At 45.4% G+C, this 57671-nt stretch carries 56 protein-coding genes (2 of these 56 cut by a window edge); 36 read left to right on the top strand and 20 right to left on the bottom strand.

Translation table 11 applies throughout. The features are described from left to right. Nucleotides 1-233: the beginning of a site-2 protease family protein gene (locus A3IE_RS0100535; protein ID WP_020393612.1), read on the bottom strand. 388 nt of this gene lie to the left of the window's left edge; 233 of the gene's 621 nt are visible here — the first part of the coding sequence; it begins with the start codon at nucleotides 231-233; its stop codon lies off the left edge, out of view. A 243-nt stretch (nucleotides 234-476) separates the two neighbouring features. Here A3IE_RS0100535 and A3IE_RS0100530 point away from each other — a divergent pair, with 243 nt between their 5' ends. Further along, complete coding sequence (locus A3IE_RS0100530) at nucleotides 477-2255, top strand: N-acetylglutaminylglutamine amidotransferase (RefSeq protein ID WP_020393611.1); 1779 nt, start codon at nucleotides 477-479, stop codon at nucleotides 2253-2255. Between the two features lie 19 nt (nucleotides 2256-2274). Here the strand turns inward: A3IE_RS0100530 and A3IE_RS0100525 are convergent, their stop codons facing one another. The 4 genes from A3IE_RS0100525 to orn are packed head-to-tail and all read right to left on the bottom strand — an operon-like array spanning nucleotide 2275 to nucleotide 3728. Further along, on the bottom strand, nucleotides 2275-2598 hold the full coding sequence (locus A3IE_RS0100525) for a hypothetical protein (protein WP_020393610.1): 324 nt from the start codon (nucleotides 2596-2598) through the stop codon (nucleotides 2275-2277). A gap of 1 nt (nucleotide 2599) precedes the next feature. Next, nucleotides 2600-2929 (bottom strand): DUF5615 family PIN-like protein, encoded by a 330-nt coding sequence (locus tag A3IE_RS0100520; protein ID WP_020393609.1) that lies wholly within the window; start codon nucleotides 2927-2929, stop codon nucleotides 2600-2602. Next, on the bottom strand, nucleotides 2929-3153 hold the full coding sequence (locus A3IE_RS0100515) for a DUF433 domain-containing protein (RefSeq protein ID WP_020393608.1): 225 nt from the start codon (nucleotides 3151-3153) through the stop codon (nucleotides 2929-2931). Before A3IE_RS0100515 ends, A3IE_RS0100520 begins: the two co-directional genes overlap by 1 nt. Nucleotides 3154-3176: 23 nt before the next feature. Next, on the bottom strand, nucleotides 3177-3728 hold the full coding sequence (gene orn, locus A3IE_RS0100510) for an oligoribonuclease (RefSeq protein WP_020393607.1): 552 nt from the start codon (nucleotides 3726-3728) through the stop codon (nucleotides 3177-3179). Between the two features lie 98 nt (nucleotides 3729-3826). Between orn and A3IE_RS0100505 the strand changes: the two genes are divergently transcribed. From A3IE_RS0100505 to A3IE_RS0100470, 8 genes are read left to right on the top strand one after another with little or no spacing between them, the layout of a single operon-like run. Continuing rightward, on the top strand, nucleotides 3827-5068 hold the full coding sequence (locus A3IE_RS0100505; RefSeq protein WP_020393606.1) for a M48 family metallopeptidase: 1242 nt from the start codon (nucleotides 3827-3829) through the stop codon (nucleotides 5066-5068). An 11-nt stretch (nucleotides 5069-5079) separates the two neighbouring features. Further along, nucleotides 5080-5382: a hypothetical protein gene (locus A3IE_RS0100500; protein ID WP_020393605.1), complete on the top strand. Its 303-nt coding sequence runs from the start codon at nucleotides 5080-5082 to the stop codon at nucleotides 5380-5382. Between the two features lie 3 nt (nucleotides 5383-5385). Further along, nucleotides 5386-6294 (top strand): ribosome small subunit-dependent GTPase A, encoded by a 909-nt coding sequence (gene rsgA, locus A3IE_RS0100495; RefSeq protein WP_020393604.1) that lies wholly within the window; start codon nucleotides 5386-5388, stop codon nucleotides 6292-6294. A 48-nt stretch (nucleotides 6295-6342) separates the two neighbouring features. Beyond that, entirely contained in the window at nucleotides 6343-8295 is a 1953-nt protein-coding gene (locus A3IE_RS21760) for a transglycosylase SLT domain-containing protein (RefSeq protein ID WP_020393603.1), read from the top strand. Between the two features lie 21 nt (nucleotides 8296-8316). Beyond that, the gene (gspK, locus tag A3IE_RS0100485; RefSeq protein WP_020393602.1) at nucleotides 8317-9330 is read left to right on the top strand and encodes a type II secretion system minor pseudopilin GspK; all 1014 of its coding nucleotides are present in this window, start codon (nucleotides 8317-8319) and stop codon (nucleotides 9328-9330) included. A 28-nt stretch (nucleotides 9331-9358) separates the two neighbouring features. Continuing rightward, nucleotides 9359-10552 (top strand): type II secretion system protein GspL, encoded by a 1194-nt coding sequence (gene gspL, locus A3IE_RS0100480; protein ID WP_020393601.1) that lies wholly within the window; start codon nucleotides 9359-9361, stop codon nucleotides 10550-10552. Further along, nucleotides 10549-11028 carry a type II secretion system protein GspM gene (gene gspM, locus A3IE_RS0100475; protein WP_020393600.1) on the top strand — a complete coding sequence of 160 codons (480 nt, stop codon included), beginning with the start codon at nucleotides 10549-10551 and terminating at the stop codon, nucleotides 11026-11028. The genes gspL and gspM overlap by 4 nt, the downstream gene beginning before the upstream one ends. Then, a complete protein-coding gene (locus tag A3IE_RS0100470; protein ID WP_020393599.1) occupies nucleotides 11025-11996 on the top strand; it encodes a type II secretion system protein N in 972 nt (323 codons plus the stop codon). The genes gspM and A3IE_RS0100470 overlap by 4 nt, the downstream gene beginning before the upstream one ends. Before the next feature lie 5 nt (nucleotides 11997-12001). Here A3IE_RS0100470 and glyS read toward each other — a convergent pair whose 3' ends face one another. Together glyS and glyQ are read right to left on the bottom strand one after the other, a co-directional pair. Continuing rightward, entirely contained in the window at nucleotides 12002-14068 is a 2067-nt protein-coding gene (gene glyS, locus A3IE_RS0100465; protein ID WP_020393598.1) for a glycine--tRNA ligase subunit beta, read from the bottom strand. After that, entirely contained in the window at nucleotides 14068-14982 is a 915-nt protein-coding gene (glyQ, locus tag A3IE_RS0100460) for a glycine--tRNA ligase subunit alpha (protein WP_020393597.1), read from the bottom strand. The genes glyS and glyQ overlap by 1 nt, the downstream gene beginning before the upstream one ends. Before the next feature lie 264 nt (nucleotides 14983-15246). Between glyQ and A3IE_RS0100455 the strand changes: the two genes are divergently transcribed. The 8 genes from A3IE_RS0100455 (at nucleotide 15247) to A3IE_RS0100420 (ending at nucleotide 21111) form a co-directional block, all read left to right on the top strand. Next, nucleotides 15247-15582 (top strand): phosphoribosyl-ATP diphosphatase, encoded by a 336-nt coding sequence (locus A3IE_RS0100455; RefSeq protein WP_020393596.1) that lies wholly within the window; start codon nucleotides 15247-15249, stop codon nucleotides 15580-15582. Nucleotides 15583-15705: 123 nt separating this feature from the next. After that, nucleotides 15706-15948 (top strand): twin-arginine translocase TatA/TatE family subunit, encoded by a 243-nt coding sequence (gene tatA, locus A3IE_RS0100450; protein WP_020393595.1) that lies wholly within the window; start codon nucleotides 15706-15708, stop codon nucleotides 15946-15948. Nucleotides 15949-15967: 19 nt separating this feature from the next. Then, entirely contained in the window at nucleotides 15968-16339 is a 372-nt protein-coding gene (tatB, locus tag A3IE_RS19515; RefSeq protein ID WP_020393594.1) for a Sec-independent protein translocase protein TatB, read from the top strand. Beyond that, nucleotides 16336-17415 (top strand): twin-arginine translocase subunit TatC, encoded by a 1080-nt coding sequence (gene tatC / locus A3IE_RS19510; protein ID WP_020393593.1) that lies wholly within the window; start codon nucleotides 16336-16338, stop codon nucleotides 17413-17415. The genes tatB and tatC overlap by 4 nt, the downstream gene beginning before the upstream one ends. Continuing rightward, nucleotides 17412-18950, top strand: a complete 1539-nt coding sequence (gpmI, locus tag A3IE_RS0100435; protein ID WP_020393592.1) for a 2,3-bisphosphoglycerate-independent phosphoglycerate mutase — start codon at nucleotides 17412-17414, stop codon at nucleotides 18948-18950. Before tatC ends, gpmI begins: the two co-directional genes overlap by 4 nt. Nucleotides 18951-19050: 100 nt before the next feature. Continuing rightward, nucleotides 19051-19767, top strand: a complete 717-nt coding sequence (gene rph, locus A3IE_RS0100430; protein ID WP_020393591.1) for a ribonuclease PH — start codon at nucleotides 19051-19053, stop codon at nucleotides 19765-19767. Continuing rightward, a complete protein-coding gene (gene rdgB / locus A3IE_RS0100425) occupies nucleotides 19764-20366 on the top strand; it encodes an RdgB/HAM1 family non-canonical purine NTP pyrophosphatase (RefSeq protein ID WP_020393590.1) in 603 nt (200 codons plus the stop codon). Before rph ends, rdgB begins: the two co-directional genes overlap by 4 nt. Nucleotides 20367-20370: 4 nt before the next feature. Then, a complete protein-coding gene (locus A3IE_RS0100420) occupies nucleotides 20371-21111 on the top strand; it encodes a lysophospholipid acyltransferase family protein (protein ID WP_020393589.1) in 741 nt (246 codons plus the stop codon). Between the two features lie 43 nt (nucleotides 21112-21154). Here A3IE_RS0100420 and A3IE_RS0100415 read toward each other — a convergent pair whose 3' ends face one another. Continuing rightward, on the bottom strand, nucleotides 21155-21832 hold the full coding sequence (locus A3IE_RS0100415) for an outer membrane protein (RefSeq protein ID WP_020393588.1): 678 nt from the start codon (nucleotides 21830-21832) through the stop codon (nucleotides 21155-21157). 218 nt (nucleotides 21833-22050) lie between these two features. Here A3IE_RS0100415 and typA point away from each other — a divergent pair, with 218 nt between their 5' ends. The 3 genes from typA (at nucleotide 22051) to A3IE_RS19505 (ending at nucleotide 26218) form a co-directional block, all read left to right on the top strand. Further along, nucleotides 22051-23892, top strand: a complete 1842-nt coding sequence (typA, locus tag A3IE_RS0100410; protein ID WP_020393587.1) for a translational GTPase TypA — start codon at nucleotides 22051-22053, stop codon at nucleotides 23890-23892. Nucleotides 23893-24113: 221 nt separating this feature from the next. Then, complete coding sequence (locus A3IE_RS0100405; protein WP_020393586.1) at nucleotides 24114-24383, top strand: hypothetical protein; 270 nt, start codon at nucleotides 24114-24116, stop codon at nucleotides 24381-24383. A gap of 17 nt (nucleotides 24384-24400) precedes the next feature. Next, nucleotides 24401-26218 carry a S8 family serine peptidase gene (locus A3IE_RS19505; protein WP_020393585.1) on the top strand — a complete coding sequence of 606 codons (1818 nt, stop codon included), beginning with the start codon at nucleotides 24401-24403 and terminating at the stop codon, nucleotides 26216-26218. A 3-nt stretch (nucleotides 26219-26221) separates the two neighbouring features. Here A3IE_RS19505 and A3IE_RS0100395 read toward each other — a convergent pair whose 3' ends face one another. Both A3IE_RS0100395 and A3IE_RS0100390 read right to left on the bottom strand, forming a co-directional pair. Then, complete coding sequence (locus tag A3IE_RS0100395) at nucleotides 26222-27562, bottom strand: TolC family outer membrane protein (RefSeq protein ID WP_020393584.1); 1341 nt, start codon at nucleotides 27560-27562, stop codon at nucleotides 26222-26224. 115 nt (nucleotides 27563-27677) lie between these two features. Then, a complete protein-coding gene (locus A3IE_RS0100390; protein WP_020393583.1) occupies nucleotides 27678-28337 on the bottom strand; it encodes a protein-L-isoaspartate O-methyltransferase family protein in 660 nt (219 codons plus the stop codon). A gap of 104 nt (nucleotides 28338-28441) precedes the next feature. Between A3IE_RS0100390 and A3IE_RS0100385 the strand changes: the two genes are divergently transcribed. Next, a complete protein-coding gene (locus A3IE_RS0100385) occupies nucleotides 28442-28768 on the top strand; it encodes a hypothetical protein (RefSeq protein WP_020393582.1) in 327 nt (108 codons plus the stop codon). On the opposite strand, the gene soxB is transcribed toward A3IE_RS0100385, so the two are convergent. Both soxB and A3IE_RS21755 read right to left on the bottom strand, forming a co-directional pair. After that, nucleotides 28765-30480, bottom strand: coding sequence for a thiosulfohydrolase SoxB (gene soxB / locus A3IE_RS0100380; protein WP_020393581.1), 1716 nt, complete (start codon nucleotides 30478-30480; stop codon nucleotides 28765-28767). The genes A3IE_RS0100385 and soxB overlap by 4 nt on opposite strands. Before the next feature lie 122 nt (nucleotides 30481-30602). Next, a complete protein-coding gene (locus A3IE_RS21755) occupies nucleotides 30603-32066 on the bottom strand; it encodes a M48 family metalloprotease (protein WP_020393580.1) in 1464 nt (487 codons plus the stop codon). A gap of 170 nt (nucleotides 32067-32236) precedes the next feature. On the opposite strand from A3IE_RS21755, the gene A3IE_RS0100370 reads away from it, so the two are divergent. The 11 genes from A3IE_RS0100370 (at nucleotide 32237) to A3IE_RS0100320 (ending at nucleotide 43483) form a co-directional block, all read left to right on the top strand. Then, nucleotides 32237-32569: a rhodanese-like domain-containing protein gene (locus tag A3IE_RS0100370; RefSeq protein WP_020393579.1), complete on the top strand. Its 333-nt coding sequence runs from the start codon at nucleotides 32237-32239 to the stop codon at nucleotides 32567-32569. Nucleotides 32570-32641: 72 nt separating this feature from the next. Then, on the top strand, nucleotides 32642-33106 hold the full coding sequence (dsrE2, locus tag A3IE_RS0100365; protein ID WP_020393578.1) for a sulfur carrier protein DsrE2: 465 nt from the start codon (nucleotides 32642-32644) through the stop codon (nucleotides 33104-33106). A 110-nt stretch (nucleotides 33107-33216) separates the two neighbouring features. After that, the gene (locus A3IE_RS0100360; RefSeq protein WP_020393577.1) at nucleotides 33217-33828 is read left to right on the top strand and encodes an NADPH-dependent FMN reductase; all 612 of its coding nucleotides are present in this window, start codon (nucleotides 33217-33219) and stop codon (nucleotides 33826-33828) included. 11 nt (nucleotides 33829-33839) lie between these two features. Continuing rightward, nucleotides 33840-34700, top strand: coding sequence for a metallophosphoesterase (locus tag A3IE_RS0100355; protein ID WP_020393576.1), 861 nt, complete (start codon nucleotides 33840-33842; stop codon nucleotides 34698-34700). 175 nt (nucleotides 34701-34875) lie between these two features. After that, a complete protein-coding gene (locus A3IE_RS19495; RefSeq protein WP_020393575.1) occupies nucleotides 34876-35343 on the top strand; it encodes a response regulator in 468 nt (155 codons plus the stop codon). 18 nt (nucleotides 35344-35361) lie between these two features. Next, nucleotides 35362-35754, top strand: a complete 393-nt coding sequence (locus tag A3IE_RS0100345; protein WP_020393574.1) for a response regulator — start codon at nucleotides 35362-35364, stop codon at nucleotides 35752-35754. Further along, complete coding sequence (locus tag A3IE_RS21750; RefSeq protein ID WP_020393573.1) at nucleotides 35738-36292, top strand: chemotaxis protein CheW; 555 nt, start codon at nucleotides 35738-35740, stop codon at nucleotides 36290-36292. The genes A3IE_RS0100345 and A3IE_RS21750 overlap by 17 nt, the downstream gene beginning before the upstream one ends. A 12-nt stretch (nucleotides 36293-36304) precedes the next feature. Then, the gene (locus A3IE_RS0100335; RefSeq protein WP_020393572.1) at nucleotides 36305-37564 is read left to right on the top strand and encodes a methyl-accepting chemotaxis protein; all 1260 of its coding nucleotides are present in this window, start codon (nucleotides 36305-36307) and stop codon (nucleotides 37562-37564) included. A 68-nt stretch (nucleotides 37565-37632) separates the two neighbouring features. After that, nucleotides 37633-39450 carry a FimL-related protein gene (locus tag A3IE_RS0100330; protein WP_020393571.1) on the top strand — a complete coding sequence of 606 codons (1818 nt, stop codon included), beginning with the start codon at nucleotides 37633-37635 and terminating at the stop codon, nucleotides 39448-39450. 32 nt (nucleotides 39451-39482) lie between these two features. Next, the gene (locus A3IE_RS0100325; protein WP_020393570.1) at nucleotides 39483-43004 is read left to right on the top strand and encodes a hybrid sensor histidine kinase/response regulator; all 3522 of its coding nucleotides are present in this window, start codon (nucleotides 39483-39485) and stop codon (nucleotides 43002-43004) included. Continuing rightward, nucleotides 43001-43483: a chemotaxis protein CheW gene (locus A3IE_RS0100320; RefSeq protein WP_020393569.1), complete on the top strand. Its 483-nt coding sequence runs from the start codon at nucleotides 43001-43003 to the stop codon at nucleotides 43481-43483. The genes A3IE_RS0100325 and A3IE_RS0100320 overlap by 4 nt, the downstream gene beginning before the upstream one ends. On the opposite strand, the gene A3IE_RS0100315 is transcribed toward A3IE_RS0100320, so the two are convergent. The 6 genes from A3IE_RS0100315 to A3IE_RS0100290 form a co-directional block, all read right to left on the bottom strand. Beyond that, nucleotides 43480-44025 (bottom strand): hypothetical protein, encoded by a 546-nt coding sequence (locus tag A3IE_RS0100315; protein ID WP_020393568.1) that lies wholly within the window; start codon nucleotides 44023-44025, stop codon nucleotides 43480-43482. The genes A3IE_RS0100320 and A3IE_RS0100315 overlap by 4 nt on opposite strands. After that, nucleotides 44012-44848, bottom strand: coding sequence for a symmetrical bis(5'-nucleosyl)-tetraphosphatase (locus tag A3IE_RS0100310; RefSeq protein WP_020393567.1), 837 nt, complete (start codon nucleotides 44846-44848; stop codon nucleotides 44012-44014). Before A3IE_RS0100310 ends, A3IE_RS0100315 begins: the two co-directional genes overlap by 14 nt. A 72-nt stretch (nucleotides 44849-44920) precedes the next feature. Next, nucleotides 44921-45625 carry a Bax inhibitor-1/YccA family protein gene (locus tag A3IE_RS0100305; RefSeq protein ID WP_020393566.1) on the bottom strand — a complete coding sequence of 235 codons (705 nt, stop codon included), beginning with the start codon at nucleotides 45623-45625 and terminating at the stop codon, nucleotides 44921-44923. Between the two features lie 45 nt (nucleotides 45626-45670). Further along, entirely contained in the window at nucleotides 45671-46333 is a 663-nt protein-coding gene (locus A3IE_RS0100300; protein WP_020393565.1) for an SPOR domain-containing protein, read from the bottom strand. Between the two features lie 81 nt (nucleotides 46334-46414). After that, complete coding sequence (locus A3IE_RS0100295; RefSeq protein ID WP_020393564.1) at nucleotides 46415-48613, bottom strand: primosomal protein N'; 2199 nt, start codon at nucleotides 48611-48613, stop codon at nucleotides 46415-46417. Between the two features lie 417 nt (nucleotides 48614-49030). After that, entirely contained in the window at nucleotides 49031-49942 is a 912-nt protein-coding gene (locus A3IE_RS0100290) for a phosphoribulokinase (RefSeq protein ID WP_020393563.1), read from the bottom strand. A gap of 438 nt (nucleotides 49943-50380) precedes the next feature. Between A3IE_RS0100290 and rimO the strand changes: the two genes are divergently transcribed. The 4 genes from rimO to ilvD all read left to right on the top strand — a co-directional run bounded on the left by rimO (nucleotide 50381) and on the right by ilvD (nucleotide 56211). Next, nucleotides 50381-51736 (top strand): 30S ribosomal protein S12 methylthiotransferase RimO, encoded by a 1356-nt coding sequence (rimO, locus tag A3IE_RS0100285; RefSeq protein WP_020393562.1) that lies wholly within the window; start codon nucleotides 50381-50383, stop codon nucleotides 51734-51736. A gap of 13 nt (nucleotides 51737-51749) precedes the next feature. Then, nucleotides 51750-52271 (top strand): alpha-ketoglutarate-dependent dioxygenase AlkB, encoded by a 522-nt coding sequence (locus tag A3IE_RS0100280; protein WP_020393561.1) that lies wholly within the window; start codon nucleotides 51750-51752, stop codon nucleotides 52269-52271. A gap of 97 nt (nucleotides 52272-52368) precedes the next feature. After that, entirely contained in the window at nucleotides 52369-53988 is a 1620-nt protein-coding gene (locus tag A3IE_RS21745; protein ID WP_020393560.1) for an SUMF1/EgtB/PvdO family nonheme iron enzyme, read from the top strand. Between the two features lie 372 nt (nucleotides 53989-54360). Then, on the top strand, nucleotides 54361-56211 hold the full coding sequence (gene ilvD, locus A3IE_RS0100270) for a dihydroxy-acid dehydratase (protein ID WP_020393559.1): 1851 nt from the start codon (nucleotides 54361-54363) through the stop codon (nucleotides 56209-56211). A gap of 83 nt (nucleotides 56212-56294) precedes the next feature. Here ilvD and fdhE read toward each other — a convergent pair whose 3' ends face one another. Then, nucleotides 56295-57227 carry a formate dehydrogenase accessory protein FdhE gene (fdhE, locus tag A3IE_RS21740; RefSeq protein WP_020393558.1) on the bottom strand — a complete coding sequence of 311 codons (933 nt, stop codon included), beginning with the start codon at nucleotides 57225-57227 and terminating at the stop codon, nucleotides 56295-56297. Next, a protein-coding gene (locus A3IE_RS0100260) for a formate dehydrogenase subunit gamma (RefSeq protein WP_020393557.1) crosses the window boundary here: on the bottom strand, nucleotides 57224-57671 show its 3' portion. It continues 191 nt past the right edge of the window; 448 of the gene's 639 nt are visible here — the last part of the coding sequence; its start codon lies beyond the right edge, outside the window; the stop codon is at nucleotides 57224-57226. Before A3IE_RS0100260 ends, fdhE begins: the two co-directional genes overlap by 4 nt.

Below are 57671 nucleotides of genomic sequence, written 5' to 3'. Positions count from 1 at the left end.
ACAGTGCGTTGAATATCCCAACCAAAGCCCCTTGCCATTAAAGCGTGCCCATATTCGTGCACAAATACTAAGGGCATCCACCATAGGATAAAGAATAAAGCGGCTAGTTTAGTGGGAGTATAATTATTGAAAATGTCTAGCGCCATGAGGAGTAGAAAGATACCCATAAAACTAAGCAAAGTAATAATTTCACTACGCGATTTGGGTTGTTGATCGTGGTGATGTTGCTTCATAACTCTGGTTCTAATTAGAAAATTTGATTTATAGAAATAATTGGCTGCTTTAGACGAATTTTATCACAAAAATCGACGTGGGCTGTTATGTTAATTAACGATAAACAATCATCAGGTTGCAAATTTCATTGATTTACGCTTAACAACAACAAAACTTTTTCCCCTTGTTATTCTTAGACTTTTAGATTTACACATTGCGATATGGCAGACTAAGTAGCAGCGTCTAAAAACAAAGGATACTCCATGTGCGGAATCAGCGGTGAACTACGGTTTGATGGTCAAGTACCTGAATTAAAAAACATTAATGCCATGATGGCAAAGCTAGAAAAGCGTGGTCCCGATCATGCGGGAAGCTTTTCGGATGGTGCGCTTGCCTTTGGACATCGCCGCTTAGCTATTATTGACCTTTCCCACAAATCCAGCCAACCAATGGTCGATGCCGAATTGGGTCTAGCCCTCGTCTTCAATGGCACGATCTACAATTACCCCGAATTACGCACCGAACTCAAAGCGAAGGGTTATCATTTTTTCTCGGATGGTGACACCGAAACCATTATGAAAGCCTATGCCGAATGGGGCGAGGACGCGCCCAAACACTTAAAAGGCATGTTTGCCTTTGCAGTGTGGGATATGAACAAGAAAACCCTGTTTGTGGCACGTGACCGCATGGGCATTAAACCTTTGTACTACGCGCACGATGGTAAATCGTTCAAATTCGCCTCCAATACTCAAGCTTTATTGGCGACCTCAGGCATCGACACCAGCCTTGATACATTGGCGTTACACAATTTATTCACGTTGCACGCCGTCGTACCTGCACCACGCACCGTGTTAAAGGGTATCCGCAAACTCAAACCCGCGCACACCCTCACCTTGCACAGTGATGGGCGTATGGAAGAAAAGTGTTATTGGAATTTGGTAGCTAAGCGTCCCGCCGAACCCCACTCTGAGCAAGAATGGATTGATGCTATTCATGAGGCTTTGCGCGTGGCGGTGCGACGTCGCAATAATATTGCCGATGTACCTGTGGGTGTATTGTTGTCAGGTGGCTTGGATTCGAGTCTATTGGTCGCGCTGTTGGATGAGATTGGTATTAAAGATATTCGCACCTTTACCATCGGTTTTGATGATCAACCTGAGGAAAAAGGCAGCGAATACGAATACTCCGATGCGGTGGTGGAGCGCTTTAAACCCAATCACCACAAATTCCATATTCCCAATGAACAAACCCTACAGCGCTTGCCCGAAGCGGTTGCCAATATGGCGGAACCCATGTTCGGGCAAGATGCCATTGGGTTTTATCTCTTGTCGGAACAAGTCTCTAAGCACGTCAAAGTAGTGCAATCAGGACAGGGCGCGGATGAAGTATTCGGTGGCTATTTTTGGTATCCACAAACCCACGCCGACCAAAATCCTGATCGTTTAGCCCGCTTTGCGCCCTACTATTTTGACCGTGAACATGGTGAGCTCAATCAAATGTTGCAGGCGCAATATCAAACTGAGCGCGATTACACGGGTGAATTAGTACGCGAGTTGTTGGAAACCGAATACGCCGATGAGCATTTAGATGCGGTATTGCGTGCCGATGTGACCACCTTCATTGTCGATGATCCTGTCAAGCGCGTGGACAATATGACGATGGCATGGGGCTTGGAAGCACGTGTACCGTTTTTAGATCAGGATTTAGTCGAACTCGCTGCCCAAATGCCCCCCGAATTAAAACTACGTGATGGCGGCAAATACGTATTAAAGCAAATCGCACGTGGACGAGTACCAGATAGCGTGATTGATCGCCCAAAAGGTTATTTCCCTGTTCCCGCTTTAAAATTCGTGCGCGGCGAATTCTTAGATATGATGCGCGATTTATTACTCTCACCAACAGCTAAACAACGCGGCTTATATAATCCTGCTTATGTGGAAAAGGTACTAAGTAAACCTGAGGAGCATTTGACACGGATTAAAGGGAGTAAATTGTGGCATATGGCGTTGTTGGAGATGTGGTTGCAATTGCAACGAATATAATTTACCAAAACTTACAGAGTCAGAAATCTGGCTCTTTTACCCACTTTGCACCACTATCCTGTAAATCGTAGTTCATCAAACCATGCAAGAAAACCTCACGAAGAGCTTCTAAACGATTTTCTCCAGTAATATAGACATAATGAGGACCTGCTAAACCTGATCTGTGCACATAATGACTTTGTAAAGCAACAAAGCCTCCATCTTTTTGCTTTTTCAGCTTTACTCTAAATTTTTCTTTCGGTGGAGCCAAACCTTTAAGCTCAAACTCATAAACATCCCCAACTTGTGAAGCAGATAATATCTTATCCGAGAAGATTTCCTGTATAACCGCTAAATCACCCACTTTAAGCTACCTCAACTAATAGAGTATTCATGTCCAATTCTTCTTTTATAGTATTCCAATGTTCTTTAAAAATCTCAATCAAACGTTTTTTAGAGCAATTGCCCACTCTTACCCAAATAATTCTCGGAGGCATTAGTGTTACAGAAGCTCTAAATTGAAAATCATCATCTTTAGTGATTATGACCCATTCATTTTTAAGAGCAAACTCCCAAATTGCACTATCCGAAGCTTCTAATAAACCAACATCTAATACATGAACAGCTTCTTCGCCCAAACTTGCTAAAAAACGAGCTAACGCTGGAGGTAATTGTGCATCAACAAGAAACTTCATCAAGCAGCTCGCAAAATGGGATGATCAAATTGCCGAGCGGCATAAATGAGCACTGCTTTAATATCCTCTTTTTCTAGGTAGGGATAATCCTCCAAAATCTCATCTGGCAACATGCCTTCAGCTAACATACCTAATACATCACTCACTCGTATCCGCATACCACGAATACAAGGACGATTGCCACATTTTCCTACTTCTACAGTAATACGCTCTAATAACTCCATAATTTTTCTCTTGTTTCCAAAGACTACACTACGAGCTGCAAAAAATGCACGCGGTAAAATTTCAATTCATCAATCGAATCCAGCACATCGGCTAAAGCCAGATGGCGTGATTCTTTAACAAATTTATCGGTCAAACCGGGGCGCCAGCGTTTGGCTAATTCTTTTAAGGTGCTTACATCTAAATTGCGATAATGAAAGAATTTTTCTAGGTTTGGCATTTGACGCGCTAAAAAGCGGCGATCTTGGCAAATGCTATTGCCACACATGGGTGAAGCACCTTCTGGCACATACTGGCGCAGAAAATCCAAGGTGGCTTGCTCTGCCTCAGTCTCTGTCCAGTGACTATTTTTCACGCGTTGAACCAAGCCTGAACTGCCATGTTGTTTCTGATTCCAGTCATCCATACGCGCTAAGATGTCATCAGCTTGATGAATGGCAATCACAGGCCCCTCGGCTAATACCTTCAAATCTTTATCAGTAACGACGGTTGCAATCTCAATGATCACATCATTCATCGTATCCAAACCGGTCATTTCAAGGTCGATCCAAATCAGGTTTTCTTGATTTAATGTCATGGCTTTCTATACTCAAACACTTGATAGTTAGGCTTACTGCACAAATAGTGAGCTTAAACTAAACTCTTGCTATCCACTCACTAGATTTATTACTACTTATGCTAAGTTTTACAGTTATTTTCCTGTTGTTCCTAGTCGTCTCGACGGGTGTGCAATTATGGCTATCCCTGCGCCAAGCGCGTCACGTCAGTCAACATCGCAACGCCGTTCCTAGTGCCTTTGCCGACAAAATTTCACTCGCCGAACACCAAAAGGCTGCTGATTATACGCAAGCGCGCGGTAAATTGGGGCGTTTAGATTTATGGCTCAGTGTGGGCATTTTATTAGCGTGGACCTTAGGCGGCGGTTTAGAATTATTAGATCAATTCTGGCGGAGTTTCGGCTGGAGTCCTTTATGGACCGGCACAGCCGTGATTTTAAGCATGACCTTTATTGGTAGTTTAATTGACCTACCCTTGTCCCTCTATCGTACTTTTATCCTTGAAGAGCGCTTCGGCTTCAATAAAACCACCCTAAAAACCTTTTTCAGCGACATGGTCAAAGGTGCAGCTTTAGGCTTGGTGATCGGTGTGCCCCTCATTTTATTCGTATTGTGGCTCATGGAAGGGGCTGGTTCCTTATGGTGGCTGTATGCGTGGGCGGGTTTGACCGCATTCTCACTCTTAATGACTTGGGCTTATCCCAAATTTATTGCACCTTTATTTAATAAGTTTGAGCCATTGCAAGAAGGTGAAGTCGCGCAGCGTATTGATGCCTTATTAACCCGCACGGGCTTTAATAGCAAGGGCGTGTTTGTGATGGATGGTTCTAAACGTTCCGCCCATGGTAATGCTTATTTCACGGGCTTTGGACGCAATAAGCGGATTGTCTTCTTCGACACACTCCTCAAACATTTAACGCCGGCGCAAATTGAAGCCGTACTAGCCCACGAATTAGGGCATTTCAAACACAAACATATTGTGAAAGGAATGCTGCTATCGGTTGCCATGACGTTTATAGGCTTTGCGGTGTTAGCGTGGTTGATGCAGCAAACATGGTTTTACCAAAGTTTAGGGGTAAGCCAACCCTCTGCTTATATGGCTCTGTTATTATTTGTGTTAGTCAGCCCCGTTTTTACTTTTTTCATTAGCCCGATTATGGCGCGTTTATCACGCAAGCATGAGTTTGAGGCAGACAGCTTCGCTGCCAGTCAGTCAAGTGCTACGGAACTCATTGCTGCTTTGGTGGGTCTGTATAAGGAAAATGCGAATACCTTAACACCGGACCCGTTGCATTCGGCATTTTATGATTCGCATCCACCTGCTGCGATTCGCATTGCCCATTTACAACAACAGACCTAAAGAGAGTTGCTATGAAAACTTTTGCATTGCTGATGGCTAGCCTAATGATGGCTAATGTGGCTCATGCCGCCAATAATGGTGATCCTTTAAGTGGTAAAAAATTATTTGAAGAATCCCGTTGTTTATCCTGCCATGCTGCAACAGTTTTTACGAAGCCGGATCGAAAAGTGAAAAGCTTAGCGCAATTAGAAAGCCAAGTACGCACCTGCGATGCCAATTTAAGTACTAATTGGTTCGACGATCAGATCATAGATGTGGTCGCCTACCTCAATCAAGCTTATTATAAATTTCCCAATCCAGCCCGAACGCAATAATTCATGCCCAACCCCAGCGTTTCAGATCAGCAACTTACTGGCCGCGTCATCACCCGTTTTGGCGCAGAACTTATTCTCGAAACGGCACAGGGAGAAACGATTCGTGCCACCACACGGCGCAAATTGGAGCATATCGCCTGCGGTGATTACGTCGCATGGCAAACCGAGAGCCAAGGCAATGCTAGTGTCATCGATATTTTGCCGCGTCAAAATGTGTTACTACGTCCTGATATGCGCGGCAAACCCCGAGCGGTGGCTGCTAATATAGATGTACTGTTAGTGGTGAGTAGTTGGCGACCAGCGCCCAATTGGGAAATGTTGGATCGTTATTTAATTGCAGCGCGCCATCTGCCAACCGATGTTATTATCATCATGAATAAAGCGGATTTGCGGGCGGCGTATAGCTCAGCAGAACAAGAGGCCGCCTTAGCCGAGTATGAGCAAGTCGGCTATCCAGTTTATCCTGTGCAAGCCAAAACAGGGCAAGGTCTAAGCGCTTTGCGCCAAGCTATTAAGGGTAAGACGGCGATTTTTGCAGGGCAATCCGGTGTTGGCAAATCCTCATTAGTCAGTGCTTTAGTACCAGAACTTGACTTAAAAATTGGTGCCATTGCCGATACCGGTGAGGGGAGACACACTACAACAGTTGCATCACTGTATCATCTACCCGAGGGTGGCGCTTTAATCGATTCACCCGGTGTACGTGATTTTCCGCTTTTGCCCTTAAGTGTGCTAGACTTACAAGCAGGTTATCCAGAGTTCCAAGCCTTTATGGGGATGTGCCGTTTTAATAATTGTACACATCACCACGAACCAGGTTGCGCGATTAAGGCAGCAATTGCTAGCCACGATTTGCCACCGCAACGTTACCAACGTTATCTAACCTTATTAGCTGGCCAGAATAACAACTAAATATCACAGCGTTTTGAGTAGGACTATAAGCTAAAACCACTCTTGATTATGTTAAAAATTAATTCGCTTAACGTAAAAGCTTGGCTCTTAGCGTTATTGGCTTTGCCGTTATTATCGGGCTTTAATACCAATAATCTTGAAAGTCAGCGCCAACAATATCGTGCAGCGCAAGCCCAAATTGAGGCTGGCCAATTAGATGCAGCGCGCCAAACGATGATGGATCTGCGTACTTATCCCTTATATCCTTGGTTAGAGTATAGCATCCTGCTGAGAAATTTCCGTGAAACGCCAGATTCGAGTTTAAAGGCCTTTGTTGAGCGCTATCCTAATTCCTTAATGAGTGATGGGATTTATGCGCGCTGGGCGAATCGATTATCTGATTTCCGTGATTGGCATATGCTGCTGAAATATATTCCTGAGGATATTGATAATACGGCTATTCAATGTTATCGCGCAGAAGCCATGATTTCAACCCAAGCTTTGGAAAGTGGTATCGCTAAGGGTAAGCAAATTTGGCAAGGAGCTAAGCGCGGTTTGCCAAATGATTGTGGCGGTTTATTGGTTCAATTAATTGCGAATAATATTTTAAATGATGAAATATTGTGGGCGCGTGTTGGCGAATGGATTGATAATAATCGCTTAAGTGAGGCGCGTGATTTAGCAAAATATATTACTACACCTGATGCGGCTAGCTTAGTGGATCAATGGATAGAAACACGACGCAATCCTAGTAAATTGATTCCTGAATTATTAAAAAAATCAGAGTCGCCACAAATCCGCGCCATGATTGTCTCCGGTATCAAACAAGCAGCGGATAAGAAATTACAAACGGCTTTAGATCTTTGGGCAAGCGCTCAAAAAACTTTCAAATTTACGCCCGAAGAAAGTGGCGAAGTCGAAAGTAAACTGGGGATGTGGGAGGCGTGGCGCCATGATGATGCTGGCCTAAAACGTTTAAAAGCCTTAAAAGCTGAACATCGCAGTCCCGAAGGCAATATCGGTATGGCACGCCTAGCCTTGCGTTTGGGTGATTGGGATGCTGTCTTAAGCGCAGTGGAAGGTTTGGAAAAAGAGGATGACGATGAGGGCGAAAAAGAAGTTTGGCGCTATTGGAAGGCACGTGCCCTAGAGCAAAAAAATCAAGCAAGCTCGGCTAAACCGATTTATAAAGAACTTTCTCAAGATGCAACTTATTACGGCTTTTTAGCCGCAGATCGTTTAGGTGAGCATTATGAGCTGCTTAAACAAGCTCCACCGGATCGCAGTCAACGGATGCGTGGCATTAATAAACTTGCCGTTATCCAGCGCTGGCAAGAATGGATGGCGTTAGGGGAGCGCAGTCAAGCCCGCCGTGAATGGTTCCGCCTTCTACAGGCCATGGACAAAGTCGGTGTGCAAGCATTGGCAGAAACTGCGTTGCGAAATAATGATCCTAATTTAGCGATTTGGACACTCTCACGCACCAAGGATTGGAATAGTATAGATATTCGCTTTCCCTTACTTTACCAAAATTTAATTATGGAGCAGTCGCGCACTCATGGTATACAACCTGCGTGGATTTTAGGTGTGATGCGGCGTGAAAGTGCCTTTGATGAAAAAGCGCAGTCAGGTGTTAATGCATTAGGTCTCATGCAATTAATGCCGGGTACGGCACGCGAAGTGGCTAAGCGTTTGGGGATGCAGGTGATTGACAAAGAGGCGATCTTGGAGCCAACCAATAATATTCAATTGGGCAGTGCTTATTTGCGGCGTCTCTTGCAACAATTTGATGGTAATTATGCGCAGGCTACAGCGGCTTATAATGCGGGGCCTGGTCGTATTCCACAATGGAGACCCGATCAAACCCTCGAGGCAGATCGTTGGGTGGAAAGTATTCCATTTAAAGAAACACGCCAATATGTACGTGCTGTTATGGCTTATACCACTGTTTATGATTACAAATTAAATCCAAACGAAGCCCAGTCTTTATCTGAGCGGTTACAGCCCATTAAACCCAAATAATAAAGGAAGTCTATTAAAGCCATGGCCTTACCAGCCCGTTCATTTAAACGCCAGCGCGGTATAGCAATGATTATGGCTTTAATGCTCGCCGCAATTGCGGTGACCATTGTAACGGCTATTTATGTACAACAACGTTATAGCATTCGCTTAACGCATAATTTGCAGGATTTAGAGCAAGCTTATCAATACGCTCAGGCTGCTGAAGTTATGGCTAGTGTTTGGTTGAAACGAGACTTAAAAGAAAATCAAGAAGATTCGCGCCATGATAATTGGGCACAAGACTTAAAGCCTTTTGAAATTGATGATGATAATGGACAGGCAATTGGTGAAGTCACGATTAAGATAGAAGATTTGCAAGGCTATTTTAATGTGAATGATATTTATGCACCTAAAGAAAAAAAGCCGCATCCCATTATGCTAAAGGCATTCCAAAAGCTATTACAAACTTACGATCTACCCAGTTCTTTTGCTTTTAGTGTCTTAGATTGGATTGATCCTGATGATAAAACTTCGGATCCTGAGAGTGCAGAAAGCGATTATTATCTAATGCAAACCCCTGAATATCGAACGACCAATGAATTTATTCGTGAAGTAAGCGAGCTAGGTTTGTTGCGTATGGGTAATATAGAGGATGCTAAGGAAAAGAAGCAGGCTTTAACACGCCTTAATCCTTATATTATTAGTTTGCCAACACCGACTGCGATTAATATTAACACCGCTTTACCCGAGGTGTTAGAGGCTATTGGATTTACGAATGCTCAGAGCCAAGCAGTGATTGAACGCGCTAAAGCAGCGCCTATTAAAAATATAGCGGCCTTATCCAGTGCTGTTCCTGGGATTGAGGCTAATGCATTAAAAGTTTTGTCGACGCAGTCAAATTATTTTCGTTTAGCAGGCCAAGTTCGCTTGGGTAGAAGTCGTCTTTTTATAAATAGCGTATTATTTCGCTCTCCTGAGGGCGAGGTTCATGTCATAATGCGTAATTTTGATCGACCCATTAAAAAGAAAGAAAAGACCGACACGGTTTTAAACTAAATTTAACAACCTTAAAAACGCGCCATTCATGCTGATTCTTCGTTTACAACAACCCGATGATCAAGAGTTTGCCTATACCCTCTTAGGTGATAAAGCTTTGTTTAGCGACTGGGTCTATGGCACTTGGGTAGATGCAGTGCGTTTGGCGGGCAATCAAGCGGTTACACTCTTTATCCCGACGCGGGAAGTTTTACTCACTCACACAGGCTTGGCTACCACCAATATACGACAGATTCGTCAAGCCTTACCGTTTGCCTTAGAAGAAAATCTAGTGGGAGAATTGGAGCAGCAGCATTTTGTTTGGCAGGAAGCTAGCAATGGTGGTTTGGATGTCGCAGTGATCGACCATGAGCGTTTGGGTACTTGGATTGCGGCGCTCCGTCAGCACAAATTGCGCGTGCGAACGATTTTGCCTGACGTATTTATACTGCCTTGGAGTGACGGCCAACCGACTATTTGGCAGCGCAATGGCCAAGTTTGGGTGCGCACAGGTGCTCATAATGGCTTCAGTTGTCCCGCTGATGCTGCACCCATTTTAATTGACGGCCTATTTGAAGACGATGACACCGAGCGTTCTGCGCAAATCTATTCCGATGTGCCCAGTCAGTGGGCGAATGATCTCAAAGCAGTAGCTGAGCCTTATCCCCAGCGTTTAACTCGGCGGTATATGGAGGATGCACTCGGCCTGAATTTGCTGAAAGGTTATCAAGATAAAAGTGTTTCAGTGTTTCAAAACCATTGGAAACGGTGGCGACCGGTCGTGATTGCTGCAAGCTTAGTTTTAATGATTGGGGCTGGACTACAAGTGATGCAGACCTTGCAGCTAAAACGACAAGTGGATGCTTCTAATCAGCATAACCTCGCGTTATTTCATGAGTTATTTCCAGATATTCAAGGGGTAACAGCACAAGATATTCGTTCGCGCACCTTATCCGAAATGCAGAAACTGAATGAATCTAGTGCTAAACCGAACGGCAAAATTAGCCCTATGCCTTATCTCGCTTCGATTGGGAAAAGTTTTCAGCAAGATAATCGCCTAAAAATTACTGAACTACGCATTCGAAATAATAAAATTTCGCTTGCTTTTACAGCGCCAGACTTACAAATTGTGGATAAGCTACAACAAGATTTAAAACAAAATTTGGGTAAAGAGGTCGAAATTAAATCCAATCAAACCGGCAAAGAAGTCCGTGCACAATTTGAATTGGAGATGGCGTCGTGAAAGCTTGGTTTTTAAGTCTTACTGAGCGCGAGCGCTATTTATTAGTAGCCACCTTTGTTTTTTTATTCAGTGTTTTTTTATGGTTTGGTGTATGGCAACCCCTTACCAAATACCAGAAGCGCTTAAAAGCCGAGTTGGAGGATAATGCTAAGACCTTGGAAATTCTACAGGGCGCTCAGCAGCAATTAGCGAGTTATAAGCCAGTGGAAACCACCATGGTCGGTGATACTGGAACCAGTGTTCAATTGCTAATTTCGCCTTTATTACAGAATTATGGTTTAAATAACGAGAAAGCCAGCTCTGAGGCTAAGGGTACTAATGGTGTTACCTTAAAATTGCAAGAAGCTGATTTTGACAAAATGATTAGCTTATTGGGGGATTTAGAAAGCCAGCAAGGGATTTATATTACTGGCATGTCACTAATTCCAACCGAGACACCGGGTTTAACGGGCGCACAATTAAGCTTAGAACGATGAAAAAATCCATAGTTTGGACTTTAGCAGGAACGACCAGTTTTCTCGTATCGTTGGCGGTGATGGCGCCTTTACCCATCATTGCTCAGCAAATGATGCGTTGGAAACCAGAAATCCAGATGGCGGGCGTGAATGGTACGCTGTGGAAGGGTGAGATTCAGCAATTGTCTCTGCCTAGCACGCGAATTTCTGATCTTAGCTGGACTTTTAATCCCCGCCAATTATTGAGTGGCTATCTGGGCGCTGATTTACAAGCCACCGTACAACAGGCCAAGGTCACCGGCGCTTGTGGCGTGTCAATGATGACTCATGTTCAATGCAAGCCTTTAAACCTAACACTTGCTGCTAGAGATGTGAAATTACCGGCTTTGCAAGCCTTTGAACTGAATTTGGGTGGGGATTTACGCGCTACTTTAAATGAAGTGTTTTGGGATAGGAAAACGCTGCCTAGTGTTGAGGGTAAAGCGACGTGGGCGCAAGGTGAAATTACCAGCCCACAGGGTAAGTTAAGTTTAGAGGGCGACTATAACGCCATCCTTCAGCCTGCCAGCAAAGCGTCTGATGCGTTGGACATTAAACTTGAGTCGCGTGAAACCAAAGTTATTTTAGATGGTACGGTAACAGTTGCCAAAGATGGCGTTTATCAAACCAATCTCAGCTTAAAAGCGGCTTCAGGGACAGAACCTAGTGTGGCGCAAGGTCTGAGTATGTTAGAAATGGCGGGGATTGGTGCGGCACAACCGGATGGCAGTATTCGGATTAAGCAAGATGGCAAATTAGCACTAAATTTTTCATCTAGCCCGGAGACGGCAGTTGCCCAAATGCCCCAGACACCTGTAGCAGCAGAGCAGCTTTTAACGCAGGAGGTGCCAGCGCCTCAAGTGCCACCACCGCAATCGACAGGGAAACCCCAACAGCCTTCACCTCAGCGAGCTACTACACAAAATAATAGCTCGACAGCGGGTTGGTAGTCGTTTTACAAGACCGACAAATCAGCAACGCGCAGGAATAAGCTGCGCAAATTATTGAGTAGCGCCAAGCGATTCTGTTTAAGTGCTGGATCATCAGTCATGACCATCACTTGATCAAAGAATGTATCGACTGGTACACGCAATTCAGCTAATGACGCTAACGCTTGTTCATAACTGCCTGCTGCGAATAGGGGTTCGACTTTCGCTTGTTGAACTTGAATCGCTTCGGCTAAGGCTTGCTCGGCGCTTTCCTGTAGCAGGCTTGGATTGACCACTGCCGGTAAACTGCCTTCAAACTTCTTCAGAATATTGCTACTACGTTTATTCGCAGCGGCAAGGCTTTCAGCTTCTGGCCATTGGCGAAATGCAGTAACTGCCTTCACACGCTTATCAAAATCTAAGGGCTGAGTCGGACGTAAAGCAGCGACCGCTTCAACCAACTGCCCATCAATGCCTTGATCTTGATAATAAGCACGCAGACGCTCCAGAATATAATCTAGCGCTTCTTGCATATCTGGTTTTTCGCCAAGTTGAGCGCGTAGATGATTAGCCGCGTTATCCAATAAATCTGCCAAATCAAGCGGCAATTTTAACTCGATTAATAAGCGCAAGACGCCTACCGCAGCACGACGCAAACCAAAAGGGTCTTTTGTTCCGCTTGGTTTTTGGCCGATGGCGAAAATACCGGCCAAGGTATCTAAGCGCTCTGCTAAGGCTAGAATTTGACCCACTTGGGTTTTCGGTAACGCATCACCAGCTTGGCGTGGTAAATACTGCTCCTCTAAGGCCTGTGCGACTTCGGCGGGCTCTTGATCATGCTCAGCATAATAACGTCCCATTGTGCCTTGCAAATCGGTGAACTCAAACACCATGTGTGTTACTAAGTCACATTTGCCTAATTCGGCTGCGCGTATCGCCAAATGCTTGGGTGCACCCAATTGCTCGGCGATATAACCAGACAACAGCGCCACACGATAAGACTTGTCTAAGAGTGAGCCTAGTTTTTGTTGGAATACGACGCTTGCTAATTTATCACGACGTGACGCAAGCGTTTGTTTTTTGTCCTGCTCCCAGAAGAAAGCCGCATCGCTGAAGCGCGGACGGATAACCCGTTCATTACCTTCAACAACTTTGCGTGGATCGCGGCTTTCAATATTACTAATCGTAATGAAACGCGGCATCAATTTGCCATTCGCATCGGTTAAACCAAAGTATTTTTGATCGCCCTGCATGGTATGAATTAAGGCTTCTTGCGGTACGCTGAGGAATTTTTCTTCAAAATGCCCTGCGACGGGGACAGGCCATTCGACCAAGGCTGTAACTTCATCTAATAGCGCTTCCGGCATAATCGCTTTGCCCCCTAACTGAGCGGATAAGCTATTAACGCCTTCACGAATTTTTTCACGACGCGCTGAAAAATCGGCTAAAACGTAAGCGGCTTTCAATTGTTCAGCATAACTACAGGGGGAATTGATGCTAATCGCATCGGGTGCGTGGAAGCGATGCCCTCGCGTCTCACGTCCGGTTTTAATGCCCAAAAGCTCTGCATTAATTACGGTATTGCCAGCCAACATGACAAGCCAATGTACAGGGCGCACGAATTCTGCCGTACCACTCCCCCAGCGCATCCGCTTAGGAATCGGTAAGTTGGCGAGTGAGCGATCAACGATACTAGGTAATAAATCAGCGGTACGTTGACCTGCTTGTGTTTGGCGGAAAACCAACCAAGCCGCTTTATCAGTTTCTAGTTTTTCTAAAGCTGAGAACGCTACACCACAAGAGGCAGCAAACCCTTGTGCCGCTTTGCTGGGATTACCGTCTTTATCATAAGCGGCTTGTAAAGCAGGGCCGCGCTTTTCAATATGCTGATCTGGTTGTTGAATGGGTACATTTTTTAACCAAACCGCCAAGCGGCGTGGTGCTGCATAAGGCACCACTTCACTGGCTTTTAAACCGGCCTCGTGTAAGCCACTGACCAAGCCTTCGGTAAACGCATCTGACAGTTTTTTCAGGGCTTTCGGCGGTAATTCTTCCGTGCCAATTTCAACTAAAAAATCCATGGTGGTGCTCATTATGCGGCCTCCTGTGCAGTTTGTAACATCGGGAAACCCAGCTGCTCACGTGTTTTGTAATAACCTTCTGCAACAGCACGCGCCAACGTACGCACGCGCAAAATATAACGTTGGCGTTCGGTCACTGAAATGGCCTTACGCGCATCCAAAAGATTAAAAGTGTGAGAGGCTTTAAGCATTTGCTCATAAGCAGGTAAAGGCAAACCGATTTCACTCATGCGTTGACTTTCGCGTTCAGCCACATTGAATTGATGGAATAAAGCCTCGGTATCCGCGTGTTCGAAGTTGTAAGTGGACTGTTCTACTTCGTTTTGGTGATACACATCACCATAAGTCACGACACCTTGGGGGCCTTTGGTCCAGACTAAATCATAAACATTGGTTACGTTCTGCATATACATCGCCAAACGTTCTAACCCATAGGTGATTTCGCCACTCACAGGACGACAATCCAAACCGCCTACTTGTTGGAAATACGTGAATTGTGTCACTTCCATCCCATTTAACCAGATTTCCCAACCCAAGCCCCAAGCCCCTAGCGTTGGTGACTCCCAATTATCCTCAACAAAGCGAATATCATTCACCAAAGGATCAAAACCGAGTGCTTTCAAGGAGCCGAGATATAAGTCTTGGAAATTGGGCGGCGATGGCTTGAGCAAAACTTGGTATTGATAATAGTGTTGTAAGCGATTTGGATTTTCGCCATAACGACCATCGGTGGGGCGACGCGACGGTTGCACATAGGCAGCCCGCCAAGGCTCAGGGCCAACCGCACGTAAGAAAGTGGCGGGATGGAAAGTGCCTGCGCCCATTTCCATATCGTAAGGTTGCATCAGCACGCAGCCCTGCTCAGCCCAATACGCATGGAGGGTTTGGATCATGCCCTGAAAGGTCGATAAATCGTAGTTTGTCATGATTAGTTCTGTAATGGTGACAAGAAGCGGCGATTATACTGCACATTGCTTAGACAGGCAGCACGGGATGATAGAGAACTTGGGAAAAGAGGATAAATGGCATGATAATCCGCCTATCTCGCTTGGCGTCGTATTTTGAGAGTATTTTGCCCTTGATTTAGACCTTGAAGCTTGTCATGACAGCAATTTTGCTCAATAACCGTGTGTGCTTTCTACACAGTGCTTTGTTATGCTTAATGCCCTTTTAATCGGCTGAGTGCTGTCATGAATACGATTGACACAACCCAAATTCTTCACCAACTCGCGCAGGTACTTGAGGAGCGTAAACAAGCCGAACCGGATAGTTCTTATGTTGCCAAGCTTTATGCCAAAGGTTTAGATGCAATTTTGAAAAAAGTCGGCGAAGAAGCGACCGAAACGGTAATGGCAGCGAAAGATGGTGATAAAGAGAAAATCGTTTATGAAGTTGCCGATTTGTGGTTTCACAGTATGGTATTACTGGCTCAGCAAAATTTGCATCCAGATGCCGTTTTAAACGAATTAGCGCGCCGTTTTGGTTTATCCGGTTTGGTGGAAAAAGCCAATCGTAAGGACTCATAAGCAGTTTGTTTTACTTTAGGTGTTGCTCAATAAAACATTGCATTCTTAAATGTCACTAGGCACATGCAGGATCTTGGCGCATAATTTCCAAAGTTTTGTCTGACCCAGTTTGAGGGATTGATAATGATTTTAGGTTTTGGTACGGCTTTTAGCCCCATGTCATTAGTGTTGATTTTGGTAATTGTTATCTTATTATTCGGCACTAAACGGCTACGCAGTATGGGCAGTGACTTAGGCGATGCCCTGAAAAGCTTCAAAAAAGCCGTTAAGGACGAAGAAACGCCAGCCGCTAGCACCCAACAAGTCACGCAAGACGAGAAAGGTCGCGTGATTGATGTTGAAGTGAAACAGAAAGACAACGTCTAAGCCTTAGGAGGCAGGGCTTATGTTCGAAGCCAGTTTCCTAGAAATGTTAGTCGTTGCCGTGGTAGCGCTTGTGGTGGTTGGCCCTGAGCGTTTGCCTGGTCTTGCCGCTAAAGCAGGGCGTATGCTGGGTAAACTACGTGCATTTGTGGCGACGACGCGTAGTGACATTGAACGCGAATTGCAGGCGACTGAGTTACGTGATTTGTTATCTAAGCAAGAACATGAATTGCGTGATCTGCGCAATATGATGTATGCGAAAGCGGATAGCCTACAACAAGACATTCGTGCTACCAGCCAAACGGCTGAAACCAGTTTTCGTAGTGCTGCGGACAGTGCCAAAGCAGCGCTAAACGCTGATGCGAGTACCAAGGATAATTCGCCCTCCCCATGAGCAAAAATCCCCCTCAAGCCGCACAGGAACAAGGCTTTCTGTCGCATTTAGTGGAATTACGTGACTGTTTATTGCGTATTGTCTTGGCGGTCGGCATCGTATTTCTGGTTCTAATGCCATTTGCACAGAAATTATATGCCTTGCTGGCTAACCCTCTAACACGCTATATACCGGAACAAATTTCTACGGGCATCGTTAATACTTTTTTAGTGCCCTATAAATTGGCGCTATTACTGGCCTTTGTGTTGGCCTTGCCTTATGTGTTGTACCAGTTATGGCGTTTTGTTGCGCCCGGCCTGTATCAACACGAAAAACGCCTTGCCATTCCCATGTTGGTGTCGGCGGTTTTATTATTCTATCTTGGGATGGCCTTCGCCTATTTCATTGTCTTACCGATGATGTTCAGCGTTTTGCCCGCTTTTGCACCGACCAATGTGACGGTAATGCCAGATATTGCCGATTATCTTGATTTTGTCATGATGATGTTTTTGGCGTTTGGTTTTTGCTTTGAAATGCCAATTGCTACTATTTTATTAATCAACAGTGGCATGGTCTCACGCGAAGATTTAGTCAAATCACGCCCTTATGTCATTGTTGCGGCCTTTGTTGTGGGCATGTTGCTGACCCCGCCAGATGTCTTATCCCAAGTCATGCTAGCCATTCCCATGTGGTTTTTATTTGAAGTTGGCTTGGTAGCGAGTAAGTTTTTTGACAAGCGTATAAAAGAGTCGGCTGTGCAAAAACAAGAAATGGAAGCGGCGGACCGTGCGGCTCAAGATACCGAATACGCGGCTGAGCGTGCAAGTAGCACCACGGCTGCCTCATTACGTGCAGGCGATGATGTCGAAAGTCCGCTGGCTTGGGAGGATGAGCGCTATAGTTTTCGCGAAACGGAAAACCATCCACCTGAACCCAAACAAGCCGAGCCAGATTATCGGCCTTTGACACCTGAAGAAATGGACGCAGAAATGGAGCGTATTGATGCAGAACAAGCTGCCGTGGATGAGCAAGCCCGTTTAGCAGCGCAAACGCCGGACAAGCGCTCCACTACGACTGATACGGATAAAACACCATGAGCCAAGTTACTTTACCGCCACGCCGCAAGGTTTTATTGATCATTCTTGACGGCTTCGGTGTTAATCCTAGTAAACGTTATAACGCGGTTTATGAAGCGGATACACCCAACTTAGATCGCTATTTCGGTAGCTATGCGCATACCACCTTGCAAGCCTCAGGGCGTGCGGTGGGCTTGCCTGATGGTCAAATGGGTAATTCTGAGGTTGGCCATATGACTTTGGGGTGCGGCGCGATTTTTAAACAAGATTTAGTGCGCATCGATGATGCAGCCGCTGATGGTAGTTTAGCGAAAAATGCTATTTTCCAAGCTGCACTCGCCAAAGCAAAAGCGGCGAATCGTCCTTTGCATCTAATCGGTTTAGTATCTGATGGCGGTGTGCATAGTCATATCAACCATTTGGAAGCATTAATCGCGGCGACCGCCCAAGCAGGAGTAAAACCTGTCGTTCATGCGATTACCGATGGACGTGACACTGCGCCACGTTGTGCATCACCCTTCTTGGCCCGCGTTGATGAAGCTTTACAAGGGACTGGCGGGCAAATTGCAACCGTGTGCGGCCGATTCTATGCGATGGATCGCGATAAGCGTTGGGAGCGTACTAAGATGGCTTGGGATGCTTATGTGCATAAAATAGGTAAGCCGGCTGCAAATGCGATGGCAGCCGTAGCGGATGCTTATGCGCATGATGAAGGTGATGAGTTTATTAGTCCGCGCATTATGCCTAATGCAGAGCGCATGTTAGCCGATGATCAGGTGTTATTTTTTAACTTCCGCAATGATCGTCCGCGCCAAATGTCTGAAGCACTAGCGCTGGCTGATTTTAATGGGTTTGACCGTGGCGATTACTGTTTAGTCAATCTTACGACCATGACGTTGTATGACAAAAAATATGGTGTGCCTGTGATGTTCGAACCTGAGCGCCCCACCACGAATCTCGCACAGGTGATTAGCGACGCAGGTCTCAAGCAATTCCACTGTTCGGAAACCGAAAAGTATGCGCATGTCACCTTCTTTTTCAATAGCGGAATTGAGAAACCTTATCTGGGGGAAGATCGCTTGGTGATTGACTCACCGCGTGTTGAAACCTATGACTTGAAGCCCGAAATGAGCGCGCCCGAGGTGGCTGATGCTGTTATTGCCCAATTGAATAAAAACGAATATGGGTTCGTCGTCGTCAATTTTGCTAATGGTGATATGGTTGGTCATACTGCGGTGCCAAGTGCAGTCATTCGTGCAGTGGAAGCGTTGGATCACGAAGTCGGGCGCGTCTTAGACGCAGCCGTGGTAAATGATTACTCCGTGCTATTAACAGCGGATCATGGCAATTGTGACGAATATATTGATCCATTAACTGGTGAGCCAAATACCCAACATACCGTTTACCCTGTACCTTGCTTGGTCATGGATCAACAGCACTGGCGTTTGTCCACCAGTGGTGGCTTGAGTAATATTGCCCCCACTGTGTTACAACTGATGGGCTTGAAAAAACCAGCCGCAATGACGGGCACCAGCTTATTATTGGAAGCGCTTTAACCAACATTTTTTAGATTGGCACAAATTTTTCAGGCGTTTGTCTGCTCGAAGCCTAGACTTATGCGTATAATCTAGCGCTTTTAGGGTTAGGAACATGACCATGAGGCCAAGTGGACGCACGTCAGAGCAAATGCGCCCCGTCAAATTCACGCGCAACTTTACTTGTCATGCTGAAGGTTCAGTATTAGTGGAATTTGGTAATACCCGCGTGTTATGTACTGCGACGGTGGAAGAACGCGTTCCGCCTTTCTTAAAGGGCAAGGGCCAAGGTTGGGTAACGGCTGAATATGGGATGTTACCGCGCTCAACGCATAGTCGCGTGCAGCGTGAGGCCGCTAAAGGCAAGCAATCCGGTCGCACTATGGAAATCCAGCGTTTAATTGGCCGTGCTTTGCGAGCAGTGGTGGATTTAGATGCACTCGGTGAGCGCCAAATCACCTTAGACTGTGATGTGTTACAAGCCGATGGCGGCACGCGCACCGCCTCCATTAGTGGTTCTTATGTCGCTTTGCAAGACGCGATTCAATCCTTACTTAAGCAAAACAAAATCAAGAAAAATCCCATTCATGGACAAGTCGCTTCCGTTTCTGTTGGTATTTATAAGGGTGCACCGGTGCTGGATTTAGATTATGAGGAAGACTCCGACGCTGAAACTGATATGAATATTGTGATGAATGACGCTGGGCATTTTATTGAATTGCAGGGTACTGCTGAGGGTCACGCGTTTCGGCGTGAAGAATTGAACAGCATGATGGACTTAGCCGAACAAGGAATTCGTGAAATCATGGTGTTACAAAATGAGTCATTAGCGCTATGAAACGCATCGTTCTTGCGTCAGGCAATCAAGGTAAAGTGCGCGAATTTAATGCTTTATTTGCCGATTCAGGCGTTGAGGTCGTGCGTCAGTCTGACTTGAATGTGCCAGAAATTCCTGAAACCGGTATGAGTTTTGTTGAAAATGCCCTACTAAAGGCACGCAATGCAGCGATGTATAGTGGTTTGCCAGCCCTTGCCGATGATTCTGGTTTGGTGGTAAAGGCATTAAACGGTGACCCTGGGCTGTATTCCGCACGTTATGCCGGTGAAAATGCCAATGATACCGCTAATAATCTCAAACTTTTAGATAAGCTAAGTGCGATTCCAGCTACGGAACGCCAAGCAGCCTTTCGTTGTTGCATTGTTTATTTGCGAGCGCCAGATGACCCTATTCCCTTAATTGCCGAGGCAAGTTGGCAGGGGTCTATTCTATTAACTCCTCAAGGTGAGCAAGGTTTTGGCTATGATCCTTTGTTTTATGTGCCAAGCCATCATTGTAGCGCTGCACAATTAGATCCAGCAGAAAAAAATCGCATCAGCCATCGCGGGCAAGCTATGCAACGCTTATGGCAATTATTAGCGGCTGAACTGAAGGAGTAGCGTCATGGGCATTGTTACCAAACTGTGGCTCGGTGTGCGTGCAACACTGTTTTGGCTAGGTTTTGCGAGTAGCACATTATTTTATGGCTTGTTATCGCCGCTACTAAACTTTATTCCCTATCCTACGGCGTATCGTATTTTAGTGTCTTGGTGCAGCTTCAATGTATGGTGGTTGAAAATTACCTGTGGCGTGAATTATCGCATTGAAGGACTTGAAAATATTCCTACACAGGGTGCAGCCGTCTTAATGGCGAATCATCAATCTACTTGGGAAACGCTTGCTTTTGCACCTATCTTTCCAGCCGGTACGTGGGTTTTAAAACGAGAATTACTCAAAGTTCCGTTTTTCGGTTGGGGCTTGCGCGTGATTAAACCTGTGGCGATTGACCGTTCAGCGGGTCAAAATGCAGTGGATCAGGTGAAAGAACAAGGGAAAGCACGTTTAGATGCGGGGATTTGGATGTTTGTTTTCCCAGAGGGTACACGCGTTAAATTTGGTGCTAAAGCGCGTTATAAATTGGGGGGGGCTATCTTAGCGACTCATGCCAATGTACCCGTTTTACCGGTTGCGCATAATGCCGGTGCCAGTTGGCCACGCCATTCTTATATTAAAATTCCCGGAACCATTACGGTTAAAGTAGGTAAGCCTATTGCCAGCACGGGCAAGTCTGCGGAAGCTTTAATGCAAGAAGTTGAACAATGGATTGAAGCGGAAAAAGGAAAGCTGGTATTTCAACCAGCTTAGAACCAAAAAAGAGCCTTCCAATGGGGAAGGCTCACGACTGGTTTTATAAGAAATCGTATTTAATACCGGCCGAGAATACATCAACATCTGAGCTGATAGAATGGAATTCGATAGCCTCTTTCTTCTCATCCACTTTAATAAACGAGTCAATGTCTTTTTCACCTACTGCGAAATAACGATCCCAGCCAGCACGGAAACTAGCATTGCCCGCAAATTCATACTCAAGACCAGCACCTACGGTAGCACTGTAATCCGTCTGCTGGGCTAGTGACACGTCTTTTTTGCCAGTCTCGTCAATCACATTAACTTCGCTATCCCAGCGAACCACGCCCGCTTTACCATAAACCAGTGTAGGAGAGGTTTTGCCTAAGCGTTGACGCACTACGCCTTTCAAGGTGACACCCGTGGTATCTTGAGAAAGACCAATGCTATCATCATAAACGGTTTCACCTAAATCCACGTAGCCAGCTTCAATCGCAAATTTGTCGGACAACTGTACCCCGCCATACAGGTGGGCCGCGCGATTGGTATGGTCTAAGCCTAAAGAACAAGTGTCATCAGCACCACAACCACCATCTTTCTTAGGGTCATAATCATAGTGCCCATCCGAACTGGTAAGTCCTACATCAGCACCCAGATAGAAAGGTGAACCACCACCTGCTACTGCTGAGCCCACGGCTAAACTTGCTGCTAAAGCTAAGGTAAGTACTGAATATTTCATGGGTTTTTACCAATTTTTTGTTAGAGAGTATGGCTAAATAATGGATTTTTATGTAGCAATAATCTTTGCTTGTGAGGATGTGCGGATAAGTTGGTTTGATGATTGACTAAACCGAATAGCAAGCGGTGGTATTTCTGGAATAAGCTGCGGAAAAAGCCCATGAAATTGTCATAGGGTGCGCGTATAATCGCGCCTTCTTTTGATTTGAGTAAACAATTGTGATTCAAAATTTGCGCAATATCGCCATTATTGCCCACGTTGACCATGGCAAAACTACGCTCGTAGATAAATTATTACAACAATCCGGCACTTTAGATGCTCGCGCCGAGGTGTCTGAGCGGATGATGGATTCGAATGCGCTAGAAAAAGAACGCGGTATTACTATTTTGGCAAAAAATACAGCCCTGCGTTGGACTAATCCAAAGAATAATACTGAATACCGTATCAATATCGTCGATACACCGGGACACGCGGATTTCGGTGGTGAAGTTGAGCGCGTGTTGTCTATGGTAGACTCGGTATTATTGTTGGTAGATGCTGTAGATGGCCCTATGCCACAAACCCGTTTTGTGACACAAAAGGCTTTTTCGCATGGCTTGCGCCCGATTGTAGTGATTAACAAAATTGACCGCCCCGGTGCCCGTCCTCATTGGGTGATGGATCAAGTATTCGAATTATTCGATAACTTGGGCGCTACCAATGAGCAATTAGATTTCCCTGTCGTTTATGCGTCTGCTTTAAATGGTTTTGCCGGTTTGGAAGAGACTGTGGATGGTGGCGATATGAACCCGTTATTTGAGACGATTATTAATCACGTCCCAGCACCGGATGTTGATGTTGATGCGCCTTTCCAGATGCAAGTCAGTCAGCTCGACTACAATCCTTATTTAGGCATTATCGGTATTGGGCGTATTAAGCAAGGCACGATTAAGTCCAATACGCCAGTTAAGGCCATCGACCGTGAAGGCAATACGCGCTCAGGTCGCATTCTAAAAATCTTAGGTTTCAATGGCCTAGATCGAGTAGAAGTTTCAGAAGCACGTGCAGGCGATATTATTGCCTTCTCGGGTATGGATGCGCTCTTTATCTCTGACACTATTTGTGACCCTGATAATGTTGCGGCTTTGCCGCCTTTATTGGTTGACGAACCTACCGTCACGATGACCTTCCAAGTCAATACCTCACCATTTGCAGGTCGTGAAGTCAAAACGGGTACTTCATCTCGCCGTTTACAAGAACGCTTGCAACAAGAGCTCTTGCACAATGTCGCCTTACGAGTTGAACCAACCGATGATCCCGAGAAGTTTCGCGTATCAGGTCGCGGCGAGCTGCATTTAGGTATTTTGATTGAAAATATGCGTCGTGAAGGCTATGAGCTGGCGGTTTCACGTCCTGAAGTGATTATTCGCGAAGTGAATGGCGAGCGCCAAGAACCGTTTGAAAGCGTGACTTTGGATATTGAAGAGCAGCACCAAGGCGCGATTATGGAAAAGCTCGGCACACGCCGTGGTGAGCTCAAAGATATGTCGCCTGATGGCAAAGGCCGTGTGCGTTTAGAGTATGTGATTCCTTCGCGTGGCTTGATTGGTTTCCAAACCGAATTTATGACTACCACTTCCGGCACAGGGTTGTTATATCATACCTTTGATCATTATGGCCCTTATAAGTCCGGACGTATTGGGCAGCGCATCAATGGTGTCCTGATTTCCAATGCCACTGGTAAAGCCTTAGCCTATGCCTTATTTAATTTGCAAGAGCGTGGACGTTTATTTATTGGTCACGCGGAAGAAGTGTACGAAGGCATGGTGATTGGGATTCATAGCCGCGATAACGATTTAGTAGTGAATCCACTCAAGGCTAAGCAGCTCACCAATATTCGTGCCGCTGGCACGGATGAGAACTTGATCTTGACTCCACCGATTCGTTTTACCTTAGAGCAGGCACTGGAATTCATTGATGACGATGAATTGGTTGAAGTGACCCCGCAAAGCATTCGGATCCGCAAACGTTTCTTACAAGAGAACGACCGTAAGCGCGCTAATAAAGCTGACGCCGCCTAAGTCGTTTTTTGTACTAAACTTCCAGGTAAGCCTATAGCCATCAAGCTATGGGCTTTTTTTATGCCTTTTTACTAAAAAAGCTTTAGTAATTGACTAGGTTTTTATCCGTTTAATTTATACAACTTTGTAATTAAATTTATTTATTTGGTGCTAGCTACTTGCAACTTTCGATGTGGTTACGCATAGTATGTCTGACTGCTTTTTTGTCAGGATGTTACAAAATGCAAACGGAAAACCTGTTTATTCACCAGCTAATTATTAAACCAGTCGTGAATGAAACAGCGATGCCAAGCGCGGAATTATTGGCAGGTTTGCAATCGGCAGCACTACCTATTGTAGTGACGTATTCTCATTCAATTAGTTTAGGGGCTTTTGTGGTTACGCTGAGTCCGGCTTTAACACGCCATGAGGCTGAAGCATTAGCACAACGTTTGTCTGAACTTGAACAGGTGGAATACGCCGAACCCGATTATCCGCGTTATCAACGTTAAATCAGGAGTCTGTTTTCATGCAGCGACTTATGAGGCTAGTGGCGGCTAGTTGGTTGATGAGTGCTAGTCACTGGGTGGTGGCCGACGCGTCACCCTGGGTTGATCAATTGATCATCAAATACCGTCCTGAAGTGCAGGCGCGCTTTAGTGATACCACAGCGTTGGCTAAGCAAGTCACCGATACGATTCAAGCTAGCACGGGTTTAGCAGTGAGCTATAAGCGTGCGATGGCGAGTTTGACCAGGGCGCATGTTGTGCGTTTACCTTATGCCATGCCGCTGGAGGATGCACAAACCTACGCAAAATCCATCGCCTTGAGTGATAATACAATTGAATATGTTGAACCCGACAGTTTGCGTTATCCGAAAGCAATTAGTACGAACGACAGTGCTTTTGCCCAGCAATGGTATCTTGCCGCACCTGAAGCCTACGCAGGCGCTGCCAATCTCGTTAATGCTTGGACTTTAAGTAAGGGGAATGCGGAAACCGTTGTTGCGATCTTGGATTCCGGTATGAGTGCTCATGCCGATTTGCAAGGGCAATTAGTGAGTGGTGTTGTGTCGACCTCGGGCTATGACATGATTAGCGCAGCGGCTAATGCGAATGATGGCGATGGACGAGACGCTAACCCCACTGATCCTGGCACGGCGGCTGACTCCAGTTTGCTAAGTGATTGGCATGGAACGCAAGTTGCCGGTGTGCTCGGTGCTATTGCCAATAATAGTTTGGGTATTGCGGGGGTGGGTTGGAATACCAAGGTATTGAATGTTCGAATTTTATCGCCTATTGCAGGAACCCTGTCGGATGAAGTCGATGGTATGTTATGGGCGGCGGGTGAGTCTGTCACAGGTTTACCAGTCAATTTAAACCCCGCACACATTATTAATCTGAGTGTGGGGACGAATTCTTATGAGACTTGCTCCCGAACCGAGCAAACCGCTATCAATTTACTCAATAGTAAGGGTATTAGCGTTGTTGTTGCGGCGGGGAATGAAAATCGCAATGTTGCTGGCTCGGCGCCTGCGAATTGTAATGGTGTGATTGCAGTCACTGGTTTGACCAAAGAAGGTGCACGCGCGCCTTTTGCGAATTATGGCGCGAATACGATTGCAGCACCGGCTCAAGATATTGTTTCTTTATCTAATACCGGCTTGCACGCGCCCGAAACGGATACTTTGATCGTAAAAAGTGGTACTAGTCATGCCGCACCTATGGTCGCTGGTACTGTAGCGCTCATGCTTGCCGCTAACCCAAATTTGCGTAACGCTGCCGTGATTAATCCAGCGCAACTGCCGGATTTATTGAGAAATAAATTGCAAGCCACGGCACGCGCTTTTCCGAGCACGCTCAATGGAGCAGTAGATATATTGGGTTGTAATCTGGAGCAAAATATTGCGTGTGTCTGCCATACCAGTACCTGTGGCACGGGTATGCTAGATGCTTATCGTGCGGTACAAGCGGTGAGTACCGCTCCCAGTGCGAAAATCAGCGCGAATCAAACCGTCTACACGGGGGATGCAGTCAGTCTTAGCGCTAAAGATAGCGTGGATGATAGTTATGGTAGCATTACCCAATATGTGTGGACACAAACCGCCGGTGAAGCCGTGATCATACAAGGCCAAAATACGGCGAATATTAGTTTCAATGCGCCCAATTTGCCTATGACTTTGGCCTTTAAAGTAGCTTTAACAGATGACACAGGTTTAACGGCTGAGGCGGATACGCAAGTCATAGTGCAAAGTAAATCTTCAGGCGGTGGTGGTAGTTTAGGCTTAGGCTATCTAATAGGATTGCTGTTGTTAGCTAGCCCCAAGTTTAAGAGGCTAGCCAAATAAGGTTTAGCGTTTATTCAACGAGGCGCTTAGAATACGCAAATCGTTTTCGGAGAGTGTCCCTGCGGCTTGGCGTAATTGCAGGGTGCTCAGTAGGAAGTTGTAGCGTGCATTCGCATAATCGCGGCGTGCTGCAAATACATCTCGCAAAGCTGTTAATACATCCACCGCTGTCCGTGTACCGACTTCAAAGCCCACTTTAGTGGCCGCTGCGGCAGTTTCCGCCGAGGCTAATGCTTTTTGCTGGGCTTGTACTACACTAATCGCGGACTCAATGCCTAAATAGGCACTGCGTACCTGTTGTTCAATTAAGCGCTCTTGATAATCGTAATTTTGTTGAGCTTGGCGAAATTCATGTTGGGCTTGACGAATCCGCGACGGCGCAGCACCACCTTCATAGATTGGCACATTCACCTCCACGCCCACCGTCGCACCCAGCGCACGCGGATCAAGTACTGAACCATTGCTCTCATACCAACTGCCCGTATGGCGTGCATAGATATTGACGACGGGATTGCGCTCGCTTTGGCGCTGAATATCAATTTCTTTCTGTGCCACCTCAATCGCCTGACGCGCTACTTGTAGGGGCTTACTGGAACGCTTGGCTAACTCGACCCAAGCCTCCATGCTTTTGGGGGCTGGAACACTAAGCCCAATATTGGGTTGTGCACCGAGCAAATCCTTATAAGAAATGCCGGTTAATACCCGCAGAGATTCGCGTGCCACATCCAAGGCTTGGCGTCCACTGACTTCACGTGCTACCGCAAGGTTATAACGTGATTCCGCTTCACGTACATCAGTAACCGCTGAACGCCCTGCTTCGAAAAAAGCTTTTACTTGATCGAGCTGTTTTTTAATTGCATTTTTTTCGGTACTAGCGACCTGCAAGGTTTCTTTGGCTAATAGGTAGTCAAAGTAAGGCTGCACTACACGCATAATCAAGGCTTGGCGTTGGCTTTCTAATTGCAGTTTAGCTTGAGCCAAGGATGAGTCTACTTTATCAATGCGTGCATCTAAGGCTTTGTTATAAACCGATTTGCTGATATTAAGCGTGTAATTGGCATTCAAAGCTGAGCTATTAGCCGAACCTCCAGTGATCGTGCCATCGTAGAAGGTATGTTGTTGGCTAAAATTCGCACCAGCATTTAAAGAAACTTGTGGTTTTTTGGCGGCAAGTGCTTGGGGCTTGCTCTCTAAGATAGCGAGATAATTGGTTTCTTGCGCTTTGAGTTGAGCATCGTAGTTTTTGGCTTGTTGGTAGACTTGTAATAGATTTTCTGAATAAGCAGGGCTACTCAATAGTGCCCATGTGGCAGCAACGCAGCTTACCAAGGGTTTCATCTTCATAGTTATTCCAATCTCAGGGCGTCCCGACGTTTATTACCTGCATTATAGCGGGAATCAAACAGGATTGTGGGAGACATCTCCAACATCCTGTTTATTTAGCGTGGCGTGGTAAAGCCTAGAACTGGAAACTTGGCTTTTGCTCGGCACCTTGCAAGGCTTGGAGCATTAATTCAAAAGACATTCTACGTTCTAATTTCCCCTCTGCATCACGGGTTATTAGTAAAGCGTGCATGGTTGGAGCGCTGCCAACTACCATAAATAAACGTCCACCTGGTGCTAAACGTTGCTCAAAAGCTGGAACATATTCAGGCACAGAACCGGTCACTGCAATCACGTCATACAGTTTACCTGCTACACCCTCCCATCCAGCGGCTGCATTATCGTTATAAAGATTAAAGTTAGTAATATTAATAGCCTTAAGCTTTTGTTCAGCCTGCTTGGAGAAGTCACTGTGAATATCGACACTATCCACATGCTGGCCTAAACGTGCAAGGCAGGCAGTAACAAACCCACTGCCAGTACCGATTTCTAGGCATTGATCGGTTTGCTTGATCGCGAGTTCTTGGAGCATTCTTGCCTCAACACGTGGGTGCATCATGAATTCACCATGGTCGAGTGGAATTTCGATGTCAGCAAACGCTAAATTTTGCCAAGCGGTAGGAACAAATTTTTCGCGAGGAAGAAACCGGAAAGCATCTAACACGGTCTGATCTAGTACTTCCCAAGGACGAATCTGCTGTTCAACCATGTTGAAACGCGCTTGATCCAGATTCATTGCAGACTCCATGACATTAAAACGGTCAATAAATGGCGGTAAGGTTACGTGTTCTGTGGATGTGCTGCAAGAGAGAAAATATTGTGTTTGTGAGGTTTATCACGATGAAACGCTTAGGAATACACCCAGTACTGACTTTTTTGCTACTCCTCATCCCTAGCTTAAACACGGGCTTTGCAGTGGAGCCAGTGATTTCACCGGTGAAGAGCATGAGCACTGATCCAAACAGTACGCTCAAAGAGCTAGTGCTATGTAAAAATCCACGCCCTGAAATCTGTTATGAGGTCTATAGTCCAGTCTGTGCAATACGTGATACTAAAAAACATTGCTTGGCAGAACCTTGTCTGCCACAACAAACCTTTTCGAATGACTGTAAGGCCTGCGCCGAAGCGGATGTTATTGGTTTTCTACCCTCTGGAAAGTGTCGCTAAAGCTTAGCCATCCCCTCATTACCATCAACATTTTTGAGTTGCGGTAGATTTAACTCAAGCGCAGTAATCGTTTTTTTACTGCGCAAGTAATTAGCCACCACTTCCCAGATCGGTTTGTTTGCTGGGACGGTTTCTTGCACACTGGCCCAGCCAGCGACTGGATAGGTTTTGCTGGCTTCTAGTGGCTTGCCGCCTAAAGTCATATCGGATACACGATTTCCCATAGCAGCTGTTGGATCGAAGCTAAACTTTAGACCACCCACCCTGACCATATCACCACCTTGTTGATAATAAGGGTCTGGATTGAATAAATTATCCGCCACATCTTCCAGAACACTTTTGATGGTTTCGCCCGTCATTTCATTACGTGTGACCGTGCCATAAGTAATGGCAGTCTGATCGGCAACATGCTCAAAAGTAATGGGCTGGCCAGCTAATACACTCGTGCCCCAACGAAAACCGGGGGAGAAAGCAATCGGAGCGTCCAAGCCTTCCATCAGCGCATTGCAAATTAACTGATCGAAAGTACCATTAAAATTACCACGGCGATAAAGGACTTCGTCACATGTTGCCAAGGTTTCACTCAATTGCTCTTTAAAAGGTGCGCGTGACTTTTCAATCAAGGCCAACATGTCTTTATTGGGTTCGAGTAAATTGGAGAAGACGGGCAACAATTTATAGCGGTAGTCACTGACTTTACCCCCTTTAACTTCCAAATCGAGTACGCCCAAAAATTTTCCATTCGAACCGGCATTCGTTACTAAGGTTTTGCCGCTTTTGTTTTCAACTACAACGGGCTGATAAATAGCATCGTGTGTGTGTCCGCCCATAATGGCGTCAATTCCTGTGACTTGGCTCGCCATTTTGAGATCGACATCCATGCCATTATGCGATAACACGATCACGACTTTTGCACCTTTGCCACGCGCTTCATCCACCATTTGCTGCATTCGATCATCACGCACCCCAAAGCTCCAATTCGCGACCAGATGGCGCGGATTGGCTATCGGTGTATAGGGAAAAGCTTGTCCAATAATGGCAACCGGTGTTCCATTGATTTCTCGAATGACGTAAGGTGGAAAAACAGCTTCTTCAAATTCGTTATCTAAAATATTTTGCGCCACGAAGTCGATTTTGCCCACAAACTGCTTCTCGACGATTTCTTTGACCCGATCCGCGCCATAGGTCATTTCCCAGTGAGGCGTCATGATATTCACGCCGAGTGCTAATTGTGCATCTACCATATCTTGGGCTTTGGTTTGTAATGCAGTCCATGAACCCTGCCACGTATCGCCACCATCTAGTAATAAAGCATTTGGGCGTTGGGCGCGAATTTGATCCACTAAAGTTTTCAAGTGTGCAAATCCGCCAACCTTGCCATAGGTTTCGGCTGCTTTAGCAAAATCTAAATAGGTAAAGGCATGAGCTTCAGGGGTATTTGCGGCCAATCCATAGTGTTTCAAATAAGCGTCGCCCACCAAATGAGGTGGCACATTTTTCATACTGCCAAAGCCAAGATTAACATGCGGTTCGCGGTAATAGATGGGGAGTAGTTGAGCGTGACAATCAGTGTAGTGTAAGAGCGAGACTGAGCCAAAACTCGGCAAGTCATATAAATTACTAGCCGCAGCAAAACTGCTTCGCTCCAATGAAACACCAGCAACACTGGCAGCAGCTAAGATTTGCAAAAATTCGCGACGCGTTAAACTCATTTCGACTTCTCCTCATTGATACGCACACAGGGAGCGGCGCGACGCTACTCCTTCCTCTCTGGCGAAAAACTGGCACGCCACACCCTTAGTGTCAAGCAAAGCGCTTGATCTAAAAGAGATACTTATTTTATGCCAAGGTATTTTTGCATACGCAGCATGGCTTCAATCTCGTTTAAACGATTGCGGATTTTGACAGCAGTTGACGGCGCGGTAGTTGCTTGATTAGCTACTTCACGCAAGGCTGCTTGGGCATGAAGATATTCACCCAGCCTAATGCTACGCTCTGCATTAAATAAACGGGCTTCAGCGGCTAGATTGGCTTGTTGGGCTAGGCGTTGCCCGATTTCAAAAAATTCTAGGCTAGTATTTTCTTGGGTGAGTGCTGCGCTATTCAATAATAAAGCGGTGGCTTGCCCCGCTTGCCCAAGGCCCGCCTGAGCCTCTGCACTCAATAGTATTACCGCTGAATCATTCGCAAATCGCGCTTTTAAGGGGTTAAGTAGTTGATGCGCTGCGTTAAATTCGCGTTGTTGAATTAAAGCGCGTGCGCGTAATAAATCGAGTGGCAATTGCTGGGTCGCTTGAGGAATTTTTTGTAAAATGGCGGGTGTTTGTCCGGCGCGCTCAGCCTGTAAAGCTTGGCGATAGGTAGCTAACGAAGCATCGCTCGTGTTAGCCGATAACTGGCTGGGATTCGTCAATTGGCGTAATTTTTCGCGCGCAAAAAGATAGCGCCTATCTTCACGTGCACTACGTCTACCCAATTGGTTAGCCCGTAGGCGCGTGTCACTTAGACGATCGATATTCAGCGGGTGAGTGCGTAAATATTGTCCAATATCACCATAAACATCGGTTTGATTGCGATCTAGTTTTTCTAAAAACTGTCCTAACGCCTGAGGATCATAAGCAGCCGCTGCTAAAATACGTAAACCCAAGCGATCTGCTTCGGATTCAGCACGATGACCAAATACGATCTGTTTATGTGCCTGCAAAGCGGCGGTACCCGTAACGACCGCCTGTGCGGCTTCGGGGCTTTGACTAGCAGCAACGGCACCCGCTAATAAACCTAAGGCTAGAAAAACCGGCGCATGGCGATTTTCGGCAATTAAACGGTCAATGTGGCGTTGCGAAATATGAGCCATCTCATGTGCCAAGACACCTGCCAATTCACTTTCTGATTCAGAATTTAGAATCAAGCCAGAATTGACAATAATGACCCCGCCCAGCATGGTGCGTGCATTCACATCACCATTATTTTCAATTAGCACATGAATCGGGCCAGTCCGATTGGGAGTGTGTAAAGCAAGACGATTAGCAATGCTTTGTAACCAATCCTTTAATTCAGGATCTTCAATGATGGGGCGATCTCTGCGTAAAGAACGTAATAGCTCGCGGCCTAGGGCTTGATCTTCGGAGGCGCTGCGGGCAGCACTGGCCAATGCCGGTGAACTTAGTTCATTGGTATCGCGCGTGAGAGGTGCAGGCAAATCCAAGGATTCGCTGGGCGGCAATTCTAAATTAAGCGGCGCAGCCTGAGCAGCACCCATAATCGCCAACAGTAATGCAAGCTGAGGAGATTGTGACATAGGAGTAACGCCTAATTTTGTTTGGGCTCATGCTAGCAGTATAAAGTGCTCTAGCATATTTGGGGGCAAAACTTGTCGAAATAGCGCAATTCCTCTTGAAACTTGACACTAGGCTAGCATTATTAGAATATTAGCATTATTTAATAATCTTTGGATTTTGAGCAGAATTTATGTACGGAATTAAAGAAATCGATGCGCGCGGCTTACGCCAGATGTTGGATGAAAAAAAGCCGGTACGCTTAATTGATGTGCGTACCGATGCTGAATTTCGTCAAGGTATTATCGAAGGCGCCGAATTTATGCCTTTACATTTATTGCCAGTGAAAGCGACAGAGTTTTCGAAGGATGACAATATTGTTTTTTATTGTCGCTCGGGTGCTCGGTCAGCACAAGCTTGTATGTTTTTGCAACAGCAAACCGGTGTAGAGGCCATCAATTTGCGCGGTGGCATCATCAACTGGTATCAATCGGGATATAACATTGTGCAACCTAATGCTGCATAATCGACCCCAATTTTGAGGAGAGCTGATCGTTTTGGTTGGCTTGTCGGTGGAATTTTATTTGGAAACAAGATTATGACTAAGAAGCTGGCGATTATAGCAACGAAAGGTACATTAGATTGGGGTTACCCACCCTTTATTTTGGCATCGACAGCAGCAGCGTTGGGTTATGATGTCCAAGTATTTTTTACCTTCTATGGTTTGCAATTATTGAAAAAAGATATGAATTTGCAAGTCACTTCCCTCGGTAATCCGGGGATGCCCATGCCTATGCCCATGCCGGTATTACTGCAAGCCCTTCCCGGGATGCAGGCGATGATGACCACGATGATGAAAAAGAAAATGGCGAGTAAAGGTGTGGCTGATTTGGCGGAATTGCGTTCACTCTGCCAAGAGGCTGATGTGAAATTCATTGCCTGCCAAATGACAGTTGATTTGTTCGAAATGGAAACTAAAGAATTTATTGATGGTATTGAATATGGTGGCGCTGCTACCTTCTTTGAATTTGCGGGTGAATCGGATGTGTGTTTGTTTATCTAAACACTAAATCGCTAAAACCTAGGTATTTGAAAGGCCGGACAGAGTTCCGGCTTTTTCGTTTTTTGCCATTAAACTGTTTAAAGTTATTGGCTTTTTCCCAGGAGTGCTTTATGAAAATAGCCATTATTAGTGGCAGCCACCGCCACAACTCTCAAAGTGAAAAAGTAGCTCATTTCGTAGCTAAAACCTTGCAAAAGCAAGGTACGGAGGCGAGCGTATTAAGCCTTGCTGGCAATCCTCTACCCTTGTGGGATACCGGTATTTGGCAGAACGATCCCTCATGGCAAGCCACCTTAAAACCATGGCGTGATACCCTAAATGACAGTGATGGTTTGGTGGTCATTAGCCCCGAATGGCATGGACAAATTCCCTCAGGCTTAAAGAATTTCTTCTTATTATGGGGGAATGGCGCAGAGTTGGCGCATAAGCCTGCATTAATTATTGGTGTGTCATCCTCAGATGGCGGTGCTTATCCAGTTGCCGAGTTACGCATGAGTAGCTATAAAAATTGCCGTATTTGCTACATTCCCGAACAAGTAATTATTCGGCATGTCGAATCGGTGTTAAATGATGATGCAACAAAAAATAAACCAGACGCGGATAGCTATTTCCGTGAGCGTATTACATGGAGTTTGGAAGTGCTGAAAGAATATACTCAAGCGTTACGAGCGGTGCGCGCTTCTGGTAAAACGCGCCATGCAAAATTCCAAAATGGAATGTAACTGGATTTACAATGCTCAAAACTAAATCAAAAACGCCGCAGAAAGTGATGAATCAAATTGGCCGATTGAAGTATTTTCATGACGCCCATCATTCTAAGCGGGTTAATGAGATTCGCTGGTTGGTCGAGGAATTTACCGATATTCCGATTGCTAATCTGCCCAAGGCACTCCAAGGCTTTACGATTGTGCAATTGACGGATTTGCATTTGCGTCCGTTTACACAATTGGAACACATTGAGCGGGCGGTGGTGAAAGCGAATCTATTAAAGCCCGATATAGTGGTTTTGACCGGCGATTATGTTTGGCATGATGAGCAAGATATTCTTGCCTTAGCGCCCGCCTTGGGCAAATTAAAAGGCCGCTATGGCGTGTTTGCGATTTTAGGCAATCATGATGTGAAAACTGACGAACATGTCATTATTGCTGCGTTAGAGCGTGAAAAGATTCGCGTATTGCGCAACGAGGGTTTGAATATTCAGGTGGGTGATGCCGCTTTGTATTTAGCGGGCATTGATGATGGTATGGTCGGTAAGCCTGATATTCAAAAAACCATGGCGAATCATAGTGGCGATAAACCGGTCGTCTTACTCGCGCACGAGCCAGATATGATTGATTGGTATGCCAATGATACGCGTATTAACTTACAATTATCAGGACATACTCATGGTGGACAAATTCAGTTAAAACAAGGCAAACCCTTTTTATTGCCACAGTTAGGCAAAAAATATGTGCAGGGTTTGTATCGGGTCAATCAGTCTTGGGTCTATACCAGCCGTGGTTTAGGCAGTACTGGATTGCCCTTGCGCCTGAATTGTCCGCCGGAAATCACCCATTTGACCTTGATTGCAACACCTGACGGTCAGCTAGTATAAGCATAACGCTTGTCAGATGAAGCTTGTCAGATGGCCTGATTTCTTTAGACTTTAGTTGAACAAAGCCTGTCTTAAATCGTTTGAGCGGCTTTTCTAGGTATGTCTTTATAGTTAAGGCGTGGCATATTACTGAGTGATATGCCTTTAAATAGATAAATATAAAAGAGCAAACTGTGTGAATACGCCAGACTCAAAACCAGAAAAACGTGACGCCTCGTCTTCAAACCGCGCTTTGTCCGGTCTGAAGGTGCTGATCATTGATGACAGCAAAACCATTTTGCGCACAGCAGAAGCCTTGTTATCAGAATACGATTGTTGGGTAACAACGGCCTCGGATGGTTTTGAAGCCTTGCCGATTATTGCCGCTTTTAATCCTGATGTCGTGTTCGTGGATATTATGATGCCACGCCTTGACGGTTATCAGACTTGCGCACTGATTAAGGCCAATCGTAATTACCGGAATATTCCGGTGATTATGCTATCCAGTAAGGATGGTTTATTTGACCTTGCACGTGGACGCTTAGCGGGTTCTGATAAATATTTAACTAAGCCCTTTACGCGTCAGGATCTGTTGGCGGTGATTGAAAGTCATGTGTTGCCACATAGACGTGCTGTAGAGGCTGCGGCACCTACTCAAGCTTAATGGCAAGGGGCTTGTGTCATGGCTAAACACGTGTTGATCATTGATGATTCGCTCGCGGAAACGCGTGCGCTAAAGTCGCTGTTAGAACTTAATGGCTATCAGGTGAGCATTGCCACTAATGGCCAAGAAGGTATTGAGACAGCTCAGAATGAGAAGCCGGATGTCATCGTGATGGATGTTGTAATGCCCTTGGTCAATGGCTTTCAGGCCACACGAGCTTTGTCGCGTAATAAATTAACTAATCACATTCCGATTATTGTGTGCAGTTCCAAGGCAACGGAAAGTGACCGCTTATGGGCCTTGCGTCAAGGTGCAAAAGAGTACTTAACGAAACCAGTTAAATTTCAATCTTTACTGAAGGTTATTACCGATCAAATCACCGGAGCGCGGGTGAATGATCAGTCCGTATGAGTTACTGGTAGGTTTAGCTTTATTACGTGAAAAAAAGCGCCGTTCAGAATCTACTCAACAAGGTGGTTTAGAATCATGGTCGGCTTTAGTAGTTATGATTGGCGGTCAGCGTTGCTTGATCCGACAAGATGAAGTCGATGAAGTAGTCGCACCAGGCAGGTTAACCAGCGTACTGGGTATGCCAAGTTGGATGCTAGGTTTAACGTATTTTCGTGGACATTTACTGAATGTCATCGACAGTAAGGCTTTTTTTTTAGGGAACCAAAAGCGTAGTTTATTGCCAGCAGCATCGAGAATTTTGGCAGTGCAAGGTCAAGAAGAGTGGTTCGGCCTAAGGGTTGATGAGTTATTAGGGATTCGCCACATTTGGTCAGATAGCGTCAAAGTCCAAGTATTAGAAGATAAGAAGGCTTGGCGGGGTTTTGCTCAATACAAGATTAGTTTAGAAGGGGAAACGATGCCCCTGTTACAAGTAAAAAAACTAGCAAGCGAATTAGAACAACGAGGTATTCCGGCTATGGAGTCGGCAAAAGGCTAAAAGAATAAGAACATGGCGTATGTAAGCAAAGTTTCCAGTGAACCAATTAGCGGCAAAATGCTCAGCCTTCCTTTGGGATTATTGCTGTTTAGCGTTTTGATCATGGTTGTGTTATTTCTGGCCGGTGACAAGCTATTTAGCGCCATTAGTCTAAAACAAATCGGCTTAGCCATCGGTTTGCTTACCTTGATCGCCTCCGGTTGGATCGCTTATCTTATGTTGCGTTTTTATAAGCAGCAACATGCGTGGCAAGAAGCGGAAGCACGCCAACAAGAGTCGATTGTACGTTTGTTGGATGAAATGAGTACCTTGGCAGAAGGTGACTTAACTATTCGTGCTTCGGTGTCGGAAGATATTACCGGTGCGGTGGCTGACTCAGTGAACTATGCGGTAGAAGCCTTACGTGACCTTGTTATTAAGATTGATGATACTTCGGGGCGTTTGAATCGTTTTGCGCAAGTTGCTGATAAACGTATTTCGCAATTATCCCAGTCCAGTGCTAAGCAATCTGAAGAGGTTTCCATGGCCTCATCCGCGATTGTTGCAATGACGCATTCCATTCATCGTGTTTCACAAAATGCCGCTGCATCCACGGAAGTAGCACGAAAATCATTGGAAATTTCACAAGCAGGCGCACAAACCGTGCGTAGTGCGATTGCAGATATGGTGGCGATCCGTGAACAGATTCAAGCAACCTCCAAACGCATTAAACGCCAAGGTGAAACTTCGCAAGAGGTGGGTGATATTGTTCGTTTAATGAATGATATTGCTGAGCAAACCAATATTCTGGCCTTGAATGCTTCGATTCAGATTTCTGGCGCTGCGGATGGCGGCGGGCGTAGTTTTGAACGGGTAACGGACGAAGTTCAACAATTAGCCCAGCGTTCAGCGGAGGCTACGCGAAAAATTGATATTTTGGTAAGAGCGATACAAACCGATACTCAAGAGGCTATCTCCTCGATGGAACAAACCACTGCCAAGGTCGTCACCAGTTCGCGTAATGCAGAGTCGGCAGGCGCGGCCTTGGATGAGGTGGAGAATGTATCGAGTAGTTTAGCGCGTTTGATTGCCAATATTTCGGATGCGTCATTCAAGCAGGCGGAAATGGCGAATCGCGTTACGAAAACCATGAAGTCGATACAAGATTTGACATCGAATACTACCCAGTACAGCAAAGAAGCGACTGATTTGGTATTCAATTTGAAAGAAACCGCTACTGAATTGCGGCGTTCGATTGCGGACTTTACGCTGTCGAAACGAGATGCTGATTAACGAGGCAAATAAAGAATGAAGAATAACAATCAGCGTGACCATCTAATCAGCAAAGAGGCGAACATACTATGATTTCGGATAAATCAAGCCTAGCAAGCCGTTTAGGTTGGATCTTGGATGAAACCACGCTATTGATCAATCAGACTTGTGCTGATTTTGGGACTTATGTTGAATCGGTTGATACCGCAAGTCTTGACGAAGCGTTGAAAAAATCACGTAATTTATTAGGCATTCTGGATGTGCTGGAAGCGGAAGGCGCTTATATGCTCTGCCGTGAAATTGTGTTATTGATGGATGCTATCCAGCAAGAAAAAGTACGCAATTGGCAAGATGCGTGTAAAACCTGCGCAGATGGCCTAACCCTGCTGTTAGATTATCTCAAGCACCTTCATGAAGGCTATGCGGACTTGCCGGTCATTGTATTACCTACTTTGAATAATCTGCGTGCGGCACGTGATGCAGAATTATTATCCGAGCATTTGGTATTTTTACCGGCTGATGGCTCGATTACCAATGAGCAAATTGGTACGAGTAAATTTATTGAAGTGCCACCTGAAAAATTAGAAGAAGCCACGAAGAAACTGCGTTTTTATATGCAGAAGGCTTTGCTAGGTTGGTTTAATAATGACCGTCCTGAGTTTCATTTGCAGGCTGCACAAAAAGTTTCTAGTAATGTATTAGTCATGCATCAGAAGGAGCGTTTGCGTTCGCTCTGGTGGGTTGCTGGTGCTTTGTTACAAGCCTTGGAGCAACGTAAATTAGAGCATAGTGTTGCCGTCAAGATGCTGATGGGGCGTATGGAGCGCGAGCTAAAACGTTTTGGCGAGTTGCAAGAGGCAGACTATAACGAAACGGTTCCCGATGAATTACTTAAAAATTTATTGTATTACGTGGGTTTGGCTGAAACTAGCCCCGGTCAATTGCAAGCAGTTAAGGAAGCCTACCATTTAGATTTGTATTTACCCAAGGGCGAGACCTTAGAGGAATTGCGTCATTATTACACGCTGCCAGGGCGCGATTTGTGGCAGGCTGTATCAACTTCTATGCAAGACGAATTAAGCGTCCTGATGTCGCAAGTAGAAAGCTTGGGGCGCGGCGAGAATCCAACGGTCTTAATTGGTGATGTTGCCAAGCGCACCAACAGTTTAGCACAAGCATTAGGCATGTTAGGTTTAGGTAAAGCATCTAATCTGACTCAAGCCTTAGCGGATGCCCAACAAGCCGTGTTCAATCAGAAGAGTGAAGCGGATCAGGCCCTATTGGAGCGCATGACCGATCATTATTTGAAGTTGGAAACCTTACTGCGTGAATATGCCGAAACAGGCCATGATCGTACCGAAGAAATTTTCTTCAGTGATTCGGATACGTTAGGGGTTGGGGTCGGTGCAACGCGCGATGTAGTCCGTGGCTTATTAACCTCGCTTTCTAAAGCACAAACTGAATTAGCCGCCTTCCATCAGGAACCCAGTGCATTTGGGCGCTTGGATGAAATCGCACAAATCTTACGTCACATTGGTGGGACACTCGAAGTGTTGGGCCACCAAGAAATCATGCCGTTAGCGAATGGCGTCAAGCTCTTATTCAATAAGGATTTGATTCCGAATAAGCGCCAACCTATTCCAGCAGAAATGAACTGTATTGCGGATGTATTGACCGTTTCGGAAGCTATTTTGGCCTGTTTGCATCGTCAGGAAGACTATTTGCCGCTGCTATCGGTAGGCTATGACAAGTTAAAAGAGTTAGATGGCTATACCACTTTAGACTTGTCGACGCTGGCTGCTATACCAGCCGGATTGGCTGAGTTTGAAACTAAAAAAAAAACCAGAGTATCAAATGCGTCGAGCCTTTATCAGAAGCTACGCAATCAGAGCCTGTTAGCGCATTAAATGCATCATTAACCTCTTTTGAATCCTCGGCAATGGACAACTTTGTCGAGGATTTGTCTTTCCTTAGCAGCACTCAAAACGATAATCACTCAGTTACTAATGCATCAGCTTTTGAGGAATTGCCCTTTCTTAGCGTCGAACCTCTGGCTTCATCTGCTCCTTCAGAGGAGTTGCCCTTTCTTAGCGTCGAACCACTCGCTTCAGCCACCTCCGCCACAGTCACTCCTTTAGTGGAATTAGCGCCGGTGAGTGAGCCAGAACCGAAGCCACATCTACGTGATAATTTGGGTAATGAGATTTATGAGATTTTTGTTGAGGAAATCAACGAAATCCATACCAATCTCGTCCAATGGGTCCCTGAATGGATAGCGAATCGTTCTAATAAGGAGTTATTACGTGATATTCGGCGCGGTTTCCATACCTGTAAAGGAAGTGGACGTATGGCCGGTGCTTTAGCGTTGGGCGATTATGCTTGGGCGCACGAACAAACAATTAATAAAGTCTTAGAAGGCCATTTACCCGTTAATGATCAGCTTGTTACCTTGCTACAACGAGCGGTTGATTACTTAGGTAAACGCTTAGAGTACTTCCTAAGCTCCGATCATGCAGATGAAGCGGTACAACAAGAAATTGCTCAAGTAGAGCAATTTATAAAATCTCCTGAGGAAGCTTTATTACTAGCTGAGAAGGTGATGGCAGAGATTCCTCCTGCGGCTGAGATTCTCATTCCACCTTTATTAAGTGAATTGGATTGGGGGGATCTGAGTGCGGCGCCTGAGGCAACGGAAACAGCTTCGACCTCTGAATATGTTAATACTATTGGTGAAGAAGAAGCCGCACAGCTTGGCGATTTATTAGCTGCCTTACCCACTGATTTTGATGCCTTCCCCGTTATTACTGACACTAACGGTGAGGCTGAAACATCAACTACTTTGCCGACAGATGAAGTTGATGCAGAGGCTGTCTCCTATGAGCCTGTACCAGCCTTTGAGCCTGCGTTCTTAGTCCCGCCTGAGCAACCCGCAGTGCTTACTCCTAAGGCAAAACTGATGAGTGAAACAGATGAAAATAGAATCATCTGGCAAATGTTCCGTGAAGAACTTCCTGAACAATTGATGTCGCTGGATAGTTTAATGCAGCGCTTAAGCGTTAACCCAAAAGATAAAGAAATTTGTCGTTCCTTTGAGCGCGAGCTGCATACCCTCAAAGGTGGTGCACGTATGGCGGGCTTAATGGATATGGGGGATTTAGCGCATACGGCGGAAACGACTCTTGAGCAAATGAGTCGTGTAGCCTCAGTAGACGCAGCCAAAGGCTCGTTAGCGGTTTTGCAAAACTATATCGATCAAATTCATGCCTTGGCTGAGCAGTATGTTTTGGAAGCACCATTGGAAGCGGAAGTGGTGGATACGGTTCCAACCGATACCAAGCTATTAGATAAAGCCATTGAGGCCGCTCGCACCGAACTTCCTGTCGTTCCTACGCCAGCAGCAGAGCCTGAAACGGCCGAGGTCGTGGAGTTTGCGCCAGTCGTGCGTGAAATAACGCAGAGCGCTACGGAGTATCCGAGTGTGCTGGAGCAAATGTTGGTTCAGAAAGCACATACCTTGCCTAACATTAGTGCTTTATTGGTTGGCCAATCCTCTATTGCCCCGGCGAATGACAGTTTGACAGATGAATTGGCCGCATTTAGTAGCCAAGAGCAGATCCGTTTACCGGCTAGCTTCTTAGATAATATGATCGACCAAGCCGGTGCGCTCAATGTGCAACATAATGGTTTATCAGAACGTTTACGTAGTATGAGTGATGATGTGCGTGAATTTAGCCGTACTGCTGTGCGCTTACGTCAATTACTACGCTCATTGGAGCTTGAAACCGAGGCGCATGTTCATGCGGGTTTGAGTAAGATCGCTGCCCAAGTACCCGAAAATGGTAAGAATTTTGACCCACTAGAAATGGATCAGTATTCCGAAATTCAACGCTTATCACGTGCACTGGCCGAGAGCTTGAATGACTTAGTGAATATTGAAGCAGATTTGTCCTTGCAATTGCGCCATAGCAATACAGCGTTGAATGAAAGCGTTAATACCAGTCGTGCCCTGCAACAAGATTTATTGGCTACACGTTTGATTGAGGCCTCTGCGGTAACGCCGCGCCTACGTCGTGTGGTACGTCAAACGGGGCTTGAGTTAAACCGTCAAGTCAGTTTGGATATTGATGGTGAGGCCATGAAAATTGACCGCCATTTACTGCATCGTATGACGGGGCCGATTGAGCACTTATTGCGCAATGCGATTTCTCACGGTATTGAAACGCCGGATATACGGCGTGCGCTGGGTAAATCAGAAGTAGGGCAGTTATGGCTTAGAATTTTCCGTGAAGATAGCGAGATTGTGATTCAAGTGCGCGATGATGGACGTGGCCTAGATCCCGAAAAGTTACGCAAGAAAGCACTCGATTTAGGCTTAATCCGTACCCATGATGTGTTATCCGATACCGAAATATTGCGCTTAATTTTACGCCCCGGCTTTAGCACAGCAGAGTCGGTCACCTTGATTTCCGGACGTGGCGTCGGTATGGATGTGGTGAGTTCTGAAGTAAAGGCTTTGGGTGGGTCACTGCAAATCCATTCCGCTATTAATCAAGGCACTAGTTTTACCCTACGCTTACCGTTTGCCATGGCCGCAAATCCTGTGTTGTTTGTCATGGTACAAGCACAGCCTTATGCCATTTCTTTAGGCTATGTTCAAGGTTTAACGCGTCTTGATGCGACCAAGCTTCAACACGCCTTGCGCCAACCAGAGGCTGAGGCTGAATTTAATGGCCGAACCTATCCTTTACATTATTTAGGTTCTTTATTGGAGCCCAATAAGCAAATCCAATTGCAAGAAGATCATATGTATCCTGTAGTCTTTGTACGCACAGGTGAACATTATGTGGCTTGGCTAGTCGATGCGATTATTGGGCGGCGTGAGGTGGTCTTGCAATCCTTGGGTAATTTGTTCAAAACCTGTCGTTATTACTCGGCTGCAACGATTACGCCTGATGGACAAGTAGTCATGTTGCCAGATATGGCCGAATTGGCACAACGCGTACAACATACCAAGAAAGCCGAAGCGGTGGGCGAGCCAGTGCATAAGGTACAGCGCACCGTGCATGAACGCCCTCACATTCTAGTCGTCGACGATTCAATTACAGTACGCAAAGTAACCGAAAAACTCTTAGTCAGCGAAAATTATCGTGTTGAAACGGCACGCGACGGCTTAGAAGCCCTCGAAAAGCTTGATGAATTTGAGCCAGATTTATTGCTGATGGATATCGAGATGCCACGTATGGATGGTTTCGAAGTGCTGGGAACCATGCGCCAGCATCCGGTTTGGCAGCATGTGCCGGTTATTATGATTAGTTCACGTACGGCGGAGAAACACCGTCAACATGCTGAATCGCTAGGTGCAAATAGTTTCCTCGGCAAGCCTTACCAAAACCAAGCCTTATTGGAGCTGATTCGCCATCACCTAGAACATTCACCAGCATTAACGGAGGTAGCCGCATGAGTAGTGTTGTAAACCCAACAATTAAATGTGCTGTTTTACGTTTGCAACAAGGCAATTTAATTGTTCCCTTGAATTTATTAGCCGAATTAGTCAGTGAAGCCAGCTTAGAGCCGTCTGAACATCCGGGTATTTTAGGTTGGTTAAATTGGTTAAATCGCGATGTACCCGTCGTGTCACTCGAATCCCTGTGTATGATGGGCGAAGGTACACTGGAGACTAATAGTAATTATCTGATTTTGCACACCGTGTCAGATTCGGGTGATTTACCGTTTATCGCCCTTCAAGTTCAAGGCGGTCTACAAACTGCAGAAATTGGCGTTGATACATTGCGCGATGACTTCAGTAATAACACGGTGCGGCGTTGCCCTTATGTGGCGCGGCAAGTACGCATTAGTCAATTAGTGTGCTTGATTCCAGATTTGCCAGCACTCGAAACCTCAGTGACAGAAATTTTACAAATGCGCTTAGCGGATAGTTAATGCAAAAAAATTAATAATACCAAAATAATAGCGATTACAATTAAGGTTGCCTTGCCGAGCTGTTTAGAGGGTGGTTCTGGGGGAGGTAAATTATCAAGCTTAATTTGTAAATCACCCAAGACTTGTTTTTCGGCTAGAGTACGCATCTTTTCCAAACGCGCTTTAACATGCAACGTTTCATCGGGCGTGTAATAAGCATGTCCACCATTACGCATGTTAATAATGGGGATAATTAAATTAATTGTTAAATGTGCCACCATCGCATTCTGTGTAGGTGCCGCTAAATTGAGAGCAAAGGGTTTATCTTTCGGTGCGGTAAATGCTGCTAAGTAAGCAGTTTTTAACTCAGCCTGCGCCTTTTCAATAGTAAGACGATTATTTTTTAAAATAGTTTCTAATTCGTCAAGTGCTGCATTGGCTGGAGGTTGTGGAATATAGGCTGAATAAGTTCGATCTTTTAAAGTAACCTCTACCTGCCCAAACGACTTAAAAGGCTCAGGCGGCGGAGTGGGTGCGGGTAGTTTTAGCTCAGTGTCGCTCATAATCATCGCAGCTTACTTGGATTATACTAGGCACACTAGTATCAAGCCGCAAAGCACTGAGGCGTCCACCCCATACACAACCACTATCTAAAGCAAACGTATTATTCACTTGTTGATAACCTAAGGTCGACCAATGGCCAAATAAAATTTTATAATCTAAAACATTTTTTAAGGGATGATTATACCAAGGAATTAAACTAGGATAAGTATCTTTCACCACTTTTGGACTGAGTTTCTGCTCAAAATCTAATTTACCATTCGGATAACAATAACGCATCCGTGTTAGAGCATTCACTGTAAAGCGCTGCTGTTCTATGGGCGTTAGGCTATTTTCCCAACGTGTTGGTTTATCGCCATAAATTTGTTCTAACCATGCTTTGGGATATGTTTGGCGTAACTCATATTCAATCTGTTTAGCACAAGTTTCCGCTAAAGCTAATGACCAGAGTGGTGGAATGCCTGCATGAACTAAAACAACTTTATAAGTGTCATTGGAGATTAATAAAGGCTGCCGACGCAACCATTCAATGAGTTCACTGCTATCAGGTGCATCTAGTAAGCCGTACAGGGTTTTATGAGGCGTAATCAAGCCATAATACGCGGCAATTAAACTAATATCATGATTACCTAACACCGTTAAGGCTGCTTTGGATTGCGCTAGTTGATAAACAAAACGCAAGGTTTCTAAGGATTGACGCCCTCGACTGACTAAATCGCCACAAAACCATAATTGATCCACACTAGGATCAAATTTCACGCGGTCTAATAGGCGTTTTAAGGGCTCAAAGCAACCTTGAATATCACCTAGCGCATAAATAGCCATGCTTTCCTCTCCCCATAAAAGAAAAACGCCCACAAAGTGGGCGCCTTTTGTAACCTTAATCAAGACTATGGATTAATCATTACCTGTTAGGCTCATTAAGAACTGAACCATGTACCAGAACATTAAGCCGATACTGGAAAATAGTCCCAATGATGCTGCTACATATTGGTCACTATGATATTCGTGAATCATTTGTGAGGTTTGGTATAAAATCACTGCCGCTGAGAACACAATCATCGCAGCAAAGAAGAAAATACCTAATTGAAAGCCAAAAATAATACTACCCAAAATTAAGCCTAAGGCTACGAAGCTACCGATAGTGATTGCTGGGGCTAAGAAAGAGAAATTCTTCTTAGTCGTAAATGCGGTAAACATTAAGCCAGCAGATAACATAATAGTCATCAACGCAGCGGTTGGTAGTACGGTTGGGGCAGCATATTTAAGTGCCATGTAAATGAGTGGCATGAAGACAATCGCTTCCGCTAGCACAAATAAGCCTAAACCAGCATATTGCATTTCGCGTGACATAGGCGAGTGTGCCCATTTGTCAGCGATGTAAGACGCCCCCATAAAGAGCACCATCACAATTAACCATGACCATTTATTGCCTTGCAGTAAATGGACAAATGACTCAGCTATGCCAGAGTAAATTAATGCACTTTCGATTAATGCAAAAGCTAAGACAGCTCCACCTAAGTGCAGGTAAGTCTTCTTGTAAAACATCGAGCGTTCTGATTCAGAGGCATTCGCCACTAAATCACCCGTATTAATATTCATGTATTGCACGTTGAGTCTCCTCTGTTTCTTTTATAAGCATGATTATTACAGACGAATCATCATAGCGCTAATTCCCATACCTACAAGCCGCTGTTTCCACTTATTAGCGGTTTGTAGATCAGCAGTAGGGCCTAAGCGCACCCGATACCAAGTTTCGCCATTAACTTTACTGGTTTCTATTCGCGTATTTAAACCATTACTGCTAGCGCGGCGCTGCATTTGAGCGGCCTGCTCTTGCGTTTTATAAGCGCCCAACTGAAATAAATAACGCCCATCGCCGGTAATGGCATCAGCAGCCGCTTGAACGGGTTTTGCAGCGGGAGTCGCTTGTGCCGCTTTTTCAGTTTTTTCTGGTTTTTTGTCTGTTGTTTGTGCTGCTGGAGCGGCTTCTTTTTTAGAATCACCCACTACTAAGGGTACTTCCAATTGTGGTAATACCGCGTGATAGCTAAAACCAGGGCGCTCTTCGGGGGTTACTGTATCTTGCAAACTAGCATTGTTAGGCAAGCTTGAGGTGGCAGTCGTAGTAGGGTTGGCCGTAGAAGCATTGGCTGTTGCAACTTCAACGCCCGTACTTTTATTCGAACCAGCCGTTGCATAAATGATTGCACCCACTAATAAGCCGACCGCAATCCCGCCTAATACCCAGCTAATACCGTATTGTTGTTCAGAAGCTGATGCACCTGAGATTTTGAAATCCTTAGTCATACTATTTGTTCCACATTAAGGCAGGTGTGCTTGCCTATCATACGCTATGCCTTATTTGATGAGTAGTTTAGGGCTACTACTTCAAGTTAATTCTACCGGATCTACATCAATAGACCAACGAACACCCTTAGGGTTTCGTATATTTTTTTCTTTGCTCGTTAAAAACTGCAGGTAATGATGACGTTGATCTCGTCTTGTACATTGTAGCAACAATTGCGCACGATAACGATGTGCGCGCTTCTCTAATGGTGCAGGAATTGGGCCGAATAGTTGTACCTCAGGGCATTCTGCTAACAGATCATGAAATTGTTGCAAGGTATTAAGCGCATCCTCCATCGTTAAGGCATCGGCTCGAATCAATGCTTGATAACTAAAAGGCGGAAAACGCCAACGTTGGCGTTCGTTGAGCAATTGCTTTGCAAACACGGTATAACCTTGCTCCAGCAGCGTCAGCAATAGGGGATGATGTGGCTGAGTGGTTTGTAAAATCACTTGCCCCATTTTCTGAGCGCGTCCTGCACGTCCCGCCACTTGCGTAATGAGCTGCCCAAAGCGTTCTAAGGCATGATACTCCGCGCTGAATAAGGATTGATCCGCCTCTAAGACCACCACCAGTGTCAAATTGGGGAAATCATGCCCTTTCGCTAGCATCTGTGTGCCAACTAAGATTAAATGCTCATGTTTTTGCACCATTTCTAAACGCTGTTGCAGTGCCCCTTTGCGGCTTGTCGTGTCGCGGTCAATACGAATCACCGGTGTGTCAGGGAAATGTTGGCGTAAATTTAGTTCAATACGCTCGGTACCTAAGCCTTGCGTTTGTAATTGGGGATGATGACAGGCAGGGCAATGATTATCAGTGAGGCGATCAGCACTACAATGATGGCAAATTAAACGGCTTTTGTGCGCATGAAAAGTCATCTGTGTATCACAAGCTTCGCACATCGCTTGCCAGCCACAATTTGGACATAGTAATACGGGAGCGAAACCACGCCGATTAATAAAAATCATGACTTGCTCTTGGCGCTCTAAGGTTGCGCGTATCGCTTGCAAACTATGATGGCTTAAGCCAGCTTGTAATACATGACCCCGAATATCTTGTACTTCAAAGCGTGGCGGCTGGGCGTGATTGGCGCGTTGCAATAAATGCGTATGGTGATAGCGTCCACGCTCCGCATTGTGTAAGGTTTCCAACGCAGGCGTAGCGGTTCCCAATAAAATCGGAATCCGAAGTAAAGCGGCGCGTTTAATCGCCAAGTCACGTGCATGGTAGCGAAAACCTTCTTGTTGCTTGAGCGAGCCATCATGCTCTTCATCGACTAGGATGAGTCCTAAGGCAGCACAAGGTGTAAACACTGCTGAACGCGTACCTAAAATAATACTCGCCTCGCCAGATCGGGATTGGAGCCACGCATTCAAACGCTCGGTGTCATTTAAGCCAGAGTGCAGGCATACAATTGTCTGGTGCGGGAAATGTTGGATAAAACGCTGTAATAATTGCGGGGTTAAACCAATTTCGGGCACTAGCACTAGCGTTTGACGTTTAGCGGCTAATTGATCTTCGATTAAACGTAAATAAACTTCGGTTTTTCCGCTACCTGTCACACCTTGAAGCAAAATAGGTTGCAAAGTGTCGCTTTGATTCCACTTGCGGCATTGCGCCAAGCAGGTTTGTTGGGCTTCATTCAGTTCCAACTTAGGCGCAGTCTGTAGCGCATAATCGGAGTACTGCGTTTGGCTGGGTAGGTAGGATTCGAGCAAGCCTTTTTCGATTAGTCCTTGCACATACTCGCGCCAATTACTGCCCGCCACATGACGCAGTGCGGCAGCATTCCATTCGCGTTCGGGTTGTTCGATTAAAGCCTGATAAAGCGCGTGCTGTCGCTTGGCGCGCTTCAGTTTTAGTGCTGCATCCGTTTGGCTAATTACACGCCAAAGCGTGTTGTCGGGTAAGACATTGCCATCACGTAAGGCGACGGGAAGTGCCGTGAAAATCACGTCACCTATAGGATGATGGTAATACCGCGCCGCCCACTGCAATAAGCCTAACAAATGTTCATCCAATAGAGGAGTTTCGTCCACCACTGTATGAATCGGCTTAAGTGCATAGTTTTCCTGGTCACTGGGAGGGGCTTCAGCAATCGCTAAACCAAGGCTACGCGAATGGCCTAAAGGCACAATCACACGACAACCCGCTTGGATGGGTTGTTCGATTAAATGGGAGGAATACGTCAGCAAAGTACGCAAAGGACGTGGTACTGCAATAAGCCAATTTGGTTTCATAGTACCTAGTCTAGTGGAACACTTATTGTTGGCACAGCAATTTTTATAAACGCAAAATGACAGTTTTGTTACAAGTGTTTGCTACTCAAAGAAAAATTAAAGTTATACACAAAGCCTGTGGATAAGTCTGTGGATATACTGCGGAAAACCTTGCAGAAACGAGCTGGCTAAGGGGTCTTAACAAATTGATTAATTTTTATGCAATTTATTTTTATTATATAAAACAATGAGTTAAATTAATACTAAACTAAATTTGTCAGCTTAGATTCACTTTTAACTAGCGCTTGACAAACGGTAATTATTTTAGGGGGCTGTGGAAAACTCGGTGAATAAAAAAGCCTGCATGGAGCAGGCTTTTCTAAAATCGTCAAGCATTTTTGATATTAAATTTATTTATGGTTAAGTTTTCTGGTGCAATCAAGAACGATTTTCAATCATATTGATGATGATGGGATTGAAGATTAGCTCCATCGCTAAGAGCATTTTTCCGCCCGGTACTACAATGGAATTGCGCCGTGACATGAAAGAGTTTTGGATCATACTGAGCAAGTAGGGAAAATCCACATCAAATTGTTTGGGGTTGGCGAAACGGATTACCACAAAGCTTTCGTCAGCCGTAGGAATATCGCGCGCAATAAAGGGATTCGAAGTATCGACAGTCGGGACGCGTTGGAAATTGATGTGCGTGCGTGAAAATTGTGGGGTGATGTGATCAATATAATCTGGCATCCGGCGCATAATCGTAGCGACAGTGGCTTCGGGAGCATAACCACGCTCTGCTTTATCACGGTGTATTTTTTGAATCCACTCTAAATTAACGCTGGGCACTACCCCAATACCTAAATCTACATAACGTGCAACATCATAACCACCGTGTAGTTGATCCGGTGTCGTATCGCACACCAATCCATGTAAACCTTCGTAGAATAAAATATCCGTATTAGGCTCAACCTCTTCCCACGGCGTAAATTCGCCTGAACCGGCGGTACAAGTGACTCCCTTACCCGCTAAGCGTTTTTGGTGATACGTTGCTTCTTCATCATTGTGCAAATAGTAGCGCTTTTTGCCGCTGCCATTTTCACCGTATTGGCGAAATAAATTTTCTAATGCCTCGAAATCATTGGCTTCAGGGCCAAAATGACTGAAATTCGGTTCTACATTAGAGCGTCGTTTGAATTCTTTGCGTGTCACACTGTGAAAGCTGTCACCCTCAATAACAGCGGCATTAATTTTTTCACGGCGAAAGATATTTTCGAAAGCACGCTTAACAAAAGTTGTTCCAGCGCCAGACGATCCGGTTACGGCAATAACAGGGTGTTTTTTTGACATGCCGATCTCCTCACAAACAATAGTAATCTATCCATCATAGTGAAGCCTTCCGTCCCACTAAATATGCCTTTCGGTAGAGATTTATTAACCAGTCGGGCTATAGGGGGCTAGCTCTTTAGGGTAAGTCTCTCTAGTTATCTAGGCTATATAAATCGAAACTCTTATTCATAAAGCCTGTGGATAAGTTTGTGGAAAACTAAATTTATCTATGACACAACAGTGCTTTAGCTAAGAAAGCATTACTGAAACACTAAAACAGGTCAAACAAAAAATCTTAATAGAAATAAAGCATTATAAAATTTTGCTGAACGAGTACTTGACTTTTTGTAGAGTTAAAATCCTTAGGGTGTATAAAATTTGCTTGACACAAGTGATTGTGTATAACTTTTTATGACAAACACAATATAGTAGAAGCATTCCCAAAATGAATCAGCTATTATGGCGCGCTTTTGGGTTTTAGCTGTTGGTACTGCTATGCGTCAATCCTCTTCCACTCCCCGTGTTGGCTTCGTTAGTCTTGGTTGTCCGAAAGCCCTTGTTGATTCTGAACGTATCCTCACCCAACTCCGTTCCGAAGGCTATGGGATTAGCCCAAGTTATCAGGATGCCGATTTAGTCGTAGTGAATACCTGTGGCTTTATTGACTCCGCCATTCAAGAATCGCTTGATGCCATTGGTGAAGCACTCGCCGAAAACGGCAAAGTGATTGTCACAGGTTGTTTGGGGGCAGACACGGATAAAGTCTTGCAAGCTTATCCGAATGTGCTGGCGGTGAGTGGTGCACATGCCTATGAAGCGGTGATGAACTCGGTGCATGAGCATTTACCACCCTTACACGATCCTTATACCGATTTAGTGCCCCCGCAAGGCATACGTTTAACGCCGCGCCATTATGCTTATTTAAAAATTTCCGAAGGCTGTAATCATCGTTGTTCATTCTGCATTATTCCGCATTTGCGCGGCGATTTAGTCTCGCGCCCAATTGGCGATGTGATGCAAGAAGCCGAGAATTTAGTGAATGCAGGCGTCAAAGAATTATTAGTTATTTCCCAAGATACCAGCGCTTATGGGATTGATACCAAATATCGCACTGGATTTTGGAAAGGTCGCCCGATTAAAACGCATAGCCAGCAATTAGCCGAAGCTTTGGGTGAATTAGGTGCATGGGTGCGTTTACATTATGTGTATCCTTATCCGCATGTGGATAATCTGTTGCCTTTAATGGCAGACAGCAAAATATTGCCTTATTTAGATATTCCTTTCCAACATGCCAGCCCTCGTATTTTAAAAGATATGCGTCGTCCTGCACATGCTGAAAAAGTCTTAGAACGAATTAGTAAATGGCGCGAACAAGTGCCCGATATTGCGATTCGCAGTACCTTTATTGTTGGCTTCCCTGGTGAAACCGATGAGGATTTTGAAACCTTATTAGATTTCCTCGAAGAAGCACAATTAGACCGCGTTGGCGCATTTGCTTATTCACCTGTGGAAGGCGCGCCCGCCAATGATTTGCCGAATGCCGTACCTGAAGAACTCAAACAAGAGCGCCTTGAGCAATTTATGGAATTCCAAGCCGAAATCAGCGCCAATAAATTAGGTTCATTGATCGGTAAAACCATGAAAGTATTGGTCGATGAAGCAGGCGATGACGTAACCCTAGCACGCTCACATCGCGACGCCCCCGAAATTGACGGTCAGGTGATTATTGAAGGCGTGGAATTACCGGTGGGCGAATTTGCCACGGTACGTATTACTCACGCGGATGAGCATGATTTATGGGCGGAGGTTATATAGCCCTGATGTAGTCATGAATACACAACCTAATTTATTATTGATTCCTGATTTTTATCCACAAGCGACTGAATTATTTGCATTATTGTTAACAACAATTAGCTGGGACAAATCTATGCAAGCACGCCAAACCGCGTCGTTTGGTAAGGCTTATAATTATTCGCAAATGTTTTATCCCGACAGTGCTATTCCCAAATTTCTAATGCCGGTTCAGCATGCCTTATTCGATCAGTTACATATTCAATTTAATAATTGTTTATTGAATTATTATGAAACGGGGGAGCACACGATGGGGTTTCACGCGGATGATACGAGTGCTTTAATGCCGCATACGGGCGTGGCGATTGTTTCATTGGGCAGCGAACGCCAGATTACTTATCGTTCTAAAATTGATCCTAGTATTCAGATACATTATGCCTTAGCCAGTGGCTCTTTATTGTATATGGATGACCAAGTTCAAGATGCTTGGGTACATGCTATTAAGCGCCAAAAACATGTAGGTGCACGCATTAGCTTAACGTGGCGGGTATTTCGATAAGCCTTAATTTAAAGAGCTAGTTTGATTAAATCTACTGATTTATTTTCCTAAAAATCCGCTATTATCCTTCCTATTACCACCCCAATTACCTCTTGCTATGACCGATATTTTCATTAGCTACAGCCACAAAGATGAAGCATGGAAAGATGCGCTTAAACAACAATTGAAAGCGTTACAGTTACACGCCAATTTTGAGATATGGGATGATGGGCAAATTCAAGCGGGATCCGATTGGTTATCTACTATTAAGAATGCTATTGCACAAGCAAGAGTAGTGATTTTATTGGTCAGTAGTGATTTTTTGGCATCGGAATTTGTTACCAAACAAGAAATTCCCGAATTTCTAAAACGTCGTGAAAAAGAAGGTTTGCGGATCGTACCAGTGATTGTGCGCCCGTGTGTCTGGTGGACAATACCTTGGTTGGCAGCCATTCAAGGTGCAAGCAAAGACAATAAGCCTTTGTCGCAATACCCTTTGGGTTCTTATGAATTGGAAATTGCTTTCAGTGACATTACTGGCAAAGTGTATGATCTGTTACAGGAAGCCAAACAAATTGCAGCGCAAAAGCAAGCAGAGGAAAAACATCAGATTCAACAGGTGGTCGAGCAAACTGTTTTGTCAAACCCGTTGAATATAGAACAACAACGGCTTAAACAACAACGTATTGACACGCTCAGCCATAAAATCAGTGAGTTGTATGCTGTACATGATCTTGAAACACGTATAGAAGAAAAACTACGCCTACAGCACCTAATTGCAGAAACTGAGCGATCATTGGCAGGGCTAATCACTAACGAATTTACGCCACCAGTACCACCACAGCCCGATACTAGGTACAAGCAACCAATTCAAGTTCAGCAAAAAGATGAACAGTCAAAGTCTTTTGGGGTTCGGAACACTAGGTCAGCTAATTTGAATAAATGGTGGTTAGGGGTTGTAATTCTGACTGTATTGGGGGCAGCAGGTGTATGGTGGTACAACCACTATAAATCATTGCCAACCATTTCCGATCAAGGTTCGGCGTCAGTAGGAGAAACACCCGTATCAGAAGCTAGATTGCCTTTTGAACCCGAAATGGTTGCTATTCCAGCAGGATCGTTCACGATGGGTTGTTTACCAAAGCGTGAGATGGTGAAGAGCTGCCCTGAGAATGAGTCACCAGCCCATGAGGTAAAAGTTGATGCTTTCCAAATGGGCAAATACGAAGTGACTTTTGATGAATGGGATGTTTGCGAGCAATCAAACGTTTGTCCGCACGCTGATGATAATGGTTGGGGACGTGGACGCCGTCCAGTGATCGATGTGAGTTGGGATGATGTGCAGATTTACTTAAGATGGCTCACTCAACAAACAGGCAAACGCTATCGTTTACCAACCGAGGAAGAATGGGAATACGCAGCAAGAAGTAATCAAATTCAGGATAATTACATTTCTTGTAGTCATGGTGGCTGTGATTACCTTAAAAAAACAGGAGAAGTTGGGGCTTACGAGCCTAATGCGTTTGGATTGTATGACATGCTAGGTAATGTTGCTGAGTGGACATCTAATCTGTATACGGAGAATTATAAGACAAGTACACAAGGTTGGGCAGACGTTCATGTGATAAGGGGGGGATCTAATATATCAATTAATAATGCCAACGGCTTATTAACTACAAGAGTTGGTGATGGCCTTAAGTATAGCTTTTTAGGTTTCCGGCTGGCACATGACTTATAAGCCAGTAATTTTCTCTTTGAGGTCAATTTAAATTGATTTTTTACAAACGAAGTAGGGAAGAAACCTCACCCAACTACCTAAAATCTGGAGTGTAGACGACTCAAAAGCACTATATGCCGAACATCTTCTATCGAAGTTTCACCCAAAACATTTAGGATTATGCTTGATAGAGCATTTTCAATGCGTGGGTGAGTTAGAATTGTCCAATCGTCAAGAGCCAGCATGTGTTTGCTGGTAGTATTAGCTTAAATGCCAGAATACGTGCTGATTTATAATCCTTCACTGCTTAACCATTCAAATCCCCTCTATGCCCTCCACGCTTCCAGCGTTAGAATGCGACTTTAATCAACGTGTTTGCTCAGGAGAGATCTCATGCCCGTTTATCGTTCTCGCACCTCCACCGCAGGTCGCAATATGGCTGGCGCACGCGCGTTGTGGCGTGCGACAGGCATGAAGGATGAGGATTTTCAAAAACCGATTATTGCGATTGCCAATTCCTTTACTCAATTTGTTCCAGGGCATGTGCATTTAAAAGATTTAGGGCAGATGGTCGCGCGCGAAATCGAAGCGCACGGTGGGGTAGCAAAAGAGTTTAATACCATTGCAATTGATGATGGGATTGCCATGGGGCATAGCGGTATGCTGTATTCCTTGCCCTCACGCGAAATAATCGCTGATGCGGTGGAGTATATGGTGAATGCGCATTGTGCTGATGCGATTGTTTGCATCTCTAACTGCGACAAAATCACTCCCGGAATGCTCAATGCTGCGATGCGTTTGAATATTCCCGTGGTATTCGTTTCTGGCGGCCCCATGGAATCTGGCAAAGCACTAATTAATGGCAAAGCCGCTAAATTAGATTTGATTGATGCAATGATTTCTGCCGCCAATCCTAATGAAACGGACGAAAACGTTACCAAAATGGAGCGTTCCGCTTGTCCAACTTGTGGTTCTTGTTCTGGCATGTTCACCGCAAATTCCATGAACTGCTTAACCGAAGCTTTGGGCTTAAGTCTCCCCGGCAATGGTTCACTATTGGCGACGCATGCGGATCGTAAAGAGCTATTCTTAGAAGCGGGACGCTTAGCCGTACAATTAGCCAAGCGCTATTACGAGCAAGATGATGTGTCGGTATTGCCACGCTCGATTGCGACTAAAGCGGCATTTGAAAATGCCATGTGCTTAGATATTGCCATGGGTGGCTCGACCAATACCGTGCTGCATTTGCTGGCTGCTGCCCAAGAAGGTGAGGTCGATTTCACGGTTGCAGATATTGATCGCTTAAGCCGTAAAGTCCCTAATTTAAGTAAAGTAGCCCCTGCTACCCAGCTGTATCACATGGAGGATGTGCATCGTGCAGGTGGTGTCATGGGTATTTTGGGCGAATTAGATCGTGCTGGTTTAATTCATCGCGATTGTGGCACAGTGCATAGTTCAACCATGGGTGCTGCTTTAGATAAATGGGACATTATGCGTAGCAAAGACCCAGCAGTGCATACATTTTTTAGTGCTGCCCCCGGCAATGTTCCTACCCAAGAAGCGTTTAGCCAAAATAAACGTTGGGAAGAGCTTGATACTAACCGTGAGGGCGGCTGTATTCGCGATAAAGCGCATGCTTATTCACAAGATGGTGGCTTAGCGGTGCTGTTTGGCAATATTGCGCTGGATGGCTGTGTGGTGAAAACCGCCGGTGTGGATGAAAGCATTCTAAAATTTTCGGGCCCTGCACGTATTTTTGAATCCCAAGACGCAGCAGTAAGCGGTATTTTGGGTGACAAAATAAAAGCAGGCGATGTGGTGATTATTCGCTATGAAGGCCCACGCGGTGGCCCTGGTATGCAAGAAATGCTATATCCCACTTCTTACTTAAAATCCAAAGGCTTAGGCAAAGTTTGCGCCTTGATTACTGATGGGCGTTTTTCGGGTGGCACATCCGGTTTATCCATTGGGCATGTATCCCCTGAAGCAGCTGAGGGTGGTGCGATTGGTTTAATCGAAGAAGGTGATTTAATCGACATCGACATTCCGAATCGGACTATCTATGTACGTGTGAGTGATGAGGTGTTAGCAAACCGCCGAAATGCTATGGATGCTAAAGGTTCTGCGGGCTGGAAACCCGTTAAGCGTGAACGTCAAGTCAGTGCTGCTTTAAAAGCCTATGCTGCGATGACTACTTCAGCTTCTCGTGGCGCTGTGCGTGATGTAAGTCAGTTGGAGCGTTAGTTGCTGACCAGAAGTTTAGAGCGGCTTTAATAAACCGCTCTAAATGTTTTGCTGGATATAGAAGCTAAAAGTTTATTTCAAGCTCAGTGAATACCGGCCAAAAACAAATTCCTTGCCGTGCGGCCATAGCCTTCCTTATGTAAAGACACATCTAAAGCTAAACTCGCTAGGTCATCCGCGCAGGCTTCTAATTGTGCCTCGCGCATTAATGACAATAGTTTCACATAACCATTACAAGCATCGCAGCATTCGCCTTGAATAGGCGACTTTTCCGTTTCACCTAAAAGTTGAACCGGCGTTGGGCTATCACAATTAGTACATTTAGCGCGTGGCGCGTGCCATTGGCTTTGGCAGAGTGAACAAACCAGAAAACGTACGCCGTGGGTTGGATCCCCAATTTGCACCAAACTCACCATAGGGTGTGAGCCACACACTGGGCAGAGGGCAGTCTCGCCTTGGTGTAATTGAGCCAGTTCAGTCGGCAGTTTTTCAGCTTGTAGCGTCCATTTCAATTGTAAAACTGCTCCCAAAAAAGGCACGGCTTCAGGCGTTAGTCTTTCGGTATGTCCCAGCAATAAAGCTTGTGCTTGGTGCTGCCAAGTGGTTTGGTCCCACGTTTTCAGGTGTTGTACTAACGTCTTGCGCTCGTTGGGGGCGTGTTCTAACGGCATTTGGTCGAGAAAGGATTGCCATGTGGACCAGCTAAGCTCTCCTGCCTGCCAGTCGGCAATGCTTATGGGTGGCATACCATGTTGCAAACTGGTTTTAGCTTTAGTGGCATCTAAGTGCGGTACGCTAATCGTGGCCGTCAGTTGTTCCTGTGTATCGCATAGCTCAGCACAGAATAAGAGCCATGCTTCAAGCGCATGACCCTTAGCTAGATAGCGTAATCGACGCGCCCGTTGTCGGAACAGACTTTTTGCTTGTGGCAGTAATAAATGCGGAACACTATTACTACCGATCTGCGTTATGTTATCCGCATCGACCAGACGCGTTTGCGACGACACCAAGCTCATGATTGTTTCTCATTGTCGCTGACTTCTTTATACCAAAGCGGATGATGTACTTTTGCCCAAATACGCGTAACAAAACCCGTCAGCATACCTTGCATCGTACCTTTGACCCAGAAAGCGGCATAGATGTGCACCAAAATACCCGCAATGAGCACCCAAGCCGAAAAAGCATGCAGTAGTACTGCTAAGCGCGATAGGCCGATGGGGAAGTAATGCGCAAACCACGGTTGCCAGAACATGAAGCCGGTTACCACAAGGATCAGCATACACAAGACCATCACCCAGAAGAGTAATTTCTGTCCCGCATTGTAACGACCTACTGGCGGCAAATGCTCATCCTCATTGGCTATTACCTGCTTAATCTGTTTCAACCACTGGCGATCCTGACTTTTCAAGATATTGTGATGCATAAAGCGCAGCGCCAAGATCAAGAAAAATAAGAACATC

The organism is Thiolinea disciformis DSM 14473 (assembly GCF_000371925.1).
Classification (GTDB): domain Bacteria; phylum Pseudomonadota; class Gammaproteobacteria; order Thiotrichales; family Thiotrichaceae; genus Thiolinea; species Thiolinea disciformis.
Note: the sequence above shows the minus strand (reverse complement) of the source record. Positions and strands in the feature narration are given on the sequence as shown.

Excerpts from the sequence above, each read along its gene's own strand:
- A3IE_RS0100420 (WP_020393589.1), top strand. The coding sequence starts at position 20,371 with ATGGGCATTGTTACCAAACTGTGGCTCGGTGTGCGTGCAACACTGTTT.
- A3IE_RS0100280 (WP_020393561.1), top strand. The coding sequence starts at position 51,750 with ATGAATACACAACCTAATTTATTATTGATTCCTGATTTTTATCCACAA.
- A3IE_RS0100520 (WP_020393609.1), bottom strand. The coding sequence starts at position 2,929 with ATGAAGTTTCTTGTTGATGCACAATTACCTCCAGCGTTAGCTCGTTTT.
- glyQ (WP_020393597.1), bottom strand. The coding sequence starts at position 14,982 with ATGACAAACTACGATTTATCGACCTTTCAGGGCATGATCCAAACCCTC.
- A3IE_RS21760 (WP_020393603.1), top strand. The coding sequence starts at position 6,343 with ATGTTAAAAATTAATTCGCTTAACGTAAAAGCTTGGCTCTTAGCGTTA.
- tatB (WP_020393594.1), top strand. The coding sequence starts at position 15,968 with ATGTTCGAAGCCAGTTTCCTAGAAATGTTAGTCGTTGCCGTGGTAGCG.
- A3IE_RS0100300 (WP_020393565.1), bottom strand. The coding sequence starts at position 46,333 with ATGACTAAGGATTTCAAAATCTCAGGTGCATCAGCTTCTGAACAACAA.
- A3IE_RS0100290 (WP_020393563.1), bottom strand. The coding sequence starts at position 49,942 with ATGTCAAAAAAACACCCTGTTATTGCCGTAACCGGATCGTCTGGCGCT.
- A3IE_RS0100470 (WP_020393599.1), top strand. The coding sequence starts at position 11,025 with ATGAAAAAATCCATAGTTTGGACTTTAGCAGGAACGACCAGTTTTCTC.
- A3IE_RS0100515 (WP_020393608.1), bottom strand. The coding sequence starts at position 3,153 with ATGGAGTTATTAGAGCGTATTACTGTAGAAGTAGGAAAATGTGGCAAT.
- A3IE_RS0100310 (WP_020393567.1), bottom strand. The coding sequence starts at position 44,848 with ATGGCTATTTATGCGCTAGGTGATATTCAAGGTTGCTTTGAGCCCTTA.
- A3IE_RS0100345 (WP_020393574.1), top strand. The coding sequence starts at position 35,362 with ATGGCTAAACACGTGTTGATCATTGATGATTCGCTCGCGGAAACGCGT.
- A3IE_RS0100320 (WP_020393569.1), top strand. The coding sequence starts at position 43,001 with ATGAGTAGTGTTGTAAACCCAACAATTAAATGTGCTGTTTTACGTTTG.
- A3IE_RS0100530 (WP_020393611.1), top strand. The coding sequence starts at position 477 with ATGTGCGGAATCAGCGGTGAACTACGGTTTGATGGTCAAGTACCTGAA.
- tatA (WP_020393595.1), top strand. The coding sequence starts at position 15,706 with ATGATTTTAGGTTTTGGTACGGCTTTTAGCCCCATGTCATTAGTGTTG.
- glyS (WP_020393598.1), bottom strand. The coding sequence starts at position 14,068 with ATGAGCACCACCATGGATTTTTTAGTTGAAATTGGCACGGAAGAATTA.
- A3IE_RS0100370 (WP_020393579.1), top strand. The coding sequence starts at position 32,237 with ATGTACGGAATTAAAGAAATCGATGCGCGCGGCTTACGCCAGATGTTG.
- fdhE (WP_020393558.1), bottom strand. The coding sequence starts at position 57,227 with ATGAGCTTGGTGTCGTCGCAAACGCGTCTGGTCGATGCGGATAACATA.
- A3IE_RS0100330 (WP_020393571.1), top strand. The coding sequence starts at position 37,633 with ATGATTTCGGATAAATCAAGCCTAGCAAGCCGTTTAGGTTGGATCTTG.
- A3IE_RS21750 (WP_020393573.1), top strand. The coding sequence starts at position 35,738 with ATGATCAGTCCGTATGAGTTACTGGTAGGTTTAGCTTTATTACGTGAA.
- rimO (WP_020393562.1), top strand. The coding sequence starts at position 50,381 with ATGGCGCGCTTTTGGGTTTTAGCTGTTGGTACTGCTATGCGTCAATCC.
- A3IE_RS0100360 (WP_020393577.1), top strand. The coding sequence starts at position 33,217 with ATGAAAATAGCCATTATTAGTGGCAGCCACCGCCACAACTCTCAAAGT.
- A3IE_RS0100355 (WP_020393576.1), top strand. The coding sequence starts at position 33,840 with ATGCTCAAAACTAAATCAAAAACGCCGCAGAAAGTGATGAATCAAATT.
- rdgB (WP_020393590.1), top strand. The coding sequence starts at position 19,764 with ATGAAACGCATCGTTCTTGCGTCAGGCAATCAAGGTAAAGTGCGCGAA.
- gpmI (WP_020393592.1), top strand. The coding sequence starts at position 17,412 with ATGAGCCAAGTTACTTTACCGCCACGCCGCAAGGTTTTATTGATCATT.
- A3IE_RS0100455 (WP_020393596.1), top strand. The coding sequence starts at position 15,247 with ATGAATACGATTGACACAACCCAAATTCTTCACCAACTCGCGCAGGTA.
- A3IE_RS0100325 (WP_020393570.1), top strand. The coding sequence starts at position 39,483 with ATGGACAACTTTGTCGAGGATTTGTCTTTCCTTAGCAGCACTCAAAAC.
- A3IE_RS0100335 (WP_020393572.1), top strand. The coding sequence starts at position 36,305 with ATGGCGTATGTAAGCAAAGTTTCCAGTGAACCAATTAGCGGCAAAATG.
- A3IE_RS0100395 (WP_020393584.1), bottom strand. The coding sequence starts at position 27,562 with ATGAAGATGAAACCCTTGGTAAGCTGCGTTGCTGCCACATGGGCACTA.
- rsgA (WP_020393604.1), top strand. The coding sequence starts at position 5,386 with ATGCCCAACCCCAGCGTTTCAGATCAGCAACTTACTGGCCGCGTCATC.
- A3IE_RS0100385 (WP_020393582.1), top strand. The coding sequence starts at position 28,442 with ATGAAACGCTTAGGAATACACCCAGTACTGACTTTTTTGCTACTCCTC.
- A3IE_RS0100505 (WP_020393606.1), top strand. The coding sequence starts at position 3,827 with ATGCTAAGTTTTACAGTTATTTTCCTGTTGTTCCTAGTCGTCTCGACG.
- A3IE_RS0100315 (WP_020393568.1), bottom strand. The coding sequence starts at position 44,025 with ATGAGCGACACTGAGCTAAAACTACCCGCACCCACTCCGCCGCCTGAG.
- dsrE2 (WP_020393578.1), top strand. The coding sequence starts at position 32,642 with ATGACTAAGAAGCTGGCGATTATAGCAACGAAAGGTACATTAGATTGG.
- A3IE_RS0100295 (WP_020393564.1), bottom strand. The coding sequence starts at position 48,613 with ATGAAACCAAATTGGCTTATTGCAGTACCACGTCCTTTGCGTACTTTG.
- A3IE_RS0100405 (WP_020393586.1), top strand. The coding sequence starts at position 24,114 with ATGCAAACGGAAAACCTGTTTATTCACCAGCTAATTATTAAACCAGTC.
- gspK (WP_020393602.1), top strand. The coding sequence starts at position 8,317 with ATGGCCTTACCAGCCCGTTCATTTAAACGCCAGCGCGGTATAGCAATG.
- tatC (WP_020393593.1), top strand. The coding sequence starts at position 16,336 with ATGAGCAAAAATCCCCCTCAAGCCGCACAGGAACAAGGCTTTCTGTCG.
- A3IE_RS0100305 (WP_020393566.1), bottom strand. The coding sequence starts at position 45,625 with ATGAATATTAATACGGGTGATTTAGTGGCGAATGCCTCTGAATCAGAA.
- A3IE_RS0100390 (WP_020393583.1), bottom strand. The coding sequence starts at position 28,337 with ATGAATCTGGATCAAGCGCGTTTCAACATGGTTGAACAGCAGATTCGT.
- A3IE_RS21755 (WP_020393580.1), bottom strand. The coding sequence starts at position 32,066 with ATGTCACAATCTCCTCAGCTTGCATTACTGTTGGCGATTATGGGTGCT.
- A3IE_RS0100500 (WP_020393605.1), top strand. The coding sequence starts at position 5,080 with ATGAAAACTTTTGCATTGCTGATGGCTAGCCTAATGATGGCTAATGTG.
- orn (WP_020393607.1), bottom strand. The coding sequence starts at position 3,728 with ATGACATTAAATCAAGAAAACCTGATTTGGATCGACCTTGAAATGACC.
- A3IE_RS21745 (WP_020393560.1), top strand. The coding sequence starts at position 52,369 with ATGACCGATATTTTCATTAGCTACAGCCACAAAGATGAAGCATGGAAA.
- A3IE_RS19505 (WP_020393585.1), top strand. The coding sequence starts at position 24,401 with ATGCAGCGACTTATGAGGCTAGTGGCGGCTAGTTGGTTGATGAGTGCT.
- gspL (WP_020393601.1), top strand. The coding sequence starts at position 9,359 with ATGCTGATTCTTCGTTTACAACAACCCGATGATCAAGAGTTTGCCTAT.
- A3IE_RS0100415 (WP_020393588.1), bottom strand. The coding sequence starts at position 21,832 with ATGAAATATTCAGTACTTACCTTAGCTTTAGCAGCAAGTTTAGCCGTG.
- soxB (WP_020393581.1), bottom strand. The coding sequence starts at position 30,480 with ATGAGTTTAACGCGTCGCGAATTTTTGCAAATCTTAGCTGCTGCCAGT.
- rph (WP_020393591.1), top strand. The coding sequence starts at position 19,051 with ATGAGGCCAAGTGGACGCACGTCAGAGCAAATGCGCCCCGTCAAATTC.
- ilvD (WP_020393559.1), top strand. The coding sequence starts at position 54,361 with ATGCCCGTTTATCGTTCTCGCACCTCCACCGCAGGTCGCAATATGGCT.